Source organism: Sinorhizobium sp. 7-81, assembly GCF_030124405.1.
Classification (GTDB): domain Bacteria; phylum Pseudomonadota; class Alphaproteobacteria; order Rhizobiales; family Rhizobiaceae; genus Sinorhizobium; species Sinorhizobium psoraleae.
Genome location: NZ_JASKLT010000005.1, coordinates 229,165 through 284,649 on the forward strand (window position 1 = coordinate 229,165; position 55,485 = coordinate 284,649).

The 55,485-nt window shown below is 62.3% G+C and carries 59 protein-coding genes, 1 tRNA gene and 1 riboswitch (2 of these 61 cut by a window edge); of the genes, 35 read left to right on the forward strand and 25 right to left on the reverse strand.

What is annotated here, in order from left to right:
- The 4 genes from ccmB to QN224_RS18945 all read left to right on the forward strand — a co-directional run.
- On the forward strand, positions 1-481 hold the 3' portion of the coding sequence (gene ccmB, locus QN224_RS18930) for a heme exporter protein CcmB (protein WP_173508716.1). Its footprint begins 179 nt before the window's first position; 481 of the gene's 660 nt are visible here — the last part of the coding sequence; the start codon falls outside the window, past its left edge; it ends in the stop codon at positions 479-481.
- Between the two features lie 157 nt (positions 482-638).
- On the forward strand, positions 639-1,409 hold the full coding sequence (locus QN224_RS18935) for a heme ABC transporter permease (RefSeq protein WP_173508717.1): 771 nt from the start codon (positions 639-641) through the stop codon (positions 1,407-1,409).
- Positions 1,406-1,582, forward strand: a complete 177-nt coding sequence (ccmD, locus tag QN224_RS18940; RefSeq protein ID WP_269280427.1) for a heme exporter protein CcmD — start codon at positions 1,406-1,408, stop codon at positions 1,580-1,582. The genes QN224_RS18935 and ccmD overlap by 4 nt, the downstream gene beginning before the upstream one ends.
- Positions 1,579-2,187 carry a DsbE family thiol:disulfide interchange protein gene (locus QN224_RS18945; RefSeq protein ID WP_283977930.1) on the forward strand — a complete coding sequence of 203 codons (609 nt, stop codon included), beginning with the start codon at positions 1,579-1,581 and terminating at the stop codon, positions 2,185-2,187. Before ccmD ends, QN224_RS18945 begins: the two co-directional genes overlap by 4 nt.
- Before the next feature lie 18 nt (positions 2,188-2,205).
- Here the strand turns inward: QN224_RS18945 and QN224_RS18950 are convergent, their stop codons facing one another.
- The 6 genes from QN224_RS18950 to QN224_RS18975 all read right to left on the reverse strand — a co-directional run bounded on the left by QN224_RS18950 (position 2,206) and on the right by QN224_RS18975 (position 8,790).
- Positions 2,206-2,799 (reverse strand): DUF2585 domain-containing protein, encoded by a 594-nt coding sequence (locus tag QN224_RS18950; RefSeq protein ID WP_283977931.1) that lies wholly within the window; start codon positions 2,797-2,799, stop codon positions 2,206-2,208.
- Positions 2,796-3,428 (reverse strand): septation protein A, encoded by a 633-nt coding sequence (locus tag QN224_RS18955; RefSeq protein WP_173508721.1) that lies wholly within the window; start codon positions 3,426-3,428, stop codon positions 2,796-2,798. Before QN224_RS18955 ends, QN224_RS18950 begins: the two co-directional genes overlap by 4 nt.
- 272 nt (positions 3,429-3,700) lie before the next feature.
- Entirely contained in the window at positions 3,701-5,488 is a 1,788-nt protein-coding gene (gene ftsY, locus QN224_RS18960; RefSeq protein ID WP_283977932.1) for a signal recognition particle-docking protein FtsY, read from the reverse strand.
- A 15-nt stretch (positions 5,489-5,503) separates the two neighbouring features.
- Complete coding sequence (gene mtaB, locus QN224_RS18965) at positions 5,504-6,778, reverse strand: tRNA (N(6)-L-threonylcarbamoyladenosine(37)-C(2))-methylthiotransferase MtaB (RefSeq protein ID WP_283977933.1); 1,275 nt, start codon at positions 6,776-6,778, stop codon at positions 5,504-5,506.
- On the reverse strand, positions 6,775-7,680 hold the full coding sequence (gene dapF / locus QN224_RS18970; RefSeq protein ID WP_283978051.1) for a diaminopimelate epimerase: 906 nt from the start codon (positions 7,678-7,680) through the stop codon (positions 6,775-6,777). Before dapF ends, mtaB begins: the two co-directional genes overlap by 4 nt.
- A gap of 93 nt (positions 7,681-7,773) precedes the next feature.
- Complete coding sequence (locus tag QN224_RS18975; RefSeq protein ID WP_283977934.1) at positions 7,774-8,790, reverse strand: MBL fold metallo-hydrolase; 1,017 nt, start codon at positions 8,788-8,790, stop codon at positions 7,774-7,776.
- A gap of 215 nt (positions 8,791-9,005) precedes the next feature.
- Between QN224_RS18975 and QN224_RS18980 the strand changes: the two genes are divergently transcribed.
- The 7 genes from QN224_RS18980 to trmD all read left to right on the forward strand — a co-directional run bounded on the left by QN224_RS18980 (position 9,006) and on the right by trmD (position 14,013).
- Positions 9,006-9,386, forward strand: a complete 381-nt coding sequence (locus QN224_RS18980) for a MarR family transcriptional regulator (RefSeq protein WP_283977935.1) — start codon at positions 9,006-9,008, stop codon at positions 9,384-9,386.
- Entirely contained in the window at positions 9,383-10,030 is a 648-nt protein-coding gene (locus tag QN224_RS18985; RefSeq protein ID WP_283977936.1) for a cysteine hydrolase, read from the forward strand. The genes QN224_RS18980 and QN224_RS18985 overlap by 4 nt, the downstream gene beginning before the upstream one ends.
- A 258-nt stretch (positions 10,031-10,288) precedes the next feature.
- Positions 10,289-11,866: a signal recognition particle protein gene (gene ffh, locus QN224_RS18990; protein ID WP_283977937.1), complete on the forward strand. Its 1,578-nt coding sequence runs from the start codon at positions 10,289-10,291 to the stop codon at positions 11,864-11,866.
- 14 nt (positions 11,867-11,880) lie between these two features.
- Positions 11,881-12,216: a chorismate mutase gene (locus QN224_RS18995; RefSeq protein WP_283964226.1), complete on the forward strand. Its 336-nt coding sequence runs from the start codon at positions 11,881-11,883 to the stop codon at positions 12,214-12,216.
- Between the two features lie 37 nt (positions 12,217-12,253).
- Positions 12,254-12,628, forward strand: a complete 375-nt coding sequence (gene rpsP, locus QN224_RS19000) for a 30S ribosomal protein S16 (RefSeq protein WP_173508729.1) — start codon at positions 12,254-12,256, stop codon at positions 12,626-12,628.
- Positions 12,629-12,736: 108 nt separating this feature from the next.
- Positions 12,737-13,300: a ribosome maturation factor RimM gene (rimM, locus tag QN224_RS19005; protein WP_283977938.1), complete on the forward strand. Its 564-nt coding sequence runs from the start codon at positions 12,737-12,739 to the stop codon at positions 13,298-13,300.
- Between the two features lie 11 nt (positions 13,301-13,311).
- A complete protein-coding gene (trmD, locus tag QN224_RS19010; RefSeq protein WP_283978052.1) occupies positions 13,312-14,013 on the forward strand; it encodes a tRNA (guanosine(37)-N1)-methyltransferase TrmD in 702 nt (233 codons plus the stop codon).
- A gap of 26 nt (positions 14,014-14,039) precedes the next feature.
- Here the strand turns inward: trmD and QN224_RS19015 are convergent, their stop codons facing one another.
- Entirely contained in the window at positions 14,040-14,786 is a 747-nt protein-coding gene (locus tag QN224_RS19015; protein ID WP_283977939.1) for a sulfite exporter TauE/SafE family protein, read from the reverse strand.
- Between the two features lie 331 nt (positions 14,787-15,117).
- Here QN224_RS19015 and rplS point away from each other — a divergent pair, with 331 nt between their 5' ends.
- The 5 genes from rplS to QN224_RS19040 all read left to right on the forward strand — a co-directional run bounded on the left by rplS (position 15,118) and on the right by QN224_RS19040 (position 19,916).
- Positions 15,118-15,660 (forward strand): 50S ribosomal protein L19, encoded by a 543-nt coding sequence (gene rplS, locus QN224_RS19020; protein ID WP_173508733.1) that lies wholly within the window; start codon positions 15,118-15,120, stop codon positions 15,658-15,660.
- Positions 15,661-15,910: 250 nt separating this feature from the next.
- Positions 15,911-16,720 (forward strand): basic amino acid ABC transporter substrate-binding protein, encoded by an 810-nt coding sequence (locus QN224_RS19025; RefSeq protein ID WP_173508734.1) that lies wholly within the window; start codon positions 15,911-15,913, stop codon positions 16,718-16,720.
- 9 nt (positions 16,721-16,729) lie between these two features.
- Positions 16,730-17,554: an amino acid ABC transporter permease gene (locus QN224_RS19030; RefSeq protein ID WP_283977940.1), complete on the forward strand. Its 825-nt coding sequence runs from the start codon at positions 16,730-16,732 to the stop codon at positions 17,552-17,554.
- Between the two features lie 282 nt (positions 17,555-17,836).
- Positions 17,837-19,246 carry a 3-isopropylmalate dehydratase large subunit gene (gene leuC / locus QN224_RS19035; protein WP_283977941.1) on the forward strand — a complete coding sequence of 470 codons (1,410 nt, stop codon included), beginning with the start codon at positions 17,837-17,839 and terminating at the stop codon, positions 19,244-19,246.
- Between the two features lie 124 nt (positions 19,247-19,370).
- On the forward strand, positions 19,371-19,916 hold the full coding sequence (locus QN224_RS19040) for a histidine phosphatase family protein (RefSeq protein ID WP_283977942.1): 546 nt from the start codon (positions 19,371-19,373) through the stop codon (positions 19,914-19,916).
- Positions 19,917-19,954: 38 nt separating this feature from the next.
- Here QN224_RS19040 and QN224_RS19045 read toward each other — a convergent pair whose 3' ends face one another.
- Positions 19,955-20,503, reverse strand: coding sequence for a L,D-transpeptidase family protein (locus tag QN224_RS19045; RefSeq protein ID WP_283977943.1), 549 nt, complete (start codon positions 20,501-20,503; stop codon positions 19,955-19,957).
- 145 nt (positions 20,504-20,648) lie between these two features.
- On the opposite strand from QN224_RS19045, the gene QN224_RS19050 reads away from it, so the two are divergent.
- Positions 20,649-21,332: a response regulator transcription factor gene (locus tag QN224_RS19050; RefSeq protein WP_173508739.1), complete on the forward strand. Its 684-nt coding sequence runs from the start codon at positions 20,649-20,651 to the stop codon at positions 21,330-21,332.
- A 174-nt stretch (positions 21,333-21,506) separates the two neighbouring features.
- On the forward strand, positions 21,507-21,962 hold the full coding sequence (locus QN224_RS19055) for a cyclic nucleotide-binding domain-containing protein (protein ID WP_173508740.1): 456 nt from the start codon (positions 21,507-21,509) through the stop codon (positions 21,960-21,962).
- 12 nt (positions 21,963-21,974) lie between these two features.
- Here QN224_RS19055 and QN224_RS19060 read toward each other — a convergent pair whose 3' ends face one another.
- The 6 genes from QN224_RS19060 to tesB form a co-directional block, all read right to left on the reverse strand.
- Positions 21,975-22,781, reverse strand: a complete 807-nt coding sequence (locus tag QN224_RS19060) for an exodeoxyribonuclease III (protein WP_283977944.1) — start codon at positions 22,779-22,781, stop codon at positions 21,975-21,977.
- Between the two features lie 148 nt (positions 22,782-22,929).
- Positions 22,930-23,595 carry an outer membrane lipoprotein carrier protein LolA gene (locus tag QN224_RS19065; RefSeq protein WP_173508742.1) on the reverse strand — a complete coding sequence of 222 codons (666 nt, stop codon included), beginning with the start codon at positions 23,593-23,595 and terminating at the stop codon, positions 22,930-22,932.
- A gap of 136 nt (positions 23,596-23,731) precedes the next feature.
- Entirely contained in the window at positions 23,732-26,398 is a 2,667-nt protein-coding gene (locus QN224_RS19070; RefSeq protein ID WP_283977945.1) for a DNA translocase FtsK, read from the reverse strand.
- A 362-nt stretch (positions 26,399-26,760) separates the two neighbouring features.
- Entirely contained in the window at positions 26,761-28,188 is a 1,428-nt protein-coding gene (locus QN224_RS19075; protein ID WP_283977946.1) for an ammonium transporter, read from the reverse strand.
- A 28-nt stretch (positions 28,189-28,216) separates the two neighbouring features.
- A complete protein-coding gene (locus QN224_RS19080) occupies positions 28,217-28,567 on the reverse strand; it encodes a P-II family nitrogen regulator (RefSeq protein ID WP_167528132.1) in 351 nt (116 codons plus the stop codon).
- 225 nt (positions 28,568-28,792) lie between these two features.
- Positions 28,793-29,677 (reverse strand): acyl-CoA thioesterase II, encoded by an 885-nt coding sequence (tesB, locus tag QN224_RS19085; protein ID WP_283977947.1) that lies wholly within the window; start codon positions 29,675-29,677, stop codon positions 28,793-28,795.
- On the opposite strand from tesB, the gene QN224_RS19090 reads away from it, so the two are divergent.
- Positions 29,646-30,977 (forward strand): ubiquinone biosynthesis hydroxylase, encoded by a 1,332-nt coding sequence (locus tag QN224_RS19090; protein WP_283977948.1) that lies wholly within the window; start codon positions 29,646-29,648, stop codon positions 30,975-30,977. The genes tesB and QN224_RS19090 overlap by 32 nt on opposite strands.
- 30 nt (positions 30,978-31,007) lie before the next feature.
- Here the strand turns inward: QN224_RS19090 and QN224_RS19095 are convergent, their stop codons facing one another.
- Positions 31,008-31,214, reverse strand: coding sequence for a DUF1737 domain-containing protein (locus QN224_RS19095; RefSeq protein ID WP_173508747.1), 207 nt, complete (start codon positions 31,212-31,214; stop codon positions 31,008-31,010).
- Entirely contained in the window at positions 31,211-32,113 is a 903-nt protein-coding gene (locus QN224_RS19100; protein WP_283977949.1) for a CoA ester lyase, read from the reverse strand. The genes QN224_RS19095 and QN224_RS19100 overlap by 4 nt, the downstream gene beginning before the upstream one ends.
- A 160-nt stretch (positions 32,114-32,273) precedes the next feature.
- Here QN224_RS19100 and QN224_RS19105 point away from each other — a divergent pair, with 160 nt between their 5' ends.
- From QN224_RS19105 to QN224_RS19135, 7 genes are all read left to right on the forward strand, one after another.
- A complete protein-coding gene (locus QN224_RS19105; protein ID WP_173508749.1) occupies positions 32,274-32,519 on the forward strand; it encodes a hypothetical protein in 246 nt (81 codons plus the stop codon).
- A gap of 136 nt (positions 32,520-32,655) precedes the next feature.
- Positions 32,656-33,261 carry a 3-isopropylmalate dehydratase small subunit gene (leuD, locus tag QN224_RS19110; RefSeq protein ID WP_173508750.1) on the forward strand — a complete coding sequence of 202 codons (606 nt, stop codon included), beginning with the start codon at positions 32,656-32,658 and terminating at the stop codon, positions 33,259-33,261.
- Between the two features lie 12 nt (positions 33,262-33,273).
- Positions 33,274-33,654, forward strand: a complete 381-nt coding sequence (locus QN224_RS19115; RefSeq protein ID WP_173508751.1) for a RidA family protein — start codon at positions 33,274-33,276, stop codon at positions 33,652-33,654.
- A gap of 47 nt (positions 33,655-33,701) precedes the next feature.
- Positions 33,702-34,541, forward strand: coding sequence for a MoxR family ATPase (locus QN224_RS19120; protein ID WP_283977950.1), 840 nt, complete (start codon positions 33,702-33,704; stop codon positions 34,539-34,541).
- 77 nt (positions 34,542-34,618) lie between these two features.
- Positions 34,619-34,696: riboswitch (SAM riboswitch) on the forward strand.
- Positions 34,697-34,756: 60 nt separating this feature from the next.
- Positions 34,757-35,680 (forward strand): homoserine O-succinyltransferase, encoded by a 924-nt coding sequence (gene metA, locus QN224_RS19125; RefSeq protein WP_283977951.1) that lies wholly within the window; start codon positions 34,757-34,759, stop codon positions 35,678-35,680.
- A gap of 6 nt (positions 35,681-35,686) precedes the next feature.
- A complete protein-coding gene (locus QN224_RS19130; protein WP_283977952.1) occupies positions 35,687-36,871 on the forward strand; it encodes a VWA domain-containing protein in 1,185 nt (394 codons plus the stop codon).
- A gap of 338 nt (positions 36,872-37,209) precedes the next feature.
- Positions 37,210-38,226: an aldose epimerase family protein gene (locus QN224_RS19135; RefSeq protein WP_283978053.1), complete on the forward strand. Its 1,017-nt coding sequence runs from the start codon at positions 37,210-37,212 to the stop codon at positions 38,224-38,226.
- A 109-nt stretch (positions 38,227-38,335) separates the two neighbouring features.
- Here QN224_RS19135 and QN224_RS19140 read toward each other — a convergent pair.
- Positions 38,336-38,410 (reverse strand) — tRNA-Gly (locus tag QN224_RS19140).
- Positions 38,411-38,664: 254 nt separating this feature from the next.
- Here QN224_RS19140 and QN224_RS19145 point away from each other — a divergent pair.
- The 4 genes from QN224_RS19145 (at position 38,665) to QN224_RS19160 (ending at position 41,209) form a co-directional block, all read left to right on the forward strand.
- Positions 38,665-39,174 carry a prolyl-tRNA synthetase associated domain-containing protein gene (locus tag QN224_RS19145; protein ID WP_283977953.1) on the forward strand — a complete coding sequence of 170 codons (510 nt, stop codon included), beginning with the start codon at positions 38,665-38,667 and terminating at the stop codon, positions 39,172-39,174.
- Positions 39,175-39,232: 58 nt separating this feature from the next.
- The gene (trxA, locus tag QN224_RS19150; RefSeq protein ID WP_283977954.1) at positions 39,233-40,210 is read left to right on the forward strand and encodes a thioredoxin; all 978 of its coding nucleotides are present in this window, start codon (positions 39,233-39,235) and stop codon (positions 40,208-40,210) included.
- Between the two features lie 119 nt (positions 40,211-40,329).
- Positions 40,330-41,010, forward strand: a complete 681-nt coding sequence (locus QN224_RS19155) for an LON peptidase substrate-binding domain-containing protein (RefSeq protein ID WP_173508757.1) — start codon at positions 40,330-40,332, stop codon at positions 41,008-41,010.
- Positions 41,011-41,020: 10 nt separating this feature from the next.
- Positions 41,021-41,209 carry a Trm112 family protein gene (locus QN224_RS19160; protein ID WP_283977955.1) on the forward strand — a complete coding sequence of 63 codons (189 nt, stop codon included), beginning with the start codon at positions 41,021-41,023 and terminating at the stop codon, positions 41,207-41,209.
- 114 nt (positions 41,210-41,323) lie between these two features.
- Here QN224_RS19160 and QN224_RS19165 read toward each other — a convergent pair whose 3' ends face one another.
- Positions 41,324-41,758 carry a metallopeptidase family protein gene (locus QN224_RS19165; protein ID WP_173508758.1) on the reverse strand — a complete coding sequence of 145 codons (435 nt, stop codon included), beginning with the start codon at positions 41,756-41,758 and terminating at the stop codon, positions 41,324-41,326.
- A 167-nt stretch (positions 41,759-41,925) separates the two neighbouring features.
- Here QN224_RS19165 and QN224_RS19170 point away from each other — a divergent pair, with 167 nt between their 5' ends.
- The 5 genes from QN224_RS19170 to bfr all read left to right on the forward strand — a co-directional run bounded on the left by QN224_RS19170 (position 41,926) and on the right by bfr (position 48,737).
- The gene (locus QN224_RS19170; RefSeq protein WP_283977956.1) at positions 41,926-42,879 is read left to right on the forward strand and encodes a hypothetical protein; all 954 of its coding nucleotides are present in this window, start codon (positions 41,926-41,928) and stop codon (positions 42,877-42,879) included.
- Positions 42,830-44,335 carry a DUF6504 family protein gene (locus QN224_RS19175; RefSeq protein WP_283977957.1) on the forward strand — a complete coding sequence of 502 codons (1,506 nt, stop codon included), beginning with the start codon at positions 42,830-42,832 and terminating at the stop codon, positions 44,333-44,335. The genes QN224_RS19170 and QN224_RS19175 overlap by 50 nt, the downstream gene beginning before the upstream one ends.
- Positions 44,332-47,685, forward strand: coding sequence for an error-prone DNA polymerase (locus tag QN224_RS19180; RefSeq protein WP_283977958.1), 3,354 nt, complete (start codon positions 44,332-44,334; stop codon positions 47,683-47,685). Before QN224_RS19175 ends, QN224_RS19180 begins: the two co-directional genes overlap by 4 nt.
- Before the next feature lie 289 nt (positions 47,686-47,974).
- Positions 47,975-48,286 carry a (2Fe-2S)-binding protein gene (locus tag QN224_RS19185; RefSeq protein ID WP_173510117.1) on the forward strand — a complete coding sequence of 104 codons (312 nt, stop codon included), beginning with the start codon at positions 47,975-47,977 and terminating at the stop codon, positions 48,284-48,286.
- A complete protein-coding gene (bfr, locus tag QN224_RS19190) occupies positions 48,252-48,737 on the forward strand; it encodes a bacterioferritin (RefSeq protein WP_283977959.1) in 486 nt (161 codons plus the stop codon). Before QN224_RS19185 ends, bfr begins: the two co-directional genes overlap by 35 nt.
- Before the next feature lie 163 nt (positions 48,738-48,900).
- On the opposite strand, the gene QN224_RS19195 is transcribed toward bfr, so the two are convergent.
- The 7 genes from QN224_RS19195 to QN224_RS19225 all read right to left on the reverse strand — a co-directional run.
- Positions 48,901-49,428: an RNA pyrophosphohydrolase gene (locus QN224_RS19195; RefSeq protein WP_173508762.1), complete on the reverse strand. Its 528-nt coding sequence runs from the start codon at positions 49,426-49,428 to the stop codon at positions 48,901-48,903.
- 219 nt (positions 49,429-49,647) lie between these two features.
- Positions 49,648-50,865, reverse strand: coding sequence for a divergent polysaccharide deacetylase family protein (locus tag QN224_RS19200; RefSeq protein ID WP_283977960.1), 1,218 nt, complete (start codon positions 50,863-50,865; stop codon positions 49,648-49,650).
- A gap of 248 nt (positions 50,866-51,113) precedes the next feature.
- A complete protein-coding gene (locus tag QN224_RS19205) occupies positions 51,114-52,436 on the reverse strand; it encodes a S41 family peptidase (protein ID WP_173508764.1) in 1,323 nt (440 codons plus the stop codon).
- Entirely contained in the window at positions 52,426-53,859 is a 1,434-nt protein-coding gene (locus tag QN224_RS19210) for a murein hydrolase activator EnvC (protein WP_283977961.1), read from the reverse strand. Before QN224_RS19210 ends, QN224_RS19205 begins: the two co-directional genes overlap by 11 nt.
- 123 nt (positions 53,860-53,982) lie before the next feature.
- Positions 53,983-54,465 carry a 23S rRNA (pseudouridine(1915)-N(3))-methyltransferase RlmH gene (gene rlmH, locus QN224_RS19215; RefSeq protein WP_283977962.1) on the reverse strand — a complete coding sequence of 161 codons (483 nt, stop codon included), beginning with the start codon at positions 54,463-54,465 and terminating at the stop codon, positions 53,983-53,985.
- 161 nt (positions 54,466-54,626) lie between these two features.
- Entirely contained in the window at positions 54,627-55,040 is a 414-nt protein-coding gene (gene rsfS / locus QN224_RS19220) for a ribosome silencing factor (RefSeq protein ID WP_173510118.1), read from the reverse strand.
- A gap of 193 nt (positions 55,041-55,233) precedes the next feature.
- Positions 55,234-55,485, reverse strand: the final stretch of a protein-coding gene (locus QN224_RS19225) for a nicotinate-nucleotide adenylyltransferase (RefSeq protein WP_269284426.1). The gene runs 342 nt beyond the window's last position; 252 of the gene's 594 nt are visible here — the last part of the coding sequence; the start codon falls outside the window, past its right edge; it ends in the stop codon at positions 55,234-55,236.

Here is a 55,485-nt window from a genome sequence, read left to right on the forward strand (position 1 = left end):
GCTGCTCGGTCTCGACCGTCTTTTCCAGGCAGAGCGCGAAGACGGGTCGCTCGATCTCCTGCTGATGCAGGAAACACCGCTGCTCATGACGGTGTTCGTCAAATGCGCCGCCCATTGGGCCGCGACCGGCCTGCCGCTTGTCATCGCCTCGCCGCTGCTCGGCCTCTTCATGAACATGAACGAGCTCGCGATCGGCGCGACGATGCTGACGCTTCTTGCCGGAACGCCCGCGATCACCTTCATCGGCGCGGTCGGTGCGGCGGTTGCGGTCGCCCTGCCGCGCGGCGGCCTGCTCGTCTCGATCCTCGTTCTGCCGCTCGCCGTTCCCGTGCTGATCTTCGGCGTCAGCGCGGTTTATGCGGCGATCGAGGAGCCCGCCCCGTTTCTGCCGCCTTTCATGATATTGATGGCGATAACCTTGTTCTTCGCAGTCATCGGTCCGGTCGCCGCAGCCGCCGCGCTCAGGCATTCGGCCGATTGAGGCGCGTTACGGTCAATGAACCGATGCGGTGCGCTTTGCGTTTTGGTTGTGCATGTCTTTGCCCAAGACCGCTGCGCGTCTTGGCGACATGCATTAACGCAATCGTGATTGACCGGGGTCAATTGCGGAAGGGATGCTTCCGCGTTAAAGAGCCGATATGAGCGAAAACAGCTTGGCCATACGCAAATTCAGCGATCTCGCCAATCCGACCCGGTTTCTGGCGTTGGCGGACCGTGTGCTGCCCTGGTTTGCCGCCGCCACTGTCCTGTTCTTCGCCGTTGGCCTCTGGCTTTCCTTCACGACCGAGGGCGATTATCAGCAGGGCGAAACGGTGCGCATCATGTATGTGCATGTGCCGGCGGCCTGGCTGTCCATGATGTGCTACACGGTGATGGCGATTTCCGCGCTCGGCACACTCGTCTGGCGCCATCCGCTGGCCGACGTTTCCGCCAAGGCCGCCGCACCGATCGGCGCCTGCTTCACCTTTCTCGCGCTCGTCACCGGTTCGCTCTGGGGCAAGCCGATGTGGGGGGCCTGGTGGGTCTGGGATGCGCGGCTGACTTCGGTCTTCGTGCTCTTCCTCATGTATCTCGGGCTGATCGCGCTCAATCGTGCCATGGACGACCCCACCCGCTCGGCGCGCGTCTCCGCCGTTCTCGTGCTGGTCGGCTTCGTCAACATCCCGATCATCAAGTTCTCCGTCGAGTGGTGGAACACGCTGCATCAGCCCGCAAGCGTGTTGCGCCTCGACGGGCCGACCATCGATCCCGAGTTCTTGTGGCCGCTTCTGATCATGGCGGTCGCCTTCACGCTTCTGTTCTTCACGCTGCACATCGCCGCAATGCGCAACGAGATATGGCGCCGCCGGGTAACGTCGCTCCGCCGTCAGGCAGTGCGCAATGCCGGCCGGGAGGCACAGGGACTATGATGAGCCATGCCGCCTATGTCCTTGCGAGCTATGCCGTCGCCGCCGTTACGGTGGCGGGGCTCGTGTTCTGGGTCGTCGGCGATGGCCGCGCCCGTCGGCGTGAATTGAAGGAACTCGAGGCGGCAGGCATTCGACGCCGCTCAGCGGACGCCTCGGGCGGGGCCGGACGATGAGCAGCACCCACGCGCCGCAGCCGGACGAGCGCAAGCCCGGCGTCTTGCGCTTCGTGTTTGCAGCGCTGCCGCTCATCATCTTCGCGGCACTGGCGCTGATCTTCTGGAGCCAATTGAATTCCGGCAAGAATGTCAGCGAAATCCCGTCGGCACTGATCGGCACCAAGGCGCCGAAACTCGACCTGCCGCCGCTTGAAGGCGCGACGCTTGCGGGCCAGCCGATGCCGGCGCTCAACGATGCGGCGACCAAGGGCAAGCTGACGCTCGTCAATGTCTGGGCCTCCTGGTGCGTGCCCTGCCGGCAGGAGCACCCGATCATCCTGCAACTGTCCAAGGACCCGCGCCTCGCCGTTGTCGGCATCAATTACAAGGACCAGAACGAAAATGCCTTGCGTTTCCTGGGCGAGCTCGGCAATCCGTTTTCGGCGATCGGTGTCGACCCGCGCGGCAAGGCCGCGATCGACTGGGGCGTCTACGGCATCCCGGAATCCTACCTCGTCAGTGCCGACGGTACGATCCTCTACAAGCGTGTCGGTCCTTTTGACGAACGCAGCCTCAAGGAAGGGCTGATGCCGGCGATCGAGAAGGCGCTGGCCGGCTCGTGAGCGGCGAAATCACTGAGGTCAAAGGCCAGCCTGCCAGCCCTTCACCGCGTCGAGCGGCCAAACGAGCATCAGCACGTTCAAGGTCAGATTGTCGCGCACCGTCCAGGCGGTGAAGAGTTCGAGGACGATCGCGATTGCAACTGTTACAGCGACCGGCAGCCGAGAGGCGAGCAGGAAGCCTGTGGCCATGGCCAGCGTGTCCATGGTGGAGTTGAGGATGCTGTCGCCGAAATAGTCGAGCGAGATCGTCGCCGAACGGTAGCGGTTGATCACCATCGGCGTGTTCTCGGCAATTTCCCAGGCGGATTCGATCACGGTCGCGAGAAGCAGGCGCGCGCTCAGCGGCTTGCCGCGCAGAGCCAAGTGTCCGAGGCCGTAGAAGAGGAAGCCGTGGATGATGTGGGACGGCGTGTACCAGTCGGTAATGTGCTGCGAGTTTCCGCTGGACTTGACCACGCCCTCCCAGAACTTGACGTAGCCGCATTCGCAGATCCACAGCCGGCCCATGAGATACTGCGTCAGCATCTGGACCACCACCACCACGCCAAGGCAGGCGATCAGCCAGAACCGGGCCCAGCGTTGTCTGTCGTCCGTCCCGGCTGCGATCGTCACTCGGCGCTATCCTGTTCGAGCGAATGCTTCATGATCAGAGGCATCTGGGCGAGGGTGAAGAGAATGGTGATCGGCATCGTTCCCCAGACCTTGAAGGCGACCCAGAAATCGGTCGAGAAGGAGCGCCAGACGATCTCGTTCAAGACCGCGAGGAACAGGAAGAAGAGGCCCCAGCGGATCGTCAGCTTCCGCCAGCCGTCGTCGTCCAGCTTGAAGGCGGCGTGAAAGACGTAGCCGAGCAGCGACTTGCCAAAGAGAAGGCCGCCGAGCAGGATCGCGCCGAAGAGCGTGTTGACGATCGTCGGCTTCATCTTGATGAACGTGTCATTCTGCAGCCAGAGCGTCAGCGCGCCGAACACGAAGACGACGATCCCGGAAACGAGCGGCATCATCGGCAGCGTTCGGGTCAGCATCCACGAAGCGACGAGCGCTGTCGCCGTTGCCGCCATGAACAGGCCGGTGGCAATGAAGATCGGGCCGCCGAGTTGCGAAAGGGCGGGGAATTCCCGCGACAGCCAGTCGCCGCGCGAATTGGCAAAGAAGAAGACCATGAGAGGCCCGAGCTCCAGCACCAGTTTCAGGAGCGGACCTACTTCTCTCCGCGGCTTGGCGGCCTCGAATGTCGACATTTGCGGATCCTGTTCGTGCATCTCTCGTCTTGCTACTGCATGGTTCCTTAAATCGTAGCCGATTTAACGATAAAAACATGCAGCAATTCAAAGTGCTACAGCGTCCCTTGCGCGTCTGACAAGATGCGCGGGGCTGTAGAGTGGGGCGCGGGCGGAAAACCGCTTCACGCTTCCTCGCCCCGCTCTGACTGCTCATAACACCAGCATTGCGGCAAAACCATATCAGCGCGGCCGCCGGCGTCCAAACGTTCCTTATAGGGCTGTCGCCGTTCTCAGGCGGCGACGCCGGCGATTGCTTCGGCGAAATCCTTCGCCTCGAAGGGCTCGAGATCGTCGACGCCTTCGCCGACGCCGATGAAATAGACCGGCAACTTGTGCTTTGCGGAAATCGCCACGAGAATGCCGCCGCGCGCGGTGCCGTCAAGCTTGGTCATGATCAGGCCGCTGACGCCCGCGACATTGCGGAAGATCTCGACCTGCTGGAGCGCATTCTGGCCGGTCGTCGCGTCGAGTGTCTGCAGGACCGTGTGCGGCGCGTCGGGATCGAGCTTGCCGAGAACGCGGACGATCTTTTCGAGTTCCGCCATCAGCTCGGTTTTGTTCTGCAGTCGCCCGGCCGTGTCAATGATCAGCACATCCGACTTCTTTTCGCGCGCGAGCTGGAACGCCTCATAGGCAAGCCCGGCGGCGTCGGCGCCAAGCATCGAGGAGACGATATCGGATTTCGTCCGTTCGGCCCAGATCTTCAATTGCTCGATGGCTGCGGCGCGGAACGTGTCGCCGGCCGCAAGCATCACCTTCAGGCCCGCGCCGGAGAGCTTTGCTGCGAGCTTGCCGATCGTCGTGGTCTTACCGGTGCCGTTGACGCCGACGACGAGAATCACGTGCGGCTTGTGGCTGAGATCGAGCTCGAGCGGCTTGGCGACCGGCGCCAGCACCTTGGTGATCTCGCCGGCCATGATGCGCGACACGTCCTCGCCGGAGACGTCCTTGCCGTAGCGCTCGGAGGCGAGCGTGTCGGTAATGCGCATCGCCGTCTCGACGCCGAGGTCGGCCTGGATCAGCAGGTCCTCGAGATCCTGCAGCGTCGCCTCGTCGAGCTTCCTCTTGGTGAAGAGGCTGGCGATCTGGCCGGTCAGCTGCGACGAAGTGCGCGCAAGGCCGCGGCGCAGGCGCTGGTACCAGTTAAGCTTCGGCTGGAGGGCGGGTGCTCCTTCCTTCGGACGCTGGTCGAAGATGGCGAAGCCTTTGGGCAGAGCCGGTGCGGCTGAGAGCATCGGTTCGGCTGCCTCACCCCTCTCTGCCCTGCCGGACATCTCCCCCAGAAGAGGGGAGATTGGAGGCGCGGCGCGCTCTTCTCCAACCGTGGCGTTTTCGTCGACGGCGGCGCCTTCGCGTGTGGAGTCTTCTTTGGTTAGGCCGGGCAATGCGCCGACGTCATCTGTGATGTCGGTCTCTCGTGCTGTTAATTCGGGCGAGGTGGCAAGATCGTCTGTGCTCGCCTTTGTCTCCCCGATGGCAGTTCGGTCGTCCTCGGCGGTTGCCCCGGCCACCTTCTGCTCTCCCCCCTTGTGGGGGAGATGTCCCAAAGGCACAGAGGGGGGTATCGCCGCCATGTCGGCAGCGAGGTCGGTTTCGCTATCAGACACTTCGGCGTGCCCGGAATCGGAGCCACCCCCCTCTGCCCTGCCGGGCATCTCCCCCACAGGGGGGGAGATCGGAGGAGGCGCGCTCTCGTCTTCTATCGCAACGTTCTCGTCGGCAGCGGTCTCGGTGTTTGCCTCGACCTTTTCGCTACGGGCATCGACCTCATCCGCGGCGCTCTCGGCCGAGGGCGTAATCTCCGCTGCGCCGGCTTCGGCGTCCTCGATCGCGCGACGGTCGTCCTCTGCGGTAGCCTCGACCGCCCGCGGCTCATCGGGGAGATCTTCCGACGGGACAGAGGGGGGTGTCACCGCCTCAGCGATAGCCGCCTCCGGCGCCTCGTGCGGTGCCGCAGGTTTCTCCTCGACGGCGCCCTTGCCGAAGGAGAAGATCTTCTTGATGAAACCGATTGCCATGGGAATATCCGCGTGTCAGGCCGCAGCCAGCTGTTTTCGCTGCATCGTCAGGTGCTTGCCATTGTGCCCGGTGATCGTGACGTTAATGAGCGACCGCGGCTCGAGGCCGGCTGCATCGACGAGCGTGAAGTTTTCCGTATGCGCGAGTCCGTTCATCTCGACCAGGATCGACTGCTCGCTGCCAACCATTCGGTCAAGGTGCGCGGCGTGAAGCTCGGCGCCCTTCGCGCGGAGACGGGCGGCGCGCTCCTTGACGAGCGCCCGATCGAGCTGCCGCATGCGTGCGGCCGGCGTGCCGGGACGGGCGCTGTAAGGAAAGACGTGCAGGTGGGCTATGCCGCAGTCCTCCGCAAGGCGCGCGGCATTCTCGAACATCGCCTCGGTTTCGGTCGGAAAGCCGGCGATCATGTCGGCGCCGAAGCTGATCTCGGGCCTTAGGCGCCGCACCTCGTCGCAGAAGGCGCGGGCATCGGCACTCGAATGCCGCCGCTTCATGCGCTTCAGAATGAGGTCGTCGCCGTGTTGGAGCGAAAGATGCAGATGCGGCATGAAGCGCGGCTCGTCAGCGATCAGATCGAGGAGATGCCGATCGGCCTCGATGCTGTCGATCGACGAGAGGCGCAGGCGCAGGATGTCCGGCACCTGTTTCAACAGCGTCTTGGCGAGCAGCCCGAGCGTCGGCGTTCCCGGAAGGTCGGCGCCATAGCTCGTCGCGTCGACGCCGGTCAGCACGATTTCGCGGTAGCCGCCTTCGACGAGCCGGCGCGCCTGTTCGACGACGGCGCCCATCGGCACGGAGCGGGAATTGCCGCGGCCATAGGGGATGATGCAGAAGGTGCAGCGGTGGTCGCAGCCGTTTTGCACCTGGATGAAGGCGCGCACGTGCCCGTCGATGTGTTTGATCATCTGCGGCGCGGTGGCGCGCACGCTCATGATGTCGTTGACGCGGAGCTTTTCTTCCGCCGAGACGCCGAAATCCGGCAGCGAGCGATAGGAAGCGCTCTTCAGCTTCTCTTCGTTGCCGAGCACCGCGTCGACTTCGGCCATTTCGGCAAAGGTTTCCTTCTCCGTCTGGGCGGCGCAGCCGGTGACGATGATGCGGGCGTGCGGGTTCTCGCGCCGCGCGCGGCGGATTGCCTGGCGCGCCTGGCGCACGGCCTCGCCGGTCACGGCGCAGGTGTTGACGAGAATGGCGTTGTTCAGCCCCGCCTTCTCGGCCTCGGCCCGCATCACTTCCGATTCATAGGTGTTGAGGCGGCAGCCGAAGGTTATGACCTCGACGCCGCTCAAAGTGCCTGCGCTCCGCTGTCGCCAGCCGGTGCGCCGTCGCGCTGAAAGGCGCCGGAGGAGGGATCGAGGGTGCCCGACCATTCCCACTCGGCCGGTCCGGTCATGATCACGTGATCGTCCCGCTCGCGCCATTCGATGAGGAGCGGCCCGCCCGGAACGTTCACGGTCACCGTCCGCTCCGTCCGGCCAGTCCGGGCACCGCTGACGGTGGCGGCACAGGCGGCCGAGCCGCAGGCAAGCGTCAGCCCCGTGCCGCGCTCCCAGGTCCTGAGATCCATTTCCTGAGGCGAACGGACGCGGGCGATCGAGATGTTGGCGCGTTCCGGGAACATCGGATGATTTTCGAGCAGCGGCCCGAAGCGATCGAGTTCATAGGACCAGACGTCGTTCTCGACCCAGAAGATCGCATGCGGGTTGCCCATCGAGGCAACGGAAGGCGAATGCAGGACAGGATCGTCGATCGGCCCAATCTGCAGTTCGATCCGGCGGGTGTCGTGGAATTCCTCCGAGAGCGGGATTTCGTTCCAGCCGAAACGTGGGCTTCCCATGTCGACCGAGATCGTGCCGTCGTCATGCTCCTTCGCTTCGAGCAGGCCGGCGACCGTATGGAAGAGGAAGGCCTTCTTGCCGGTTTCGGCCGCGAGCGCCTGGACGACGCAACGGGTGCCGTTGCCGCAAGCCTGCGCCATCGATCCGTCGGAATTGATGATCTCGATCCAGGCATCGGTGCCGGCGGCCTTCGGATCGTGGATTGCCATGATCTGATCGAATTCCGTGGCCGGATCGGCATTGAGCGCAATGGCGGCCTCAGGCGTCACGCGATCCTTCCGGCCGCGCATGTCAACGACCAGGATCTTGTTTCCAAGCCCGTTCATCCTGGCAAATTGTACGCTGTCGGCCATGTCGCGATTGTCCAACTGGCCTCCAATTCCGGGGAGGCGTCCTTCGTTTGCGCTGTATATGGCGGAAAAGCCCGGAAATTACCAGTGCCCGCTTTATTCGGCGCTCCTTGCGGAGGCGGGAACGTCGAAGACCTCGCCGGGACGCAATGCCCGGAACCGCGTCCGTTCGATGCCGGCCTTTTCGAGCGCCGCCTCAAGGGCTTTCAGCGGCTCCTCGATCCCCTCGTTGGTCAGCCGGAACGTGCCCCAGTGGTGCCCGGCGACGTGCTCGGCGCCGCAGGCGATCATGCCCATGACCGCCTCCTCCGGGTTCTGGTGCTGGGACGCCATGAACCAGCGCGGCTCGTAGGAGCCGAACGGCAGATTGGCGAGGCGGAATGGACCGTGCTTGGTGCGGGCGGCACGATAGTTGATGCCATCGTGAAAGCCGGTGTCGCCGACATGATAGATCTTGCCGGCCGTCGTCTCGATCACGAAGGCGGCCCATAGCGCCATGCGCCGGTCGCCGGAGCGGCGGGCCGACCAGTGATGGCAGGGCTCGGCGTGGATGGTGATCCCGTCTTCCACCTCGACCCGGTCGCCCCAATCGACAACGGACATTTCCGCGTTCGGGACCGAACGCCGGATGATCGTGTCGTTGCCGAGCGGTGTCACGATGCGTGGAGCGTGTTCCGCGTTTAACGCGGTGAGCGTGGCGAGGTCGAGATGGTCGTAGTGATTGTGCGTGATGAGCACGACATCGATCGGCGGCAGGTCGTCCATGAGAATGCCGGGCGCGTTGCGCCGATGCGGACCGGCAAAGGTGAGGGGGCTTGCGCGATGCGACCAGACCGGGTCGGTCAGGATGTTCAACCCGCCGACCTGGATCAGGAGCGTCGCGTGCCCGACCATGGTTACCCTTAGACCGTCGCCGTCGACATTGAGGTCGGGTCTCGCCTGACGGAACGGACTGGCATAGTGGCCCGGCCATCTTGTCCGGCGGCCGCCGAGCTGCCAGCGCAACAGATCGCCGAAGCCACGCGGCGCGGTGCCGCCGGGATTGAAGAAGCGAACGCCGTCGAAATGATCCGAAACGGGACCACTGTAATAGGGATTGCCACCCTTCTTCATTGCCGCCCTCGGCTGCCGTTGCAATGGAACAAGATAGGCGCGCCGGACGCCTCATCACAGGGTCGAGGCACGGGCCCTTAGCAAATTCTTGAAGATGACAACTCGATTGCTATTATGCGCCGATGCTTGTTCGCTTCGATAAACAGGAACGCCTTTACAAGGCTATCAGACTTCTTCGCCCCATCCATCTCAACGTCAACAGGACGGTGGAGAGAATGCTTGAGGGGGCAGGAATTACGGTCGCCGAGCGTGCCGTGCTGGAATTGCTCTGCGGCGAGCCGCTGACGGTGCCGGAAGCAGCAAGGCGGCTGTCGATGAAGAGGCAGTTCGTCCAGCGCATGGCCGCCAGCCTCCTGGCGAAAGCCTTGATCGAGAAAAAGCCCAATCCGGAGCATCGCAGAGCCTATTTCTGCGCTCCAACCCCCGCCGGCCGCGAGTTGTTCAACGCGATCCACCAGCGTGAACTCGAACTGCTGCATGCCGCTCTCGGCGACATCAACCAGACGGAGGTGGTGGTGGCTCTCCGGGTGATGACTCGCGTCGATGCGGCGTTCGAGGAACTGGCACGCCAATGGGGTGTGGAGGAACGCGGATGATACCGGTTCTCGCGGTGGTCGGGGCGATCGTCTTTGCTGTCGCCCTTTTTGCTGTCCGCTTGAGGTACGAGTTGCGGGGGGCGAATACGCCGACCACCGGCGAGCGCATCGATATTTCCATGCGGCCGAACCTGGCGCTGCTCGTCATCGACGTGCAGAAGGATTTCACCTCCGTCGGCGGGAAGTTCGGCTGGGAGGAGGCCTATCTGAAGGCGCGCCTTGCCATGATCAGCACGGCCGTCGTCAAGGCGAGCGAAGCCGAGATACCGGTGATCGCCGTCCGTCATGTCTATCGCGCTCCGCTCATCCGGCTGATGATCTGGCTGTTTGGCGAGGGACGGGGAATTCCGGGCTCGAAGGGGCTCGGTCTTTCGTTGCCGCTGACGCCGGATTTCGAGGTGGTGAAATCGTTGAGCGACAGCTTCTCGTCGCCGGAGCTCGAGGGCTACCTCGCCGCCAACAGGGTCGGCACGTTGCTGCTGACAGGGCTCGATGGTTGCTATTGCGTCCAGAACACGGCCAACGGTGCGCTCAACCGCGGCTACCGAGTGGAGATCCTCGAAAACGCCGTATTGAGCCGCAACGAGGGTGAATGGCGCAAGCATTCCGAGGCGCTCGAAGGGCGGGGTGCCGTCCTCACCTGAAGCGGCCTCCAGCGAATTTGCCGCCAATCCTTGACTTTTCGCCCGCTTTCCTGTTTATCGCGGCCAATTCCTTCGCAAGTGAAGACTTCGAAGCCGCCGACCGGGCCCCGCAAAGGTATAAAGAGAGCCCGGAGGTCAACATCCGACAGCGCGTTGCGCCCTCGGGTGGTTTTTGGCTTTGCGCCTTGTTTTCCGGGCGAGGGAACCCACGTTTCCGGCTGAACCATTGGTAAAACCGGAAACCAGAAGGAAGAGAGAATGTTCGAGAGCCTGCAGGACCGTCTTGGTTCCATATTGAATGGACTGACCGGCCGCGGCGCCCTGTCGGAAGCTGATGTTTCCGCGGCGCTCCGGGAGGTTCGCCGTGCGCTGCTCGAGGCCGACGTCGCGCTCGATGTCGTGCGTTCCTTCACGGAAAAGGTTCGCGAGAAGGCGGTCGGCGCCGAAATCCTGAAGTCGATCAAGCCTGGCCAGATGGTCGTCAAGATCGTCCACGACCAGCTCGTTGAGATGCTCGGCTCCGAGGGCGTGACGGTCGACCTCAATGCGCCCGCTCCGGTCGTCATCATGATGGTCGGCCTGCAGGGCTCGGGCAAGACGACGACGACCGGCAAGATCGCCAAGCGGCTCACGGCACGGGACAAGAAGAAGGTCCTGATGGCTTCGCTCGATACGCGTCGTCCGGCCGCACAGGAGCAGTTGCGCCAGCTTGGCGTCCAGACGGGCGTCGATACGCTGCCGATCATCGCCGGCCAGTCGCCGACCGACATTGCCGCGCGCGCCGTCCAGGCGGCCAAGCTCGGCGGCCATGACATCGTCATCCTCGATACGGCCGGCCGTACCCATATCGACGAGCCGCTGATGATCGAGATGGCGGAGATCAAGCGGAAGTCCAATCCGCACGAGATCCTGCTCGTCGCCGATGCGCTGACCGGTCAGGACGCGGTCAATCTCGCGCGCAATTTCGACGAACGCGTCGGCATCACCGGCCTCGTGCTGACCCGCATGGACGGTGACGGCCGCGGCGGTGCCGCGCTGTCGATGCGCGCCGTCACCGGCAAGCCGATCAAGCTCATCGGTGTCGGCGAGAAGATGGATGAGCTCGAGGAGTTCCATCCCCGCCGCGTCGCCGACCGTATCCTCGGCATGGGCGATATCGTTTCGCTGGTCGAAAAGGCGGCGGAGAACATCGACGCCGAGAAGGCGGCCGCCATGGCCGCCAAGATGGCCAAGGGCAAGTTCGACCTGAACGACCTCGCCGATCAGCTCGGCCAGATGCAGAAGATGGGCGGCATGGGCGGCATCATGGGGTTGATGCCGGGCATGGCCGGCATGAAGGACAAGATGGCCGCCGCCGGCCTCGACGACAAGCTTTTCAAGCGCCAGCTTGCCATCATCTCGTCGATGACCAAGGCCGAGCGCGCCAATCCGGATATCCTCAAGCATTCGCGCAAGAAGCGCATCGCCAGCGGCTCCGGCACCGATGCCGCCGACATCAACAAGCTTCTGAAGATGCACCGCCAGATGGCGGACATGATGAAGATGATGGGTGGCAAGGGCAAAGGCGGCATGATGAAGCAGATGATGGGCGGCCTTGCCAGCAAGATGGGGCTTGGGGGCCTCGGCGGCGGCATGCCGGATCTCTCGAAGCTCGACCCGAAGCAGCTCGAAGCCCTGCAGAAGCAGGCGGAAGCTGCCGGCCTCGGAAAGCCTGGCGGCGGTCTGCCTGGCGTCGGTGGCGGCGGGTTGCCCGGTCAAGGACTACCAGGCTTGGGCGGCGCAAAGCTTCCGGGTCTCGGTTTCCCCGGCCTTCCCGGCTTGCCTAAGAAGAAGTGAGGATCGCGAGACAAATGATTGATCCCGAGATCAGAGAGGAATTGGCGGGCTACCGGCAGTCGATCGACAATATCGATGCCGCGCTCGTCCACATGCTGGCCGAACGTTTCCGCTGCACCAAGGCGGTCGGCGTTCTCAAGGCCAAGCATCAATTGCCGCCGGCGGATCCGGCGCGCGAGGAATACCAGATCGAACGCCTCCGCCGCCTGGCGAAGGATGCCAATCTGGACCCGGATTTCGCCGAGAAGTTCCTGAACTTCATCATCAAGGAAGTCATCCGGCATCATGAAGCCATCGCCGCCGATCGCTCGCAGCCCGCGAGCAACGCCGGCGCAACCCATTCCGCTTGAAAGAAGCGGTCAAAGAAGCCTGCAAGGAGTAATTGAAATGGCACTGAAAATTCGTCTCGCCCGTGGTGGTTCCAAGAAGCGCCCCTACTACCAGATCGTCGTCGCCGATGCGCGCAGCCCGCGTGACGGCCGCTTCCTCGAGAAGCTCGGTTCCTGGAACCCGATGCTCGGCAAGGATGACGAAAAGCGCGTCGAGCTCGACGCTGAGCGCGTGAACCACTGGATCGCCCAGGGCGCGCAGCCGACCGACCGCGTCCTGCGCTTCCTCGACCAAGCTGGTCTTGCCAAGCGCCCGGCCCGCAACAACCCGAACAAGGCACAGCCCGGCAAGAAGGCACAGGAGCGTGCCGCCGAAGCCAAGCAGCGTGCCGAAGAAGCAGCTGCAGCCGCTGCCGAAGCAGCCGCGGAATAATATCCGTCAAAACGGTGTGGCAAACGGGTGGCATTTTCATGCCGCCCGTTTTGCTTTATGTGCACACGGAATCCGGACCGCGCCCGAAATCGGAAATGGATGCAGAGCATGAGCAAACTTGAAAATCCAGTCCTGGTGGCGACGGTCGGTGCGGCCCAGGGCCTGCGCGGCGAAGTGCGTGCAAAATCCTATACCGCTGATCCGAGCGCGCTCGGCGACTACGGCAACCTGCACAGCGCAGACGGGCGCGTGTTCGAGGTGCTCGAGATCCGCGAGGCCAAGAACATGGTCGTGGTGCGCTTTCGCGGCATCAACGACCGGACCGCCGCCGAAGCCCTCAACGGGCTCGAACTTTTCATCGAGCGCGACAATCTTCCCGACGACGATCTCGACGAGGACGAGTTCTTCTACGCCGATCTCGAAGGCTTGGAAGCGGTTGACGGAACCGGCCGGAGCTACGGCTCGGTAACCGGTGTCTTCGACTTCGGTGCCGGGGACCTGCTGGAACTGAAGGGGCCGGGCCGGCGGCCGGTGCTGATCCCCTTTACCGAATGGTCGGTGCTCGAAATCGATCTCGAGGCCGGCAGGCTGCTGGTCGATCCAGTTGCGGCCGGCCTTCTCGACGCCAAGGACGACGGCGCCGGCAATCCGTTCCCGAAGAAGAGCAAGTGAGCAGTTCGGCGATGTCCTTTCGCGCGACGGTCCTGACGCTCTATCCGGAAATGTTTCCCGGGCATCTTGGCGTTTCGCTCGCCGGCAAAGCACTGGAACGCGGGCAGTGGTCGATCGAGCCCGTGCAGATTCGTGATTTCGCCGAGGACAAGCACCGGACCGTGGACGACACGCCGGCCGGCGGCGGCGCCGGCATGGTGCTGAAGCCCGACGTGCTGGCGCGCGCGATCGACGGGGTTTCCGCTGACGATGGTCGTCCGCGATTACTGATGAGCCCGCGTGGTCGGCCGTTGACGCAGGATCGCGTGCGGGAACTCGCCGCCGGTCCAGGCGTCGTCATTGTCTGCGGCCGTTTCGAGGGGGTCGATCAGCGGGTTATCGACACCCGCAATCTCGAGGAAGTGTCGATCGGCGACTATATTCTCTCCGGCGGCGAGCCCGCGGCGCTCGTGCTGCTCGATGCCGTCGTGCGCATTCTGCCCGGCGTGATGGGCAACGAATTGTCCGGCGTGCACGAGAGTTTCGAGGGAGGCCTTCTGGAGCATCCGCACTATACGCGGCCGCAGGTCTTTGAAGGCCACGAAATTCCAGCCGTGCTCACCTCCGGAAACCACGGCGCCATCGCCAAGTGGCGCGAGGCCGAGGCCCGGAAATTGACGGCGGAGCGCCGGCCGGATCTTCTACAGCGCGGCGCGTCTGACAAGGCGCGCTAGGACGCAGCAGCAGTGCGCGCTGTCGGTCAGCCGGTGAAGAAATAATAGGCGGCGAGCAGCAACCCGACCGCGACGACGAGCGCCCGAATGATCGCCTGGGGAACGCGGCGCGCCGCCCAGACGCCCGAATAACCACCAAGGGCCGCGCCCGGAACCATGATCGCCGCGTGCAGCCAGGAGACGACCCCGCCTGCGGCAAAGACAGCGATTGCGATTGCGGCAATGACGATCGAGATGAAGTTCTTCAGCGCATTCAGCCGATGGTAGCCGCCGCCGGTCGCGAGCCCCAGCACCGCCAGCATCATGATGCCCATGCCGGCGCCGAAGAAACCGCCATAGACGGAGGTCACCATCTGGCTGGCGACCCCGAGGGGACCGATTCGGTGTTCGTCGCTGCGCGCCTTGGGTTTCAGCAGGGGGCCGGCCGCGAAGATCACCGTCGCGGCGATCAGCAACCAGGGCACCATCGCTCGGAAGGACGGGTTGGAGAGCGAAAGCAGGAGCAGCGCGCCCGCAAGTCCGCCGATCGCCGAAATGATGCCAAGGACGATTGCGTTCCGCCGGTCCGCGCGGATTTCCTTGGCATAGGCAAGCGCCGAGGTGATGTAGCCGGGAAACTGGATGATCGACGAGGTGGCGTTGGCAACGATCGGCGGCAGCCCGCCAAGCGTCATGGCGCCGAAGGTCAGAAAGGTGCCGCCGCCTGCGATGGCGTTGACGACACCGGAAAGGAAACCCGAAACAAAAAGCAGAAGAGCTTGGACGATCGTCATGGCTATCCCCGAACCGCGTGGACACCGGGATAGCCGCTGACGAAAACGACCGCAAGCCCGTCGCCGAAAGTGTGTCCAATGCCTGGAATTTCAGGCAATTCTGATAAAATGCCGTTTCTGAGGCGGCGAGCGCCCGGAAAATCCGCTTTCGGGGATGACAAGGCGGATCGTTTGGTGTATGTGCCGCCCCGGTTCGGGTTCTTTGCCCGTCGACCACCAACAAAGAATGGCGAATCCGCTCCTGCCATAAGTACGGCAAAGCTTGAAGGGAAATCCAACAGGCTGATCGAGGGCGCTCTGGCTGTTTCAGAAGAACGCAAAGGTTAGACCGATGAACATCATCCAGCAGCTGGAAGCCGAACAGGCCGCCAAGATCGCCGCAAAGCGCACCCTTCCCGATTTCTCCGCCGGCGACACCGTCCGCGTCAACGTCCGCGTTGTCGAAGGCAACCGTACCCGCGTCCAGGCCTATGAAGGCGTCTGCATCGCCCGTTCCGGCGGCGGCATCAACGAGAGCTTCACCGTTCGCAAGATCTCCTACGGCGAAGGCGTCGAGCGCGTATTCCCGGTTTATTCTCCGCTCGTAGAGAGCGTCGAAGTGGTCCGCCGCGGTAAGGTTCGTCGCGCCAAGCTCTACTATCTGCGTGATCGTCGCGGCAAGTCGGCCCGTATCGTCGAGAACACCGGCACGCGCGCCCGCAAGCTGAACGAAGCCGAGCGCCAGGCCGTTGCCGACGAAAAGGCACGCATCGAGGCTGAAAAGGTTGCAGCCGCCCAGGCGCTTGCCGCCGAGAAGGCAGCAGCGGAAGCCGCCGAAGCAAAGGCAGCAGCCGAAGCTGCCGAGGCAAAGGCAGCGGAAAACGCCGCAGAATAAGATTTCAGATCCTCGGATTTGCGGAAAGGCGGCCTCGGGCCGCCTTTCTTTTTCGTCGCCAGAGCGTCCTTGGAGCGTTCATGCACGAAGCGGGATCCCGGCAAGGCGGCTTTCCGCCCGCATCCCTCGATCTTCAAAAATCGGATGGCAATGATTTTGCGTCGATCCCAAATCATTGTGATCTATCTGCTTGTCTTCCCGGTGAAATTTGTGACATTTTCTGTCGCCACAATTTTCGGGAGCTTCTCCAATGACATGCCGTCGCCATGTGCTTGCGGGTATCGCCGCAGCCCTCGCCGTTCCATTCGCATTCTCCGCGCCCGCTGTCGCGAGCGACCTGCCGGATCTCGGCGGCAAGACGGTTGTCGTCGTCACCGAGAATGCCTATCCGCCGCTGCAATTCGTGGATCCGAAGACCGGCCAGGCCGTCGGATGGGAGTATGATGCGATGAACGAGATCGCCAAGCGGCTGAACTTCAAGGTCGAATACCAGAACACCAGCTGGGACGCGATGATTCAGGCAGTCTCCGATGGCCAGTACCAGATCGGCATGACCGGCATCACCATCAAGGACGACCGCAAGGAAAAGGTCGACTTCTCCGACCCTTATATGCGCTCGCAGCAGTTCATGCTGGTGCGCGGCGACGAAACCCGCTTCAAGGACGCCAAGAGCTTCGCCGCAGTCGAGGATGCGCTGATCGGCGCCCAGCCCGGGACTTCGCCGTTCTACACGGCGGTCTATGAGATCCTTGACGGCAACGAGCAGAACCCGCGCATCAAGCTGTTCGAGACCTTTGGCGCGACGGTGCAGGCCTTGAAGGCCGGCGACGTCGACCTCGTGCTGACCGACAGCGTGGCCGCGAAGGGCTATGTCGATTCTTCGGAAGGCAAGCTCAAGGTCGTCGGCGAGCCGCTCGGCACCGAGGATTTCGGCTTCATCTTCCCGAAGGGCTCCGATCTCGTCGCCCCGATCAATGCTGCCATCAAGGCGCTGAAGGAGGACGGCACTCTCGATGCGCTGAACAAGAAGTGGTTCCTCGACTACAAGATGGGCGGCTAAGCGCGGAAAATGGCGCCCGTGCAGCCTTCCGACACGTCCCAGAAGGGCGACTATCCCTGGTGGCTGGTCGCCCTTCTCGTCATTGCCGTGGCGCTCGCCGCGGTTATTGCAACCAACGACATCTTTTCCCAGGTTTTCAACGTCGTCCTCAAAGGCATCGGCGTCACTGTTTTCGTGACGCTGATGGGTTTTGCGCTGGCGACGGTGCTTGGCCTCGGCGTAGCGTTGATGGCGCTTTCGGAGCATGTCGCGCTGCGCCAGACCGCGCGCTTCTATGTCGAGGTGATCCGTGGCGTGCCGATCCTCGTTCTGCTCTTCTACATCGCCTTCGTCGGCGCGCCAGCGCTGGTGGTCGTGGCGAATTTCGCGGCCTCGCCCTTCATTTCTACAGGCTGGATGGAGCCGCTCGTGGTGCGCGATATCTCGCTGATGTGGCGGGCGATCATCGCCCTGATGATCGGCTATTCGGCCTTCATCGCCGAGGTCTTTCGCGCCGGCATCCAGTCGGTCGACAAGGGGCAGGTGGAGGCGGCGAAGGCGCTCGGGCTTTCGCGCTATCAGCGCTTTCGCCTCGTCGTCTTCCCGCAGGCGATCCGCATCATCCTGCCGCCGCTCGGTAACGACTTCGTGGCGATGGTCAAGGATTCCTCGCTGGTCTCGGTGCTCGGCGTCGCCGATATCACCCAGATGGGTAAGATCTATGCCTCGGGCTCTTTCCGCTTCTTCGAGACCTATTCCATCGTCGCCTATGTCTATCTCATCCTGACGATTGGCCTGTCGCTGGCGCTCCGGGCGCTCGAGCGGCGGCTGCGGCGTGCGGAGGCGCCGCGATAGGTTCTCGTCTTCGTTGGAAGGGGTGGTTCGCGGAGTCGCTCCGCATCTCGCCAATTGCCGAAGTGTCAAAAAATTGATATGAGCACGGCCATGGAATCCAAATTCGGATGTCGCGAACAGAAAATCGTCGTGCTGCAGGACCACAAGCGTCTGCCGGCACGCTTTTTCGCGCGGGTTTCCGGCGCGCTCACCAGCCGCCTATCCTGATCGTTCGACCAGTTTTTCCGGCCGCCCTGCTGCCGGCCTTTCCCATATTCTGAAAATTCAAATGGACATACTGCCATGAGCGCACCGCGTACCCTCTATGACAAGATCTGGGACGATCACCTGGTCAACAGCCAGGAGGACGGCACCTGTCTTCTCTACATCGATCGTCACCTCGTCCACGAGGTGACGAGCCCGCAGGCCTTCGAGGGCCTGCGCATGGCCGGCCGCAAGGTCCGCGCGCCGGAAAAGACGCTCGCTGTCGTCGACCATAACGTCCCGACGTCGCCCGATCGGCACCTCGGCATCAAGAACGAGGAAAGCCGCATCCAGGTCGAGGCGCTTGCCAGGAACGCCGCTGATTTCGGCGTCGAATATTATTCCGAGAACGACAAGCGCCAGGGCATCGTCCATATCGTTGGTCCTGAACAGGGCTTCACGCTGCCGGGCATGACGATCGTGTGCGGCGACAGCCATACCTCGACGCACGGCGCCTTCGGCGCGCTGGCGCACGGTATCGGCACCTCTGAAGTCGAGCATGTCCTGGCGACGCAGACGCTGATCCAGAAGAAGGCCAAGAATATGCTGGTGCGCGTCGACGGCCAACTGCCGCCGGGCGTCACCGCCAAGGACATCATCCTCGCGATCATCGGCGAAATCGGCACGGCCGGCGGCACCGGCCATGTCATCGAGTTCGCCGGCGAAGCCATCCGTTCGCTCTCGATGGAAGGCCGCATGACGATCTGCAACATGACGATCGAAGGCGGCGCCCGCGCCGGCCTGATCGCGCCGGACGAAACGACCTTCGCCTATATCAAGGACCGGCCGCGCGCACCGAAGGGCAAGGCCTGGGACATGGCGCTCGAATACTGGAGGACGCTGCATACGGACGAGGGCGCCCACTATGACCGCGTCGTCGTGCTCGACGCTGCCAACCTGCCGCCGATCGTTTCCTGGGGTTCCTCGCCGGAAGACGTGGTCTCGGTGCAGGGCATCGTTCCGAACCCGGATGAAATCCAGGACGAGACGAAGCGCGCTTCGAAATGGCGTGCGCTCGACTATATGGGCCTGAAGCCGGGCACGAAGATCACCGACATCGCGATCGACCGGGTCTTCATCGGCTCGTGTACCAACGGCCGCATCGAGGACCTGCGCGCTGTCGCGAAGGTCGTCGAAGGCCGCAAGGTCGCCCCGACCGTTTCCGCGATGATCGTGCCGGGCTCCGGTCTCGTCAAGGAACAGGCGGAAGCCGAGGGGCTCGACAGGATCTTCAAGGAAGCGGGCTTCGACTGGCGCGAACCCGGCTGCTCCATGTGCCTTGCCATGAACGACGACCGGTTGAAGCCGGGCGAGCGTTGCGCCTCGACATCGAACCGCAACTTCGAAGGCCGCCAGGGCTTCAAGGGGCGCACGCATCTGGTCTCCCCGGCCATGGCCGCGGCCGCGGCGGTTGCTGGGCACTTCATCGATATTCGCGAGTGGAAGTAAGCCGGTTCGAGCTTTCCGGCGTCTATGGCCGCCCCTCGGGGCGGCCTTTTTTATTGCGCGGCGCCGATGTTTTGCGACAATGGGAGCCCTTTCGCCATAGAAGTCTCAGCACGAAGAGCACGTCATGCCTGAGAATGCAAAGCCGATGACGCGCCGCCTCATGCTTCTGCGCCACGCCAAGTCGGCCTGGCCCGAGGGCGTTGCCGACCAGCGCCGGCCGCTTGCCGGCCGTGGGCGAAAGGCGGCGCCGGTCATCGGCGACTACATGGCGCGCACGGGATTGATTCCGGATCTCGCCCTCGTCTCGATCGCGCGGCGTGCGCAGGAAACCTGGGCGCTTGTCTCGGAGGCCCTGCCGCCCGACATTGTTGCCGAGAACGCCGCCGGCATCTACGAGGTCGGCGCGCCGGCCATTCTGGCGACCATTCGCGCGGTGGAACCGTCGATACACCGTTTGCTGCTGGTCGGGCACAATCCGGGAATGACGGAGCTCGCGCTGATGCTCGCTGGCGACGGTGATGCCGCGGCACTCGCGCGTCTTCGAGGCAAGTTCCCGACCGCGGGCCTTGCCGTTCTCGATTTCAACGTCGAGCAGTGGTCGGATGTCGGCCCCGGCAAGGGTCGCCTCATCCGGTTCGTGACACCGCACATGCTCGAGCAATCCACCTGACGCGCCTACCGCAACGCCGCTGCGGGCGGTGGATGCGCTCACAATACCGTCACGACCGTTCCCCGGCGCATGTGCCGGATCAGCCGCCTCATCGCCGGCAGGCTGACGGCGACGCAGCCCTGCGTCGGCTGGTAGCCCGGGCGGATCAGATGGAAGAAGATCGCGGAGCCGGCGTTGCGCCGCCTGGAGAAAATGTTCCAGTCCATGACCAGGCAGACATCATAGAGGCCGTCGTCGCGCAACATCGTCTCGTGGCTGGCCGCAAGCGGGGCTCTGGCCGGGCGGTTATAGGAGGCGTGCCTCGGATCGTCGCACCAGAGCATGTCGCGGCGGATCGCGCGCATCGGCAGACAAGTCGGTGGCAGGGAGATACGGTCGCGACGCATGTAGCCGCCGATCAGTTTCATCGATGCACGCGGCGTTGCGCCGTCGCCCTCGCGCTTCACCGCCGTCACGCCGCCACGGCCGATCGCCGCCTGCTCCGTTCTGCCGTCGAAACTGACAAGCGCGCGCCGGCGGTCGCGGGGCGCCGTTCTGACGATGATCGTGGATTTCGGCGATCTTACTCCCGACGTTTTCTTGCGCATTATTCTCACAAAATTTTGCCTTGTCCGTGACTTAGTGACAACCATAGGCATGGTTGCATTTATGACGACGCTCAACGGCGGCCGGCTTGCCAAGCGCGGCATTTGAGCTAGTTTTGATTCAGGAAGCAAACAGGAATTGTCCCCCATGGCGACACGCACCATTCTCCTTGTCGATGACGACAATGACCTGCGCGAAACATTGGTAGAACAGCTTTCTCTCTACGAAGAGTTCGACCTTCTGCAAGAGGCGACCGCCGGCAAGGGGATCCAGGCGGCTCGCGCGCATCAGGTCGACCTCCTGATCATGGATGTCGGCCTGCCCGACATGGATGGCCGCGAGGCGGTCAAGCTCCTGCGCAAGGGCGGCTTCAAGGCGCCGATCATCATGCTGACAGGCCATGACACCGATTCGGACACCATCCTCGGGCTTGAAGCGGGCGCCAACGATTACGTTACGAAGCCCTTTCGGTTTGCCGTTCTGCTCGCGCGCATTCGCGCCCAGCTTCGCCAGCACGAGCAGAGCGAGGACGCCACCTTCAGCGTCGGTCCCTACACGTTCAAGCCGAGCCAGAAACTGCTGACGATGGAGAACGGCCAGAAGATCCGCCTGACGGAGAAGGAAGCGGCGATCATCCGCTATCTCTACCGCGCCGACCAGAAAGTGGTCACGCGCGACGTCCTGCTCGAAGAGGTCTGGGGCTACAATTCCGGCGTCACCACGCACACGCTGGAAACGCATGTCTACCGGCTCCGTCAGAAAATCGAGCGGGACCCTTCCAATGCGGAGATTTTGGTGACAGAGAACGGCGGCTACAAGATCGTTCCTTAGGCGGGATTGCGGCAAGGCGTGAAGCGGTTTTCCGTTCCGCATCCCGCTTCTTTCTGCATGTTTTCTTAAATCGCAACCGATCAAAGGAAACATGCAGTCATTCAAAGTGCTACAGCGATCCTTGCATCTGACGAGACGCGCGGCGCTGCAATGTGAGCCAGGAGATTTGCCGCTTTGGCACTCAATGACGACATCGCGCTTTTGTCCAACGTCGCGCTATTCGCCGATATCAGCGAGGACAAGCTGAGGCTGATTGCCTTCGGTGCGGAGCGCCGCCGCTTGTCGAAAGGCCAGGAACTCTTTCGCGAAGGGGCGCCGGCCGACTGTGCCTTTGCCGTCGCCACCGGCAGCTTCACGCTTTCCAAGGCGGACGGCGAGGGTCGACCGCAGCACGTGACCACCGTTGAGCGAGGCGCGCTGCTGTCCGAACTGGCGCTGATTTCGATGGTTGAACGCAAATTCACCGCGACCGCCGACGAAGACAGCGAAGTCATCCGCATCAATCGCCCGCTTTTTCGCCGAATGCTGGAAGAGTACCCGGAGGTGACGGCGCTCGTCGAAGCCCGCATCCGCGAGAACCTGCAGGCAATGATCCGGCGCGCCGAGGCGCTCGCCGGCCGTTTTGCTTAGGGCAGCACCGGTTCAAAGATCGAAATGCGCGATCACTGGCACGTGGTCGGAAGGGCGATCCCAGCCGCGTGCCTCGCGCAGGATGTCGATGCGGCTCAGTTTCGGCGCGAGGTCGGCCGAGGACCAGATGTGATCAAGGCGGCGGCCGCGGTCGGCCAAGGCCCAATCCTTCGCACGATAACTCCACCAGGTGTAGAGCTTTTCCGGCGGCGGAACGTGCTGGCGCATCAGGTCCACCCAACCGCCGTTGGTCATTACCGATATCAGGCCTTCGGTCTCGATCGGGGTATGGCTGACGATCTTCAAGAGCTGCTTGTGCGACCAGACGTCGTCCTCGAGAGGCGCGATGTTGAGATCGCCGACGAGAATGGACGAGACGCCGGCTTCGGCTTCGGCGTGCAGGAGCTTCATTTCGTCGACGAAGTCGAGCTTGTGGCCGAACTTCGGATTGATCGTCCGGTCCGGCTCGTCGCCACCGGCCGGCACATAGAAGTTGTGCAGCCGTATCGTCTTGCCGGCGGCGGCGAAGACTACCGAAAGATGGCGTGCGTCGCCAACGCCGCAATAGTCGCGGCGGTCGGAAAGCTCATGCAGCGGCAGGCGCGAAACGGTCGCCACGCCGTGATAGCCTTTCTGGCCGTGCATCTCGATGTATTTGTAGCCGAGGCTTTTGAGTGGCGACGACGGAAACTGGTCGTTCGGGCATTTGGTTTCCTGCAGGCACAGGATGTCGGGCTGCCATGTCTTCAGAAAGTGCTCTACCAGCGGCATGCGCAGACGAATTGAGTTGATGTTCCACGTGGCGATGGAAAGGGCCATTCCTCATTCCTTTGGAAATTTTTGCCGACGGCGGGAGAGCAAGTGTCCGGCAACACGGGACGTTTTAAGCAGGTCTGGGGCCAATCGACAAGTCAAGAAAAAGGCCGCCCGAGGGCGGCCATTTCTCACCGTTTTCCGTGTTGCCTGATCAGCCGCCGCGCCCTTTGTTGCGCACCTCGTCATAGGGAATGCGGAAAACCTTGTCGTCCAGCTGCATTCCGGTCCGAACGTTGAAGATCATCACCGAAGTGTCCTTCTTCTGGGGATCGGTGATCGTCCACTGCCGGAGATCGTAGGTCTTGGGGTCGAACATCATCGTGATGGTCGAATCACCGAAGATGGAGCGGTCTCCGAGTACGATGGTGATGAGGTCGGACTCCTCCCGGACGGCACGCACCATCCTGCCGGTCAGGTCGATCCTTTCGCTCAGCAACAGATTGAGCGGCGTCTTCGAAAGCGGGTAGATGTCCCAGGTCTTCAGCTTCATGTTGCCGATGACGACCGACTTGCCGTCGGCGATCACCCGCATCGGGGAGGGTGCCTCGTAATTGAAGCGGATGCGTCCGGGACGGCGGATGTAGAATTTGCCGCCCGTCTGCTCGCCGCGCGGCCCGAACTGCACGAATTCGCCCGCCATCGTCTTCACCGACGAAAAATGGTCGGCGATCCTCTGGGCGACACCAGAGGCCTGTGCCGAGGCGTGCTTCGCATCGAGCGTCGTTCCGGCCATGCCCGCGAGAGCCGCCAGGCCGCAAACGAAGACGCGCCGCGAGATTGCCCGATTGCGGTCCTGGCCGGTTTTTGTCTCTGTCATCGCAGTCTCCTTCATTTCAAGATCATTTGAAGAGCAAGTGGGGCGCCTTCAAGGCGCTGCCCGATGCCGCAAGAGGCGTCGTTTTCAAATGACCGTTACCGGCCGCGCCTCATGGCGGCCGGCGATGAGGGCCGGATTACCGGCCGGTGATTTCCGCCTCGGTCGGCACCAGGATCTCGCGCTTGCCGGCGTGGTTTGCCGGTCCGATGATGCCTTCCTGCTCCATCCGCTCGATCAGCGAGGCGGCACGATTATAACCGATACCGAGGCGTCGCTGCACATAGGAGGTCGAGGCCTTGCCGTCGCGCAGCACGATCGCCACCGCCTGATCGTAGGGATCGTCGGAATCGGCGAGGTTGGAGGTGCCGGCCGGTCCGCCGCCGTCCTCGTCGTCGCCATCGTCTTCGGTGATCGCATCGAGATATTGCGGCACGCCCTGGGTCTTCAAATAGGCGACCACCTCTTCCACTTCCGTGTCGGAGACGAAAGGACCGTGCACGCGCTGGATGCGCCCGCCACCGGCCATGTAGAGCATGTCGCCCATGCCGAGCAATTGTTCGGCGCCCTGCTCGCCGAGGATCGTGCGGCTGTCGATCTTGGAGGTGACCTGGAAGGAGATGCGCGTCGGGAAGTTCGCCTTGATCGTACCGGTGATGACGTCGACCGACGGGCGCTGGGTCGCCATGATGACGTGAATGCCTGCCGCGCGTGCCATCTGGGCGAGCCGCTGGACGGCGCCCTCGATGTCCTTGCCCGCGACCATCATCAGATCGGCCATCTCGTCGATGATCACGACGATATAAGGCAGCGGCGTGAGATCGAATTCCTCCGTCTCGTAGATCGCTTCGCCCGTCTGGCGGTCGAACCCGGTCTGAACCGTGCGGGTGATCGCGTCGCCCTTGGCGAGCGCCTGTTCGACGCGGGTGTTGAAGCCGTCGATGTTGCGCACACCGATCTTGGACATTTTCTTGTAGCGCTCTTCCATCTCGCGCACGGTCCATTTCAGCGCGACGACGGCCTTCTTCGGATCGGTCACGACCGGCGAAAGCAGGTGCGGGATGCCGTCATAGACGGAGAGTTCCAGCATCTTCGGGTCGATCATGATCAGGCGGCACTGATCTGGCCTGAGCCGATAGAGCAGCGACAGGATCATCGTGTTGATCGCCACCGACTTGCCCGAACCGGTGGTACCGGCGACGAGCAGGTGCGGCATCTTGGCGAGATCGGCGATGACGGGTTCGCCCCCGATCGTCTTGCCGAGCGCCATGGCGAGCCTGGTCTTGGTCGTCTCGAAGTCGCGCGAGCCGATCAACTCGCGCAGGTAGACGGTTTCGCGGCGCTGGTTCGGCAGCTCGATGCCGATGGCATTGCGGCCCGGAACGACGGCGACACGGGCGGCGATCGCGCTCATCGAGCGGGCGATGTCGTCGGCAAGGCCGATGACGCGGGAGGATTTGATGCCCGGTGCCGGCTCGAGTTCGTAAAGCGTGACCACGGGGCCGGGGCGAACGTGGATGATCTCGCCCTTGACGCCGAAATCCTCGAGCACGCCTTCGAGCATGCGAGCGTTCTGTTCGAGCGCGTCGGACGAAAGCGAGGGATCGCGGCCAATGTTCTTCGGTTCGGCAAGGAATTGCATCGGCGGCAGCACGAAGTCACCGCCGTCGTCGACAAACGAGCGCTGCGCCTCGCGTTCGATGCGTTGGCCCGATTTGGGGCGCGGCGCCGGCGACGCGACGCGCGATCCGGCCTTGGCGAGCGCTGCTGTCTTCGGCGGAGCGGCTTTCGGCGCCCAGTCGGCGGCCACGTCGTCGTAGTCGTCGTCCGGCAGGATGCCGGCGGGGCGCTGGTCGTCGAGATCGAAGGGCGAATCGTCATCGTCGTCGGCCATGATCGGCGGCGGCGTGACGATGCGGCGTTCCGAGCGGTCGAGCGAAGGCTCAATACGATCGGTGGAGGCCAGCGGTTTCGGCCGCACCGGTTCGTTCAACGTGCCGAATTCGTCGTTGTTGAAATCATAGGGTTCGTCATATTGGCGTTTAGCGCTTCGCGTGCCGCTCATGCCGAAGGCGCGGCGCAGGCGGGCCTCAAGCGTAAAGCGCATATGGGCAAGCGAGCCCATGAGCAAGGTGAAGGGGCCACCCGCGTCCTCATCCTCGATTTCCTCGCCGATGGTGCGGGCCTTGCTCGGCGCGGCTTCCTCCGCCTGGGCTTCCTCTTGCTCCTCGCTGACGCCGATGAGGCCGGCGCTATAGATCAGGCACCAGGCAGCCGGGGCGGCGAAAAGGCAGGCGAGAACGGTGGCAAACGTGCCGGTCGGGAAGGCGCCGGTGAAAAGGGCCGGGAAGCGCAGGATCATGTCGCCGAAAACACCGCCGAGGCCGTTCGGAAGCGGCCAGGTAATCGGCGCCGGAACACAGCTCAGCGCCGCGCCCGCAAGCGCGGAGCCGATGAACCAGAAGCCGAGACGTTTGAATACCTTGTCGAACGGTTTGCCGCCGATGAGGACGAGCGCCCAGGCGACGGCGGGCAGCAGCGCGACGACGCTCGCCAGCCCGAAGAATTGCATGAAGATGTCAGCGAAGGCGGCGCCGGCATAGCCGAGCACATTGGTCGGCTCGTCTGAGGTTGCGTAGGAGAAGCTCGGGTCAGACACGTTCCATGTCGAGAGCGCCGCGACGGCGAGCGCCAGTGTGCCGAACAGGGCAAAGCCTGCCAGCGAGGCGACCTGTCGCCAAACGAAGGTGGCCAGCACGAACCGGTTGGAACGGCTGTCAAGCGTTGCGGGATTGCTTCTGCTCATGTTGCCTGTTGCCCGTGTCGATCCTTCGGAGCGCCGCGCGTTCATGGGTAGACCATGGGGACGTTCCAGTACTTTGATTCCGGAGCACCACGCCCAGCTTCGAAGGTTGCTGCGTGCGAGCGGGATGCTTCGGGCACATTGCGTGCCATGGAATCAACCTACGCGGAGTAGGGTTAATGCGACATTAACCATGAGCGTGTGCCGGTAAAATACCGATTGGCGCGGCCGCCAGACAAAGGGCGGCCTCGGACAAAAAAGGCCCGGATCTTGGGGATCCGGGCCAGGGGCGGTCCGCAATAACGAGACGGACCGCGACGGGACTGTCGGCGCCGCCGCCTGCATGCAGGCGGCGGCGCAATCGCTTAGCTCGTGTGGTAGGCGGCTTCGCCGTGCGAGGAGAGGTCGAGACCCTCACGCTCCGCCTCGACCGAGACGCGCAGACCGACGAGCGCGTCGACCACCTTGTAGAGGATGGCCGAGCCGATGCCGGACCAGACGACGGTGACGAGGACGCCCTTGAGCTGCGCCCAGACCTGCGTTGCCGTGCCGGCGTAGCCTGCGGCGAAGTCGGCGGTCGAGTAGTCGACGATGCCTGCGCCGCCGAGCGCCGGGTTGACGAGGATGCCGGTTCCGATCGCGCCGAGGATGCCGCCGACGCCGTGGATGCCGAACACGTCGAGGCTGTCGTCATAGTTGAACTTGTTCTTCACCACGTCGACGAAGAAGTAGCAGACCGGCGAGACGGCGAGGCCGAGAACGATCGCGCCCATAGGGCCGGCGAAGCCGGCAGCCGGCGTGACGGCGACGAGACCGGCAACGGCACCCGATGCAGCGCCGAGCATCGAAGCCTTGCCGCGGACGAGCGTTTCAACCACGGCCCAGGAGATGATTGCGGCGGCCGTTGCGAGGAAGGTGTTGATCATGGCGAGCGCCGCATAGGCGTTGGCTTCGAGGTTGGAGCCGGCATTGAAGCCGAACCAGCCGACCCACAGCAGCGACGCGCCGACCATCGTGAGCGTCATCGAATGCGGTGCCATGATCTCTTTCTTGTAGCCCGTGCGCTTGCCGAGCAGGATCGCGCCGACGAGACCTGCGACACCGGCATTGATGTGGACGACGGTGCCGCCGGCAAAGTCGATGGCGCCGAAGGAGAAGATCAGGCCGGTCGGGGCCGTGTAGGCGCTCGGGCCGCCCCAGAACCAGACCATGTGGGCGATCGGGAAGTAGACGAAGGTGACCCAGAGGACGACGAACAGCACGACGGCCGAGAAGCGGATGCGCTCAGCGAAAGCGCCGACGATCAGCGCCGGCGTGATGCAGGCGAAGGTCATCTGGAACACCACGAAGACGTATTCGGGAATGAAGACGCCCTTCGAGAAGCTTTCCGCGAGCGTCGTCGTGTCGACGCCGGCAAGGAACATCTTGGAGAAGCCGCCGATGAAGGAATTCAGCGAGCCGCCGTCGGTGAAAGCCAGCGAATAGCCGTAGGTCACCCAGATAATCATGACGATGGCGGTGATCATCAGAACCTGCATCAGCACCGACAGCATGTTCTTGGCGCGCACGAGACCGCCATAGAAGAGCGCCAGCCCCGGAACAGTCATAAGCAGAACGAGGATGGTCGACAGCAGCATCCAGGTGGTGTCGCCCTTGTCCGGAACAGGGGTTGCCGCAACGGCCTCGGCAGCAGCTGGGGCCGCCTCCTGGGCGAAGGCGACGACCGGCGCAAGCAGGGCGGCAGCTGTTGCGCCCAAGCGTCCGAGAGAGGTGGAAAGTTTGAACGATGACATTTGAGAAATGCTCCCTGAACGGCGTGGTTTACAACGCTTCTGAATCGGTTTCGCCGGTGCGGATGCGAACGGCATGGTCGATCGCATAGACAAAGATCTTGCCGTCGCCGATCTGCCCGGTCTTGGCGGCAGAGGCGATTGCGTCGACGGCCTTGTCGACGATCTCCGACGGCACGGCGATCTCGACCTTGAGCTTCGGCAGGAAGCTCACGGCGTATTCGGTGCCGCGGTAAATTTCGGTGTGCCCCTTCTGGCGGCCGTAGCCCTTCACTTCGGTTACGGTCAGCCCCTGGATGCCAACTTGAGTGAGGGCTTCACGAACCTCATCGAGCTTGAACGGCTTGATAATGGCCATCACAATTTTCATCTGGTTTCCCATCCTATTCCGCCTCCGCCGGAGGCCGTTCTCCTTGCTGCTTAAGCGCGCGAAGCGCCGGGCAACCGAAGAGACACATTCAAGGGGCGTGCCAGATTCGATGGATGGGCTTAAATCTTTGAAAAAACGCACAGAAATCGCATTCCGTGGAGATTGCTCCATGGAATGCTAAAAAATCACCAGATCTTCAGCGTAAAAAATAGGCAGAAATTGAAAAATGCTCAATTATTATTCAGTTGCCTTTTTGCGGATCAATCCTTCCTGCGCCACGGAGGCAATCAGCACCCCTGAGCGGTCGAACAGGCTGCCGCGGGTCATGCCACGGGCGCCATGTGCACTCGGGCTGTCCTGGGTATAAAGCAGCCAGTCATCCATCTTCGAGGGGCGGTGGAACCACATGGCATGATCGAGACTGGCGACCTGCAGGTTGCGGTCGAAGACCGAGGTGCCGTGGGCATAAAGAGAGGTGTCGAGCAGGGTCATGTCCGAGAGATAGGCAAGCACGGCCGCCTGCAGATGACGCTCGTCCGGCACAGTGCCGACAGCCTTCACCCAGACATCCTGTGTCGGCTGCAGCTTGTCGCGCGAGAAATAATGCTCAAGCGAGACCGGGCGGATCTCGATCGGTCGCGGCCGCTCCCAGTACCGGCGGATCGCCTCGGGCGCATGGACGAGAAATTTCTCCCTGAACTCCCGCTCGCCCGGCAACGTTTCCGGCATGGCCACTTTCGGCATCTCGAACTGATGATCGAAACCGTCTTCGTCATATTGGAACGAGGCCGACATGGAGAAGATCGCCTTGCCATGCTGGATCGCCACGACCCACCGCGTGGCAAAGCTGGAACCGTCGCGGATGCGATCGACGTCGTAGATGATCGGGACCGACGGATCGCCCGGTCGCATGAAATAGGCGTGCAGCGAGTGCACATAGCGGCCCTCGTCAACGGTCCGCTGCGCCGCCACCAGCGCCTGGCCGATCACCTGTCCACCGAAGACCCGCTGCCAGCCTACCTGAGGGCTTCGGCCGCGGAACAGGTTTTCCTCAAGCTTTTCGAGGTCGAGTATCGCAAGAAGCGCATCCATGGGCGTGGCAGTTTCGGCTGGGCGCGACATTTCGGCTGTCTCCTATGGTAGGAACGGCGATGGCATTGATCTATATAGCCATAGGACAAATGCTCAAGTGCGACGGGAGAAGCGGATGATCGATGTGTTGATTGCCGGAGGCGGCTATGTCGGCCTGTCGCTTACCGTGTCGCTGAAGAAAGCAGCACCCCATCTCGCCGTCACAGTCGTCGACGGCGCGCCGGAAGGCGCCTGGAAGAAGGACGAGCGGGCGTCCGCCGTCGCCTCGGCGGCCGAGCGGATGCTGGACGTTCTCGGCGTCTGGGATGCGATCGTGCCCGAAGCCGAACCGATCCTCAGGATGGTGATCACCGATTCCAAAGCGGCCGATCCGGTGCGCCCGGTTTTCCTCACCTTCGAGGGCGACGGTGGCGACGGACGCCCCTTCGCCCATATGGTGCCGAACACGGCGATGGTCGGCGCGCTGCGCACCGCCTGCAGCGATCTTGGCGTTTCCATCCGGCAATCGACGATGGTCGAGAGCTTCAAGAGTGGCGAGCACGCGGTCGTGGTCACGCTCGGCGGTGGTGAAACAATCGAGACGCGGCTTCTGGTCGCCTGCGACGGCGTTCGCTCCAAGCTGCGCGAGGCTGCCGGCATCAAGGTGGTCGAGTTCGATTACGGCCAGTCGGGCATCGTGACCACCGTCGAGCACGAGCGTCCCCACGAGGGCACGGCCGAGGAGCATTTCCTGCCCGCCGGTCCCTTCGCCACGCTGCCGCTCAAAAACAACCGTTCGTCGCTTGTCTGGACCGAGAGCACCTTCGATGCCGAACGCCTCGTCAAGGCCGACGATTTCCTCTTCGAGGAAGAGCTCGAGCGCCGCTTCGGCCACAAGCTCGGCCACCTCAAGGTCGTCGGCGGCCGCAGGGCGTTTCCGCTTGGCCTGACGCTTGCCCGCGACTTCGTCGCGCCACGCTTCGCGCTTGCGGGCGACGCTGCTCACGGCATTCATCCGATTTCCGGGCAGGGACTCAATCTCGGCTTCAAGGATGTGGCGGCGCTCGCGGAAACGATCGTCGACGCGGACCGCCTGGGCCTCGATATCGGGTCGCTCGCGGTCCTCGAGCGCTACCAGAGCTGGCGGCGTTTCGATACCTTCCGCATGGGGGTGACGACGGATGTCCTGAACCGGCTGTTCTCGAACGACATCACGCCGATCAGGATCGCCCGTGATGTCGGCCTCGGCATCGTCGATCGTCTCCCGTCGCTCAAGAATTTCTTCATTCGCCAGGCGGCCGGGGTTGCCGGCGAGGGGGACCCGCGCCTGCTTTCCGGTCAACCGATCTGAAGGCTGACGCCATTCACTCGACGATTGCTCTTACTGCTCCGACAGCTTCATGTCCGGGTGATAGTCCTTGCCTGCCACTTCCTTGACCACCGCTTGGCCGCACTGCATGTGCTGGGTGTCGGCATTGAAGGCATAGGTCGGGGGACCGTGCAGGGCCCATCCCTGGTTCAATGCCGCCGTCACCTTGTGGCAGAAGGAGGCGTCGTCGGGGCCCGTGAGGAAGCGGTAGAGTTTCAAGGTTTCGCCTTTCGTTTCTCGATCATGTCCGCCTTGGCGGCGAGTTTCAGAGCCTGGTCGAGATGCAGCCGTTCGACCATGCGGCCGTGGAGATTGATCACGCCCTTGTCGGCGTTTTCCGGAAGATCGAATGCCGCGATGATCGCGCGCGCCTCGTCGACCGCCGCCTGATCGACACCGAAGTGCTCGTTCGCCGGACCGATCTGCGCCGGGTGGATGAGCATCTTGCCGTCATAGCCCATGTCACGCCCCTGGCGGCATTCGGCCTCGAAACCGTCGGCGTCGCGGAAATCGTTGAAGACCGCGTCGATGGCGTCAAGCCCGCTGCTGCGCGCCGTGAGCAGGACCTGCATAAGCCAGGGCACGAGATAGGTGCGGCCGGCATGCACGGGAACGCGCGTCTCCTTTCTCAGATCGTTCAGCCCGACGACGAAGCAATCGAGCCGGCCGCCGAAGGTACGGCCGGTCTCGGCGATCGCCGCGACATTGAGCAGGCCGCGCGGCGTTTCGATCATCGCCCAGAGCCGCAGACTTTCAGGCGCATCGTTCTCCGCCAGCCAGTCAACGGCCACCTGGATATCGGCGGGGCTTTCGACCTTCGGCAAAAGGATCGCGTCGGGGCTGGCGGCAAGCGCGGCGGTGAGGTCCATCTGGCCGAAGCCGGATCCCAGCGCATTGACGCGAATGACCACTTCGCAGTCGGGTCTGTTGTTCGAAAGATGCCGGACAAGCGCTTCGCGGGCTTCGCCCTTGTGTTCGGGAGCGACAGCATCCTCCAGGTCGAAGATCACGGCATCGGCGGCAAGTTGCCGGACCTTTGCCAGCGCACGTGAATTGTCGGCCGGAACGCAAAGCACGGAGCGTCGCAGGCGGGCAGGATGATGGTCGAGAGTTGTCATGATCCCGTTGTGCCCGCCTTTCGATTTTTGCGCAAGACGAGCGACTACAGCGCCGCGCGTCCAATCGGACCCGCTAAGATCGCTGTAGCATTTGATATAGGGCTTCCCTCTTGCAAGAGGTGCATCCAGCCCCCACATCGCTGGGAGAAAGGTGACCATCATGCAAAGCATCCGCTCTGTTCTCCTGACGGCCGCCGCCATTGCGATCACGCTGGCAGCCCTCGTCTTCACCGCCTCGCTTGCCGTGGCCCTGGCCGGCATCGCCGCCGTCGTCGCGATCGGCAGCGCCATCGCCGCCAGGCTCAATGGCAAGCCTCAGCATGCGCGCGCCCGAGCGAACCCGACCGGCGAAAGACGCGAAATGCGGATCTGGAACGACGGACGCGGCACGATCATCGATCTGTGACGCGCAGCAATTCAAAGCGCTACAGCGATCTTTGCGCGTCCGATTGGACGCGCGGCGCTGCAGATTTCCCTTCATTTCGGCGCAAAACTGATCTAAACGCTCTTCAACATTTCCGCTGAAACCGAAGGCCAAAGTCATGGAAAAGTTCGTCAAGCTCACCGGCGTCGCTGCGCCCCTGCCCGTTGTCAACATCGACACGGACATGATCATTCCGAAGGATTACCTGAAGACGATCAAGCGCACCGGTCTCGGCAAGGGACTTTTCGCCGAAGCCCGTTACAATGAGGACGGCACGCCGAACCCGGATTTCGTGCTCAACAAGCCGGCCTATCAGAATGCCAAGATCCTCGTTGCCGGCGACAATTTCGGCTGTGGCTCCTCGCGCGAACATGCGCCTTGGGCGCTCCTCGATTTCGGCATCCGCTGCGTGATTTCGACGTCGTTCGCCGACATCTTCTATAACAACTGTTTCAAGAACGGCATTCTGCCGATCGTCGTCAGCCAGGCAGACCTCGACAAGCTGATGGATGACGCCAACCGCGGTTCGAACGCCGTGCTGTCGATCGATCTGGAAGCGCAGGAAATCACAGGTCCGGACGGCGGCTCGGTCAAGTTCGAAGTCGATGCCTTCAAGCGCCACTGCCTGTTGAACGGCCTCGACGACATCGGCCTGACGCTGGAGAAGGCGAGCGCCATCGACAGCTTCGAGCAGAAAAACACCGTAGCGCGCCCCTGGGCCTGAGCGCCAGCGCCCATGACGCGCAAGCTCATCTCTTCCGGTTCCCCTTTCGAGAAGACGGCAGGCTATTCGCGTGCCGTCGTCAAAGGGGACTGGTGCTTCGTCTCCGGGACGACCGGCTACGACTATGCCACCATGGCCATGCCGGAGACGGTGGAGGAACAGGCGCGCAATTGCCTGAGGACGATCGAGGGCGCCTTGAAGGAGGCCGGGTTCTCGCTTTCGGACGTGGTGCGCAACCACTACTATGTCACCGACGCCGGCTTCGCCGACCGGGTCTTCCCGATCTTCGGCGAGGTGTTCGGCGACATCCGCCCGGCGGCGACGATGATCGTCTGCGATCTCATCCGCCCGGAAATGCTGATCGAGATCGAGGTCACGGCGTTTCGCGGGTAAGGTCGGTCCTCTCCAGCCGCCGGTCAGCGTAGACCGAAGAGAAGCTCATGCAGTTCGAAGGCACCGCCGACTATATCGCCGACAAGGACCTGATGATCGCCGTCAATGCGGCAATCCGGCTGGAGCGTCCGCTACTCGTCAAGGGCGAGCCAGGCACCGGCAAGACCGAACTCGCCCGCCAGATCGCCGCCGCCCTCGGCCTCGAGCTCATCGAGTGGAACGTCAAGTCGACGACCAAGGCGCAGCAAGGGCTTTACGAATATGATGCCGTCTCGCGGCTGCGCGACAGCCAGCTCGGCGATGCCCGCGTCAACGACGTGAAGAACTACATCCGCAAAGGCAAGCTCTGGCAGGCCTTCGAGGCGCCGCGGAAAACCGTGCTCCTGATCGACGAGATCGACAAGGCGGATATCGAGTTCCCGAACGACCTCTTGCAGGAACTCGACCGGATGGAGTTCCATGTCTACGAGACCGGCGAGACCATCCACGCGCGGCACCGGCCGATTGTCATCATCACCTCCAACAACGAGAAGGAACTGCCGGACGCCTTTTTGCGCCGCTGCTTCTTCCATTATATTCGCTTCCCCGACGCCGAAACGCTCGCCCGTATCGTCGAGGTGCACTATCCGGGTATCCGCAAGACGCTGCTTTCGGCTGCGCTCACCGCCTTCTACGGCATCCGCGAGGTGCTGGGGCTGAAGAAGAAACCCTCGACCTCCGAAGCGCTCGACTGGATCAGACTGCTCGTCGCCGACGAGATCGATCCGGCGGACCTGCGTGCCGATCCAAAATCGATGCTGCCCAAGCTGCACGGAGCGCTTTTGAAGAACGAGCAGGATGTGCATCTTTTCGAGCGGCTGGCCTTCATGGCGCGGCGCGAGGGGTGAGGCCTGCATCGGCTACGATTTAAGGAAACATGCAGTAGAATCGTTTTTCATTGACCGCGTGCCACGCGGCGCGTTATCAAACGATCCGTGGTGATTTGGCCGGCCGGCTTGCAGCCACGTTAAAGAAATCGCTAAAGGGCCGAGGAAAAGTGGATTTCCAAGGACCGGTCGCGATCATCTCGCCGCCGGTTTTTTTGTATTGATCGAGTGGACCCATGCCCATCAAGATTCCCGATACGCTACCCGCCTTCGAAACCCTCGTGCATGAGGGCGTGCGGGTGATGACCGAGACCGTGGCGATCCGTCAGGACATCCGCCCGCTTCAGATCGGGCTCCTGAATCTCATGCCGAACAAAGTCAAGACCGAGATCCAGATGGCGCGGCTGATCGGCGCCTCGCCGCTGCAGGTGGAATTGTCGCTGATCCGGGTCGGCGGCCACCGGGCGAAGAACACCTCCGAGGATCACCTGCTCGCCTTTTACGAGACCTGGGAAGAGGTGAAGGGGCGCAAGTTCGACGGCTTCATCATCACCGGCGCGCCGGTCGAGACGCTTGAGTACGAGGATGTGACCTATTGGGAGGAGCTGAGGCGCATTTTCGACTGGACGGAGACGAACGTGCATTCGACGCTGAACGTCTGCTGGGGCGCGATGGCAGCGATCTACCATTTCCACAGCGTTCCGAAACATACGCTCAAGGAAAAAGCCTTCGGCGTCTACCGTCACCAGAACCTGAAACCGTCCTCGGTCTACCTGAACGGTTTTTCCGATGATTTTGCCGTTCCGGTTTCGCGCTGGACCGAGGTGCGCCGAGCCGACATCGACCGCGTGCAGGAGCTGGAGATCCTGATGGAATCGAAGGAGATGGGCGTCTGCCTCGTGCACGAAAAGAAAGGCAACCGGCTCTACATGTTCAACCACGTGGAGTATGATTCGACCTCCTTGTCGGACGAATATTTCCGCGACGTGGATGCCGGCGTGCCGATCAAGTTGCCGCACGATTACTTCCCGCACAACGACTCGAGCCTGCCGCCGCAGAACCGCTGGCGCAGCCACGCGCATCTCTTCTTCGGCAACTGGATCAACGAGATGTATCAGACGACTCCCTACGAGTTGGAGAAGATCGGCACGGGAGACTGAAGCCGGATGTTCATCCCCTTCTTCCTCGAATTGAAGGCCGCGAAAATCCCGGTGACGCTCCGGGAATTCCTGTCGCTGATCGAAGGAATGGAGACGGGGATCGCGATCTTCGACGTCGAGGCCTTCTATTTCCTCGCCCGTGCGGCGCTCGTGAAGGACGAGCGCCATATCGACCGGTTCGACAGGGTGTTCCGGCATTGTTTTGCCGGGCTCGATGCGGTTTCCCCGTCGGAAACATTTGGCGAAGCGACCATTCCCGAGGAATGGTTGAAAAAGCTCGCAGAGAAATACCTGACCGAGGAGGAGAAGAAGCTTGTCGAGGCGCTCGGTGGTTTCGACAAGCTGATGGAAACGCTGCGCCAGCGGCTTGCTGAGCAGAGCGGCCGTCACCAGGGCGGCTCGAAATGGATCGGTACCGCCGGCACCTCGCCCTTCGGCGCCTATGGCTACAATCCGGAAGGGGTGAGGATCGGCCAGGAGGGTTCGCGCCATCGACGCGCGGTCAAGGTCTGGGACCGGCGCGAATTCAAGGACTATGACGACACGGTCGAGCTTGGCACGCGCAACATCAAGGTGGCGCTGAAGCGTCTCCGTCGCTGGGTGCGTGAGGGCGCTGCAGAGGAGCTCGACCTTTCGGGCACGATCCGCTCCACCGCCGAGCATGGCTATCTCGATGTGGTAACGCGGCCGGAGCGGCGCAACGCGGTCAAGCTCTTGATGTTCTTCGATGTCGGCGGATCGATGGACGACCATATCCGCGTCGTCGAGGAACTCTTCTCGGCCGTCCGCAGCGAATTCCGGCACATGGATTATTTCTACTTCCACAATTGCGTCTACGAGGGGCTGTGGAAGGACAATCGCCGCCGCCGCGCCGATATCACCCGCACGGCCGAACTGCTGCGCACCTTCGGCGGTGATTACCGCGCCATCTTCGTCGGCGACGCCTCGATGAGCCCCTACGAGATCAGCCATCCGGGCGGCTCGGTCGAACACTGGAACGACGAGGCCGGCGCGCTCTGGCTTGAGCGGATCACCGCGCATTTCCGGCGCTCCGTCTGGCTCAATCCCGTTCCCGAGGAGCATTGGCGCCACACCCAATCGATCGCCATGATCCGCGCGCTTTTCGGCGAGCGGATGTTCCCGATGACGCTTGCCGGGCTGCAGGCGGCGACGAAGGAATTGTCGCGTTGAATCGCCCACGGCTCGGTGCGCACTTTCGAACATGCATGCTACACAACCTGCCGCGTCTGAAGGAAAGGGGACATGCAGCAATTCAAAGTGCTACGGCGCCTTTGCGCGTCTGACGCGCGGCGCTGAAGGTCGCTGGAGCACTCGATTGCTGCGTGATTTTGTTCGTGGATCCAAAGGAATCCTGCGGCGGAAAAGTATGACTTTACGGGTTGCCGCGCCGCCGGAAATGACGCAGGTTGTCGCCGGCTTGGAGCGGGGCCGAAGAAAAGGTATGCGGTTTGCCAATCAGAATCGATCGCCGCTATTTTGGTTGATCAAGAGGGGAGAATAAGATGGGAATGCCTGCGAGCACGGAAATCTTCGGGCATCTCGCCTCCGGTGAACCGGTCCACCGCGTGACTCTCGCCGGCGGCGGCCTGACGGCGAAGGTGATTACCTGGGGCGCGGTCATCCAGGACCTGCGGCTCGAAGGGCATCAGCCGCCTCTGGTTTTGGGTTTCGAGGATTTCGACAGCTATCCTGCGCATTCGTCCTATTTCGGCGCTACCCCCGGGCGCAACGCCAACCGCATCGGCGGCGGACGCTTCACGCTCGACGGCAAGGCCTATCAACTCGAGCTCAACGAAAAGGGCGTGACCCACCTCCATGGCGGCAGCGACAATATCGCCAAGCGCAACTGGACGATCGTCGACGTCGCAGAGGACCGAGTGACGCTCAGGATCACCGATCCGGAGGGGCGGGCCGGCTATCCCGGAAACTGCACGGTCACCTGCACCTACGCGCTGCGGCCGGGCGGCATATTGAACGTCGTCTACGAAACCGAGGCCGACGCGCCGACTCTCGCCAATGTCTGCCAGCACAGCTACTTCAATCTCGACGGCAACGACGACGCGCTCGACCATGACATCATGATCGCCGCCGATCACTATCTGCCGACGGACGAGCGGCAGGTGCCGACGGGCGAGATCCGGCCCGTCGCCGGCACCGCCTTCGACCTGACGGAAATGGCTCCGATGCGGCGGCAGATGGAAGGCGAGAACAGCCCTTTCGACCACAATTTCTGCCTCTCGCCGGAACGGATGCAGAAACGCTCCGTGGCGCTGGTGCGCAGCATCAATTCCGGCGTCTCACTGGAAGTGCTGACCACCGAGCCCGGCATACAGCTCTATACCGGAGTCAAGCTGAACGTGCCGGTGCCGGGACTGGAAGGCCGCCACTACGGCCCCTACGCGGGCTTCTGTCTCGAAACCCAGATCTGGCCCGACGCCATCAACCACGAGGGTTTCCCGAACGCGGTGCTCAGGCCGGGCGAAACGCTACGCCAAGAGACGGATTACGTGTTCATGAAGAGCTGAGGGGGGAGTGGCTGAGTCGGTGAGAACTGAACGGCCTGCCGTCTGCTCAAGCAGCATGGTCCCGCCGATAGGAGCCAAGAACAACAATGAAATGAGGTGGTTGGGAAACTGGAGCGGGTGAGGCGATTCGAACGCCCGACCCCAACCTTGGCAAGGTTGTGCTCTACCCCTGAGCTACACCCGCTCATCAACCGCGGTCCGGGGGTAGTCGGTGGACCGTGGTGCCGCCCCGTCTTGCGGCGACGGGCGCTATATGGCCTAAGCCTTTTTCAAATGCAACAGGGAAATGACGCAAATGCGAAGAATTTTTTCGGCACCATGCCAAAAGCCCGGAAATGCCGCGTTTTCCTTTGCTCACCGCCGCGCTTGAGATTGCGGAGCGCGCCTCTTCTTCGTAAAGCAGGGCGAAAAATCGCCACGGCAGGAAGGATCTGGAGCATGAGCGAGGCGCAGCCGAAAACCGCGGAAGACCTGTTCCGCTTTCTCGACGAGCTTGGTATCGAACACAGGACGAAGCGGCACGCACCGGTTTTCACCGTCTCCGAATCAGTGGCGCTGCGCGATGAAATTCCCGGCGGACATACAAAGAACCTGTTCGTGAAGGATAAGAAGGACAATTATTTCCTGCTGACCGTCGAGGAGCACGCGACGGTGGACCTGAAGACCGTCCATCAGATCATCGGCGCGGCGAGCAAGGTCTCCTTCGGTAAGCCGGAAAAGCTGATGGAATATCTGGGCGTCATCCCCGGCGCAGTGACCGCCTTCGGGGCGATCAACGACACCGGCGGCCATGTGAAGATCATTCTCGACGAAGCACTGATGGGGTTCGACACGATCAATTGCCATCCGCTTTCGAATGACCAGACGACCTCGATCGCGTCGAAGGACATGCTGCGCTTCATGGAAGCAACCGGACATGAGCCGCTTGTCTTGAAAGTGACGACCTGACATACGATCTTTGGCGCGAATGCATGAAGTCGGGCGACAAGTCCGCGAGGAGAGAAGAATGAGCGGTAGCGACAATCCCTATGCCGGATCCTTCGGCAACCAGATGACGGCTTCGGCTTCGTTCGGCGGCCAGCCGGCGCCGAAAGCGGCAGCCGCGGGCGATCTGATCAAGGAGACGACCACCGCTACCTTCTCCCGTGACGTGCTCGAAGCTTCGCGCCAGCAGCCGGTTCTCGTCGACTTCTGGGCTCCCTGGTGCGGTCCCTGCAAGCAGCTGACCCCGGTGATCGAAAAGGTCGTGACTGAGGCTGCCGGCCGGGTGAAACTCGTCAAGATGAACATCGACGACCATCCTTCGGTCGCCGGCCAACTCGGCATCCAGTCGATCCCCGCCGTCATTGCCTTTGTCGGCGGACGCCCGGTCGACGGCTTCATGGGCGCCGTTCCCGAAAGCCAGATCCGGCAGTTCATCGACCGCATCGCCGGGCCGGCCGTGAGCGACGGCAAGGCCGAGATCGAAGCCGCCCTTACCGATGCCAAGGCACTGCTCGATGCCGGTGAGGCGGAAAACGCGGCCGGCCTCTATGGCGCCGTGCTGCAGGCGGAGCCGGAAAATGCCACCGCCATTGCCGGCATGGTCGAATGCATGATCGCGCTCGGACAGCTTGCCGAGGCGCGCCAGGCGCTTTCGGAACTGCCGGAGGAGCTCGCAAAGGACGCGGCCGTCGGCGCCGTGTCGAAGAAGCTCGACCAGATCGAAGAGGCACGCAAGCTCGGCGACCCGACGGCGCTCGAGCATCAGCTGGCGCTCAATCCGGATGACCACGCGGCGCGGCTGAAGCTTGCCAAGATCCGCAATGTCGAAGGCGACCGGGACGCCGCGGCCGAACACCTGCTGTTGATCATGAAGCGCGACCGCAGCTTCGAAGACGATGGCGCACGGCGCGAACTTCTCGGCTTCTTCGAAGTCTGGGGATCCAAGGATCCGGCGACGGTCGCCGCGCGGCGCAAGCTTTCATCGATTCTTTTCTCTTAAGCGGCAAGACTGCAGCAGGATCCGTGTGTTTCTCCCTTGAGATTTTCGAGGGACGCACCATTTCTTGAGCGGTGGCCCGCGCCTGGCGCGGCAAGCCGGTATCTGCAAGGTCCAACGGAATGCATGTCGGAAATGCGCGCTATCTCGGTCCTAAGGACTTGCCGGAGATTATTCCGGTATTTCCGCTGACGGGCGCCCTCCTGCTTCCTGGCGCGCAGCTCCCACTCAATATTTTCGAACCGCGCTATCTTGCGATGTTCGATGACGCGCTCGCCGGCAATCGCCTGATCGGCATTGTCCAGCCTTCCTTCTCCGAGGGGCGGAACGATATCGACTCGTCGCCCGTGCCGGCGCTCTGTCAGGTCGGCTGCATCGGGCGGATCACGTCCTTCGCGGAAACGGGCGACGGGCGCTACATCACATCGCTCACCGGCGTCTGCCGCTATCGGCTCTTCGCCGAGGTCGCCGGTTGTCGCGGCTACCGCCGCTTCCGCATCGGTCCCTTCGCAACCGACCTCGAAAACCCGGACGACGAGAGCCTTGTCGACCGCGAGGCGCTGCTTGCCGCCTTCAGGGCCTATCTCGATGCCAACAAGCTGGAAGCGGATTGGGAAAGCGTGGAACGGGCGAGCAACCGCACGCTCGTCAATTCCATGGCGATGATGTCGCCCTACGGCCCGGCGGAAAAGCAGGCGCTGCTCGAAGCCCCCGACCTCAAGACGCGCGCCGAAACGCTGATCGCGATCACCGAGATCGTGCTTGCCCGCAATTTCGGCGACCTCGACAACATCCTGCAGTAAGTGGCAAAGCATGGATATCAATGCCAGCAAGGTCGATCCGAAACTCCTCGAACTGCTCGTCTGCCCGCTGACGAAGGGGCGGCTGAGCTATCACGCCGAAGCGCAGGAGCTGATTTCCGAAAAGGCGCGCCTCGCTTATCCGATACGCGACGGGGTTCCGATTATGCTCGTGTCGGAGGCACGCAAGCTCGAAGATTAGCGTGCTTAAGGCAACAGGCGGATCAAGCTATAATGCTCCATCAGCACCTTCTCCCCGCATGCGGGGAGAAGGTGGTCGGCAGGCCGGATGATGGGCAGCAGAAAACCGTTGGCTCTAACCGCCCACGTGTTCCACGCTTGCCTCGATCCGCTCCATGTCGTCGTCGGAAAGGCCGAAATGGTGGCCGATCTCGTGGATCAGCACATGGGTGATGATGTCGCCCAGCGTTTCCTCGTTTTCCGCCCAATAGTCGAGAATCGGACGGCGATAGAGCGTGATCCGGTTCGGAAACTGGCCGGTCTCCATAGTGAAGCGTTCGCCGATTCCGCGGCCTTCGAACAGCCCAAGCAGGTCGAAAGGCGTTTCAAGCGCCATGTCTTCGAAGACGTCGTCGCTCGGAAAATCGGCGACTTCGATAACGAGGTCGGTCGTCAGCTTGCGGAATTCCTCCGGCAGATGGCTATAAGCTTCAAGCGCAAGCAGTTCGAATGTGCTAAGCGTCGGTGCGTGGCGTTCCCGCCAATCATCGGTTTGGTCAATGCGGGCCATGGGCACTCCTTGTTGCCCTCATATAACGATTTCGCCTTTGTTTTTCGAGTGTTGAATTCGGTTCAGGCAGGGATCAGGAATAAATTCTCAAACTTGGTTGTTGACTCTTGCGACAGGCTCTGGAATCCATAAGAACATAACATGAACATCTGGTGGAGCCGACCGTCATGGCCGAGAAAGCCGTGCAGCGGGAAACCGTTCTTTCCCTCCGCGAAACCATAGCGCAGATTGAAAACCGCCGGCTGCCGGGAATCGTGCGTGCAGCCAAGGCGGCCGATCCTGCCGGTTTCCGCCGCAAGAGGGGGGAGGCGCCCCGCAACAAGGTCCTGCCCCTTGGCGTCCCTGAGCTTGATGACGTGCTCGACGGCGGACTGCCGCTCGAAGGCATGACGGAAATCCGCAATGCCGAAACGCGCGATGCGGGTGCTGCCGCCGGCTTCGTGACGGCGCTTGCGGTGCTTTGTCAGCGAATGAAGAAGGAGAAGGGGCATCTCGCGCCGATCCTGTGGATCAGCCAGACCCTTGCCTCTCGCGAGGCCGGGCTTCCATACGCACCGGGCCTCAAGTCCTATGGGCTCGACATCGAGCGTTTCCTGTTCGTTTCGGTACGCACGGTCAAGGATGCGCTCTGGATTGCCGAAGCGGCTCTTTCGGTGCCGGTCTTTGCGGCCGTCATTCTGGAAATCCGCGGCAATCCCGACTGTCTCGCCTTGAGCGAGAGCAGGCGCCTGCATGTAAGGGCCAGGACGGGCGGAGTGCCTCTTCTCGTCTTCCGGCAGGCGGGCGAGGAGGAGGCAAGCAGCGCCTTCTTCCGGCTTCAGATCAAACCGGCATTTGCGGGCGAGCGACCGCTTCCGGACGGTTCGATGCTTTGCGGCAGCATCGGCCATCCAGCCTTTCACGTCCTTGTCGAAAAAAGCAGGGCTTACGCTTCTGCTGATATCTTTCTGGAATGGAATGCCTATGACCGCCGCTTCTACCCCATCGAGCAGCACCAGTCCGTCGCTCCTCCGGCAGACGGGCAACCAGCGAATTCTGTCGATCCATTTTCCGCATCTGTCGGCCGATCGAGTGGCGCGGATTCGATGGGGCGCCTCCTGGCTTTCGCACGGGCGTCCTGATCATCCGCCCGTCGTTTTTGCCGCCAAGATCGACAATGCCATGCGGCTCGTCGCGCTCGACACGCTTGCCGAGCGGGTGGGTATGAAGCGGGGCCAGGGGGCGGCGGAGGCCCGCGCCATGTGCCCGTCGCTCGACGTGATCATTGATGACCCGGCGGCGGATCGGGCCTTTCTGGAGGGGCTTGCCGACTGGTGCGATCGCTATACGCCGCTGGTCGCGCTCGATGGAACGGATGGCTTGTTCCTCGACATCACCGGCTGCGCCCATCTTCACGGTGGCGAGAAGGCGCTTGTCGACGACGTGCTTTCGCGCCTCTTCCTGCTCGGCATCGAGGCGCGGGCGGTGATCTCCTCCTCTGCCGGTCTTTCCTGGGCGGTTGCCCGCTATGGCGATGCTGCCGTCATCCGGCCCGAGGATGCCGAAAGGGTCCTCGCGCCCTTGCCGGTCGCCGCGCTGCGCCTGCCGCCGGAAACCACCGCCCTGCTCGAGCGCGTCGGACTGAAGCAAGTCGGTGATCTTCTTCAGGCGCCGCGCGCGCCTCTGGCCCGCCGCTTCGGCCCTTCTCTTCTCCTGCGGCTCGATCAGGCGAGAGGCCACGAGGACGAGCCTCTCTCACCTCGTCTCCCCGTGCCGAGTTTTTCCGCCGAACGTCGGCTTGCCGAGCCGCTTCAGGAAGAAGAGCACATTCTTGAACTGGCACGCCATCTTTCCAACGATGTCCGCCTCTCCCTGGAGCGACATGGCGAAGGCGGGCGGCTGTTTGAGCTTCTCCTCATTCGTGTCGATGGCCGGGTATTCCGCGTTCAGGCGCATGCAGCCGTCCCCTTGAACGATGCCGATCGGATCGCGGCTCTCTTTCGCGAGCGATTGCAGGCGGTTCATGATGACCTTGATGCCGGATATGGTTTCGAGATCCTCCGGCTTTCGGTCCTTAGAAGCGAAAGGCTCGATCCTGCCCAAGAGGATTTTTCCGGAATTCCCGATGAAAGCCAGCCGCTGGCCGCCTTCGCCGACAAGCTATGTGCGCGCTTCGGGCCGGATTGCCTGACGTTTGCGACCCTTGCCGAAAGCCATCTGCCGGAACGCTCCGGCGGATTTGCTCCCTTGACGGATGTCGCGGCGATCATGGAACCTCGACCGGTCGATGAAAGAGCCTGTTCCGAAAACCGCCCGCTCCGGATTTTCACGCATCCTGAACTTGTCGAAGCGACGGCCGAAGTGCCTGAGGGCGCGCCGCGCAGCTTCAACTGGCGCAAGACCCAGTATCGCGTCGCCCGCGCCGAGGGGCCGGAGCGGATCGCCGCCGAATGGTGGATCGATGGAGAGGACCATCCCACGCGCGATTACTTCCGGGTCGAGGATCAGGAAGGCCGCCGTTTCTGGCTGTTCCGCGAGGGCCTTTACGGACGGGAGACCTCCTCGCCCCGTTGGTTCATGCACGGAGTTTTCGCATGAGTGCGGATCCTGTCTTCTACGAGCTTGGCGCACGCACGAATTTCTCCTTTCTCGAAGGAGCCGCGCCGGCGGAGGAAATGATCGTCTTCGCCAAGAAGGTCGGGCTTGCCGGCCTCGGCATCGCCGATCGCAACAGCGTCGCGGGGGTCGTCCGGGCCCATGCCAAGGCAAAGGTGGAGGGCTATCCTTTCCAGCCGGGCGCCCGCCTGGTTTTTGCCGACGGCACGCCGGATATCCTTGCCTATCCGAGAAACCGGAGGGGGTGGGGGCATCTGTGCCGCCTGCTCAGCACCGGAAACCTGCGCTCGAAGAAGGGTGACTGCACGCTTTATCTCGCGGATCTTTTGGAGTGGCAGGAGGATCTTTTGCTCATCGTCATGCAAGGCGAGGGGCGGCCGGCGCCCGAAACTATAGAAGCGCTCCTGGAGAAATTGCAGCAGCATGCGGGCAACAGGCTCTATCTCGGAATGACGCCGCGTTACGACGGCTTCGACCGGCATGATTTCGCCGTTCTTGCCACGCTCGCCCGGAAGAGCGGTGTCCGGCTTCTGGCCACCAATGACGCCCTCTATCACGATCCGCAGTACAGGCCGCTGGCGGATGTCGTCACCGCCATTCGGGAACATGTGACGATCGAGAGCGCCGGCTTCCTTCTTCAGAAGAATGCCGAGAGGCACCTGAAGGGACCGAAGGAAATGGCCCGGCTCTTCAGCGATTATCCCGAGGCGATCGACAATGCGCGCAAGTTCTTCAAGCAACTCGCCTTCAATCTCGACGAACTCAGCCATCAATATCCGGACGAAAACACTAAAGGCGAGACGCCGGCGCAAACCTTGAGGCGGCTTGTCGACGAAGGCGCGGAAGAACGTTATCCCGCCGGCGTGCCGGAAAAGGTGAAGCGGCAGATCGAATACGAGCTGGAACTCATCAACGACAAGAAATACGAGCCTTATTTTCTGACCGTCCATAAGCTTGTGAAGTTTGCCCGCAGCGAGAAAATTCTTTGTCAGGGGCGGGGGTCCGCGGCCAATTCGTCGGTCTGTTTCTGTCTCGGCATCACCGAGGTCGACCCGCAGAAGTTCACGCTCCTGTTCGACCGGTTCCTGTCGCGCGATCGCGACGAGCCGCCCGATATCGATGTCGACTTCGAGCACGAGCGTCGCGAAGAGGTTATCCAATATATCTATAGAACCTACGGCAGGGAGCATGCCGGTCTGACTGCCGCGGTCATCAGCTATAGGTCGCGCTCCGCCGGGCGCGAAGTCGCCAAGGCGTTCGGTCTTTCGGAGGATGTCCAGTCCGCTCTCGTCAGTTCGATCTGGGGCTGGGGAACCTCGCCCTTCACGGAGGAGCAGGCGAAGGGTGCGGGTCTCGATGCGTCGGAGCCGCTCACCAAGCGCGTTCTTGGCTATGCCAGCCTGCTCATGAACTTTCCGCGGCACCTGTCGCAGCATGTCGGCGGCTTCGTGATCACCCGCGACAGGCTCGACGAGGTGGTGCCGATCATGAACACGGCCATGCCCGATCGTTACATGATCGAATGGGACAAGGACGATCTCGACCAGCTGAAGATCCTCAAGGTCGACGTGTTGGCACTCGGCATGCTGACCTGCCTCGCCAAGGCCTTCAAGCTGCTGGAGGGGCATTACGGAGAGCCGAAAACGCTCGCCGAAATCTACGAGGATCATCAGGACCGCGTTTACGACATGATCTGCCGGGCCGATACGATCGGCGTCTTCCAGATCGAAAGCCGCGCGCAGATGAGCATGCTGCCCCGCCTCCAGCCGCGCGAAATGTATGATCTGGTGATCGAGGTCGCGATCGTTCGCCCGGGCCCTATCCAGGGCAACATGGTGCATCCCTATCTGAAACGACGCGAGGCACAGCGGGAAAGACAGGAGCCGGTCGAATATCCGAAACCGGAATTGAAGGCGGTCCTGGAAAGGACGCTCGGCGTGCCCTTGTTTCAGGAGCAGGCGATGCAGATCGCGATCACGGCCGCCGGTTTTTCACCCAGTGAAGCCGATCTCCTGCGCCGCGCCATGGCGACCTTCAAGCGGACCGGCACCATCCATACGTTCAAGCAGAAAATGATCGATGGCATGGTCAGGAATGGTTACGAGAAGGATTTTGCCGAGCGCTGCTTCAAGCAGATCGAAGGCTTCGGCGAATACGGCTTTCCCGAAAGCCATGCCGCCTCCTTCGCCTCCCTCGTTTATGCCTCGTCCTGGTTCAAGGCCTATTATCCGGATATCTTCTGCGCGGCACTCCTGAATTCGCAGCCGATGGGCTTCTATGCACCCGCACAGCTCGTGCGCGATGCCCGCGAACACGGGGTCAAGGTGCTGCCGGTCGACATCAATCACTCGAGCTGGGACGCTCTGCTCGAGGGTGGCGGCCCGTTCGACAGGAAGGCGCTCCATCCGCGTCATGCCGAAATGAAGAATGTGATCAAGACGCAAAAGGCGGTCCGGCTCGGTTTCAGGCTGGTCAAGGGGCTAAGGCAAAAGGATATGGATGCGCTCGTTGCGCGCCGGGGTAGGGGATACCGCTCCATCCACGATCTCTGGATACGCTCCGGGCTTACCCGCTCCGTTCTGGAGCGCCTCGCGGATGCGGACGCCTTCCGCTCCATCGGCCTCGACCGGCGCGGAGCTCTCTGGGCCGTGAAGGCCCTGGATGAGGCGTCGGCGGTCGAGCGCTTGCCGCTTTTCGATGGCGAGGGTTCTGCGGATCTGCGGGCCGAACCCGCGGTCACTCTGCCCGACATGCTTCCCGGGGAGCATGTCATCAACGACTACCGCTACCTGACGCTTTCGCTGAAAGCTCACCCTGTTTCCTTCATGCGGGGCGATTTCTCGCGAATGGGCATAGTTCCCAATCGCGATCTGGCTCAGACCGCAACAGGACGAAGGGTCACTGTCGCCGGCCTTGTGCTCGTTCGCCAGCGTCCGGGTTCTGCCAAGGGCGTCATCTTCATGACGATCGAGGACGAGACCGGCGTCGCCAACATCATCGTCTGGGAAAGAATGTTCGAGAAATACCGGGCGCAGGTCATGGGCTCGCGGCTTGTGAAGGTCCGTGGTCGCTTACAGAACGAAAGCGGTGTCATCCATGTGGTCGCGGAGCATGTCGAGGACATAACGCCCATGCTCGGCCTCTTGCGCAAGGAAGCACGGCGTTTCGGAGCCAACGACCGTACGGACGAGGCCTTGCGGCAGACGGCCGACGCCCGCGAAAAGAAAGCGCTTAAACAATTGCGCCTGGCCTTGCCCGCCCGCCCAAATCAGCACGTGGAAGCGACAAACGACGTGGCCGATGTCATGCCGAAAGGGCGCAACTTTCACTGAGCTTCGACGAGGCCGTCTCGGTATCTTCTCGGTTTCCGGCAGGTTTGCGCCGTACCGATCACTCCTGTGTAAAAATGTCGCAGGCGGCTGGCCCGAAATTGCAAGTTCTGGAAGAAAAATCGCCTCCTTAGAATCGGCTAATGTAATGAAAATACGATGATTCTTGTCAAGTTTAGAACCAGTCTAATATGCCCTTCAACTTTACGGGGAGGAGTTTTTTCTTGACGGCAAATATCCTCTTTTGCTTTATGCGAGAAATCAGGGCGTTGCGTTTGATAGGCAAGACGAGATGCTGGTTTGCAGCTGCAATTTCATCACTGAAAAAGAGATCGAAGATACGATCATCAGCCTCCTCGACGAAGACTGTTGGCAGCTGATCGTTCCGGCAAAAGTCTATCACGCGATGGAAAAGCGCGGCCGTTGCTGCGGCTGCTTCCCGAACGTCGTCGACATCATCATCCGCACCACCGAGGAATATCACGCCCGTCGCGACTCGACGGAAGCCGAGATATTTGATTTCATGATCCGCCTAAAACAATTCCACGAGGAAAACCGGAGGGCGGATCTTGAAAGGCGACAAAAAGGTCATCGAGCAGCTTAACGAAGCGCTCTTTCTCGAACTCGGTGCCGTCAACCAGTATTGGCTGCATTACCGCCTCCTCGAAGACTGGGGTTACACGCTGCTTGCAAAAAAAGAGCGTGAGGAATCCATCGAGGAAATGCACCATGCCGACAAGCTCATCGACCGCATCATCTTCCTTGAGGGCCATCCAAACCTGCAGACGGTCGCGCCGCTGCGGATCGGGCAGAACGTCAAGGAAGTGCTGAAGGCCGACCTCGCCGGCGAGTATGATGCGCGCAAGGCCTACAAGAATTCCCGCGATGTCTGTCACGCGGCCGGCGACTATGTCTCGATGAAGCTCTTCGAGGAACTGCTCGCAGACGAGGAAGGCCATATCAACTTCCTCGAGTCGCAGCTTCAGCTGCTCGACGCGATCGGCGAGGAGAAGTACGGGCAGCTCAACGCCGCCCCCGCCAACGAAGCCGAGTAAGCGTTGATCTTTCTCCGACGCGAGCGCCGCGCGCCTTTCAAAGGCGCGCGGCGCCTTTTCTTTACCGGTCGAACTGGGCCTCGCCTGGCCGCCGCCCGCAGGCGGAAAGAAGGTTCCGGCAGCAGGATCAGCGGAGAAACGCGGGCGGAAAATCGCCCATTCCTCAACGCACCAGATGGGAGAAGGCGGCAACGACTTCCTCATACACCTTGCGTTTGAAGGGCACGATCAAATGCGGCAATTCATGCATCGGCTTCCATTCCCAGGCATCGAATTCCGGATCGTGGCCACCGGGCGGTGGATTGATGGCGATTTCGCTTTCGTCGCCTTCAAAGCGGAAGGCATACCAGCGCTGCGTCTGCCCGCGATATCTGCCTTTAAGGCCGATCCCGATCAATTGCGGCGGCAGATCGTAGTTGATCCAGTTTGGGGCCTCCGCAAGCAGTGAGACAGAGTGAATGCCGGTCTCCTCGTAAAGCTCGCGGTAAGCGGCCTTGAGTGGATCCTCGCCCTCGTCGATCCCGCCCTGGGGCATCTGCCAGCGTTGCGGCGAGCCGTCATATTCCGAATTGCCGACGGCGATCCGGTGGCCCGCCCAGACGAGACCTTCGCGGTTCAGGACCATGACGCCGACGCAGCGCCGGTAGGGCAGGTCTCCCGCCTTGACCACCTTGCTCTTTTCCTTGCTCATACTGACTTCCTTTTCCGCCCCGGGGCTTTACCGGCCCGCATACCCGATGCGACGGCCATAGCGATCGCAGCGCCTACAGCGCCGCGCGTCTTATCAGACGCGCAAAGGTCGCTGTAGCTGAAATGCTGCATGTCTTTGTCCTTGAATCGAAGTCGATTCAAAGAGACATGCAGTAGCAACCGCTCAAGCGGGAACGCTGCCTCTTTCGCCCCGCTTACCTCAATTTTGTTGCGGATCGTTGACGAGCGCCGAAACGCCGACGAATTCGATGCCGCGTCCGCCGGCTTCCTGCATCCATTCTGCGATCGCTGCCACGCTTTCCTCGAAGGCGGAGGCGACGCCGATCGCCGTGCCGTTGCGCCTTGCGACGCGCTCGAGGTCGTCGAGCTTACGCAGGATCGCGCTCCGGCTGAGTTCGCTGTCGACGATGAGATCGGCAAAGCCGTGGGGCACGTCGAAGGCGCCGGCGAGTGTCCCCGAGAGCGATTGCGCCGACGTACCGTCGTCGAGAAAGAGCAGTCCGCGCTTGCCGATGTCGCGCATCACCGGCTCAAGCGCGTCGGCGTCGGCAAGGAAACGTCCGCCGAGATAGTTCATGATACCGGTGTAGTTGGTAATCTGGCCCATGCTCCGGTGCAGTTCGGCGAGGTTCTTCGTGGCGCTGAGAGAAACGCGCAGTGCACGCGGACCCGGATCATTGTCCGGATAGTCGAACGGCTCCATCGGTATCTGCAGCAGGATCTCGTGGCCGTCGCGTCGCGCGTCCTGCATCCAGCGCTGCAGGCTGTTGCCGGCGGCCGCGAGGCCGAGCGTCACCTCCGGCGGAAGACCTTGGATCGCCCGCTGCGTTCCGGTCTGGCTGAGGCCGAGGCCGCCGACGACGAGTGCGATGCGGGTGCCGCGTGTGCCGGACCAGGGGCGCGCGTATTGATCCATCGGTTTCAGCCCATCGGGACCGACGACAGGCAGCCGGCCCTGCGGGCCATCCTCCAACAGGTCCTCGTTCGGCAGCGCCGCCATGCGCGGATCCTGACCGCGAACGGGTCCGACATTGATAAATGCCGGGCCGTCGCTCTCGCGCGATCTCGGCGTGTACTTCGTCACCGTCGCCCCATCATTGGTCAGCATCTCTTCCACGTGAGCGCCGGAAAGCGCAGCGTCCGGGCGAAGAGGGCTTTTCCGTCTTCCCGCGGCCTCAGTCGTTCCGGCCGTTGCGGATGTCTCTCCGGCAGAGATCGCGCCTTTCGCGGCGAGTTCCGGCGCCTCGGGCGCACGGGTGAGGTCGTCGGGAAACAAGGCGCTCCATGCGGAAAGGCCGACGACGGTGACGGCACAGAGGCTCACGAATGAATAGCCGAGGAGGCTGCGAAAGTCGCGCCGACGCGCAGGCCTGACCTTCCGGTTCTGGCCAAGTGGGGCATTGAGATCGGTTCCCAAACGGAGCCTCGGTCGACGTGAAGGAAATTGCCTGTGAAGAATGCCGCTCACGAAGAATCATCGGATCCTCGCTGCTTTACCGCTGCATAATATAAAGGCGCCGGGTTGAACAGCCCGGCGCCTATGTTCACGAATTTCCTGCAGCGTTGTGCGTCTTTTCAGACGCACAAAAGGTCGCTGTAGCACCCTGAGCCACTGCTTGTTCTTATCCTTAAATCGGTTCTGATTTAAGGAAACATGCAGCAGCCTTACTTCTTGAGCTCGGCCTGCTCCGGATTGGCCGGGAAGGTCGGATCCGTCTTCTTGCCGCGCAGGAGATCGAGCGCGTAGTTGAGCTGAATATCGTCCTTGGCTTCCGGCGGGACGAAGGCGACAGAGCCCGAGCCCTCATCCGTCTCGTTCTGCCCCGGGATATGGCCGCGCAGGTCGGATTCGCCCTGTGCTTCCACCTTGCCCAGGAGTTCCGGCGGCAACGGCTGCTCGACCTTGATGTCCGGCGTGATGCCAGTGCCCTGGATCGACTTGCCGGAAGGCGTGTAATAGAGCGCTGTCGTCAGACGCAGCGCGCCGGCATCGCCGAGCGGAATGATCGTCTGAACCGACCCCTTGCCGAAGGAGCGGGTGCCGAGGACGGTGGCGCGCTTCAGATCCTGAAGGGCACCGGCAACGATTTCCGATGCTGATGCCGAACCGCCGTTGACGAGCACGATGACCGGCTTGCCGTCGGCGAGATCGCCCGGCGTTGCATTGAAGCGACGGGTCTCGTCGGGGTTGCGGCCTCGGGTCGAGACGACCTCGCCGCGCTCAAGGAAGGCGTCCGAAACATTGATCGCCTGGTCGAGCAGCCCGCCCGGATTGAGGCGCAAGTCGAGCACGAAGCCTTTCAGCTTGTCTGCCGGAACTTCCGACTTGATCTTCTCGATACCCTTCTTCAGGTCGTCGAAGGTCTTCTCGGTGAAGGAGATGACACGCAGGTAGCCAACGTCGCCTTCGGTGCGGAATTTCACCGCGCGAACGGCGATCACGTCGCGCACGATCGTCAGTTCGATCGGCTTTTCGGCGCCCTTGCGCAGAATGGTCAGCTTGATCGGCGTGCCGACGGCGCCGCGCATCTTGTCGACCGCTTCCTCGAGCTTCAGACCGCGAACGTCCTGACCGTCGATCTTCGAGATGAAGTCGCCGGCAAGCACGCCGGCGCGCGCAGCAGGCGTATCGTCGATCGGGCTCGTCACCTTGACGAGATCGTCTTCCATGGTCACTTCGATACCGAGACCGCCGAATTCACCGCGCGTCTGAGTGCGCATATCCTCGGCGTCCGTCGAGTTCATGTAACTCGAATGCGGATCGAGAGAGGAGAGCATGCCATTGATGGCATTCTCGATCAGTTTGTCGTCCTGCGGGGGCGTCACATATTGCGCCCGCACGCGCTCGAAAACGTCGCCGAAGATCGCCAGTTCGCGGTACGTCGACGAATTGGCAGCCACGGCCGGAATGGTCGCCGAATAGACGACGCCCATCGCCGTCGCACCCATCAGCGCCCCGACCAGAACAAGTGAAGCTCTACGTATCATTTCGCGCCTTTCCAACCTCTGCTGCGGACCACCACGGTCGGGAATCAACCGGTTTTCCGTCTTTCCGGAATTCAATGTAAAGCGTTGGCCTGTCTGTTTCCAGCGCCAAGGCCGCTGCACTCGCCACTCTTTTTGCACCCATTGTCGCCAGCGGCTCCCCTGCCACGACGAACTGTCCCGGCCGGACACTGACGTTTTCCATTCCCGACAGAACGATATGGTACCCATCGCCGGGATTAAGAATGATCATCTGCCCGTAGCTGCGGAAACTTCCGGCGTAGACGATCCACCCGTCCGCCGGCGTGGTCACCAGTGCGCCTGCATTGGTTTCCAGCATGATGCCTTGCAGCGAATGCCCGGTGCCGTCGGCATCGCCAAACTGCCGCAGGAGCGTCCCCGCGACGGGATAGGCAAGCCTTTCCCGCAACTCCGAAAATACGTATGCGGGCGCAATGCGGTTTTTGTCGGGCACCGCGCTGCGGGCGAGTTCACGTGCGGCCTCCCGTTCTGCCTCGTTCATCCGTCGGCGTTCCTCTTCTTGCGCACGGGCCGCCTCGGCGGCTTCGCGTACGGAGGAGATCTCGTTCTCGAGCGACGAGATCAAACCCTCGAGGTTGGTCGCCTGCGAGGCCAGCTCGCCTGCCTTGCGCTGCTCGGCCGCAAGTTCGTTCGCATTCTGCTGTCGCAACTTTTCCTTTTCGGCCACCAGCATCGACATGCGGCGCTCTTCTTCGACATTGGCCGTCATTGCAGCCGTCAGTTCCTCTCGCTGCTTTCCAATGCCGCTGCGAATGTCCGCAAGCGCCTTCAGGTCGGCGACGAGACTATCGGTCTGTTCGCGTATCTCCGGCACAACGGCGCCGAGGAGGATTGCACTGCGAACGGAGGCCAGCGCGTCCTCCGGCGTGACCAGGATGGCCGGCGGCGGATTTCGCCCCATGCGCTGAAGGGCGGCAAGCACTTCGGCAAGCAAGCCGCGCCGGGCGCGAAGAGACAGCCGCACCACGTCCTCTTTCACGCGCAGGTCATTAAGCTTTTTCTCGCCGTCGGCAATCTGCTGCTCGAGCCCTTGCCGCTTGCTCGCTGAATCGACGATTGCCGCCCGGAGCGTCTCGTTGCTCTTGTCGATCTCGGCGATCGTTTGTTCGAGCGCTTCGGCCCGCTCGCGCGACAGCGTGATCGTCCTCGAGAGCGCTTCGAGCTCGCTGCGCGTGCTATCGCGCCGGAGCGCCAGACCGGCGGCGGGGTCCGGCGGTCCCTGTTCTTTCGAGGTCTCGGCGGGAGGCGCCTCGACAGCTGCATCCTGGGCAGTGGCCGGCGCAATCACGCCAAGCAGAAGGGTCAATGCCACGACACCGCGTCCGATCCGCCGTGCGTCACGCACGGACCACCCCAAATCGGCTCGTTTCTCTCGGCGCGTCATCCGGCCCGATACTTCCCTGCAAAAATAAGTGCGGAAACCCTAATCTGATTTGGCTGGAGCGACCAACACATAATCATGTTATCGCATGCCTGCGGACCTGCCGGGCAGCTCACGCGAACTCAGTCAAGCGCGGTGATAGGGGTGGCCCGACAGGATCGTGACGGCGCGGTAGAGCTGTTCGGCGATGAGAATGCGCACGAGCTGGTGCGGCCAAGTCATCTTGCCAAGGCAAAGGATTGCGTCGGCGCGCGCATGGAGCGCCGGATCAAGGCCATCGGCGCCGCCGATCGCGATCGTCAGATCGCGTTTTCCGCTATCCCTGAAGGAGCCGAGCAGCGAAGCGAAAGCTTCCGAATCGATCACCTTTCCGCGTTCATCGAGCAGTACAAGCAGGCTGCCGTCGGCGAGCACCTTTTCGAGCTGAGCGGCTTCCTCGCGCTTGCGCGTCTCCGCGTTCGCGGCCCGGCTTTCGCCCACTTCCACGACCCGGGCGAGCTCCAGGCCAACCGCCGGCCCCGCCTTGGCGAAGCGGTCGAGATAACGGCCCGCGAGGTCCTTTTCCGGGCCCGTCTTGAGACGGCCGACTGCGAAGAGCCCGATACGCACGACCCGATCATCCCCACCGGTGCCAGATCGATCCTGCGATCCGACTGGCAAAACCACTCTCGCCGCCATCAGGCCCGTCGGGCGATGACAGCCGCATTTTCATTCGACACCGGCGCTGCCGCTCCGCCCTGAGGTGACGGGTCAGGCTCGGGCGGCGCGTCTCAGTGCAGGGTACCGTCCTCGATTTCCGGGGCAGCCCACATCTTTTCGATGTTGTAGAACTCCCGGATTTCCGGCCGGAAAATGTGAACGATCACATCGCCGGTGTCGATCAGCACCCAGTCGCCACCTTCAAGACCTTCGACGCGGGAATTGCCAAACCCTTCGTCCTTCAGGTCCGTGATCAGGTGGTCGGCAATCGCCATCACATGCCTGTTCGATCGCCCGGAGACAACGACCATGAAGTCTCCCAGCGCCGATTTTCCGGCAATGTTGATGGTGACGATATTTTCTGCTTTCGAGTCCTCTAGGCTTTCGAGGACCAGGTTAAGCGCACGGATAGCGGCTTCGTCGCTTGATCCCGTGCTGCGCGGGTATGCGGTTGCCGCATAACCCTTGGCGTGTACTGTTGTCAGGGTTTTTCCTTTCTAAAAGAACAGAACAGGCACTTCCGATTCGATGATCAGGATCGAACCGTCCGTAAATGTAGGCACCAAACCATGTGGGTTTCAAGACGCGAGAAATGAATCATCGGAATTCACGCTGATTTCACCACTGCCTGTTGCCCTAAATCGAAGCCGATTAAGGAAGCAGCAGCAACTCAAGGCGCTACAGCGACCTTTGCGCGTCTGATGAGACGCGCGGCGCTGTCGAGCGAAGCGCCGTGGAACTGAGCGGCGAGCGCGGCCCATGAATGAATGTCCAGGCGGGTGCGGCGTGGAAGGCGAGCGACAGGGCATCGTCCTCGTCGATGCGGGCATAATCGAAAGTCCGGGCCATGCGCGAGGAAAGATAGGCCAGCGTCGAGCCCGGCCGGTCGACAACCGCGATCGGAAAGGTCGAGACGATCTTGCGCCAGTT

Coding starts and splice junctions, on each gene's coding strand:
- QN224_RS19045 (WP_283977943.1), bottom strand. CDS start 20,503: ATGCGCAAGAAAACGTCGGGAGTAAGATCGCCGAAATCCACGATCATC.
- trmD (WP_283978052.1), top strand. CDS start 13,312: ATGTCCTTTCGCGCGACGGTCCTGACGCTCTATCCGGAAATGTTTCCC.
- QN224_RS19205 (WP_173508764.1), bottom strand. CDS start 52,436: ATGATACGTAGAGCTTCACTTGTTCTGGTCGGGGCGCTGATGGGTGCG.
- metA (WP_283977951.1), top strand. CDS start 34,757: ATGCCCATCAAGATTCCCGATACGCTACCCGCCTTCGAAACCCTCGTG.
- QN224_RS19155 (WP_173508757.1), top strand. CDS start 40,330: ATGCATGTCGGAAATGCGCGCTATCTCGGTCCTAAGGACTTGCCGGAG.
- QN224_RS19165 (WP_173508758.1), bottom strand. CDS start 41,758: ATGGCCCGCATTGACCAAACCGATGATTGGCGGGAACGCCACGCACCG.
- dapF (WP_283978051.1), bottom strand. CDS start 7,680: ATGGCCGACAGCGTACAATTTGCCAGGATGAACGGGCTTGGAAACAAG.
- QN224_RS19105 (WP_173508749.1), top strand. CDS start 32,274: ATGCAAAGCATCCGCTCTGTTCTCCTGACGGCCGCCGCCATTGCGATC.
- ccmD (WP_269280427.1), top strand. CDS start 1,406: ATGATGAGCCATGCCGCCTATGTCCTTGCGAGCTATGCCGTCGCCGCC.
- rimM (WP_283977938.1), top strand. CDS start 12,737: ATGAGCAAACTTGAAAATCCAGTCCTGGTGGCGACGGTCGGTGCGGCC.
- QN224_RS18995 (WP_283964226.1), top strand. CDS start 11,881: ATGATTGATCCCGAGATCAGAGAGGAATTGGCGGGCTACCGGCAGTCG.
- tesB (WP_283977947.1), bottom strand. CDS start 29,677: ATGTCGCGCCCAGCCGAAACTGCCACGCCCATGGATGCGCTTCTTGCG.
- ftsY (WP_283977932.1), bottom strand. CDS start 5,488: ATGGCAATCGGTTTCATCAAGAAGATCTTCTCCTTCGGCAAGGGCGCC.
- QN224_RS19075 (WP_283977946.1), bottom strand. CDS start 28,188: ATGTCATCGTTCAAACTTTCCACCTCTCTCGGACGCTTGGGCGCAACA.
- QN224_RS18955 (WP_173508721.1), bottom strand. CDS start 3,428: ATGTCGACATTCGAGGCCGCCAAGCCGCGGAGAGAAGTAGGTCCGCTC.
- QN224_RS19145 (WP_283977953.1), top strand. CDS start 38,665: ATGAGCGAGGCGCAGCCGAAAACCGCGGAAGACCTGTTCCGCTTTCTC.
- QN224_RS19015 (WP_283977939.1), bottom strand. CDS start 14,786: ATGACGATCGTCCAAGCTCTTCTGCTTTTTGTTTCGGGTTTCCTTTCC.
- QN224_RS19170 (WP_283977956.1), top strand. CDS start 41,926: ATGGCCGAGAAAGCCGTGCAGCGGGAAACCGTTCTTTCCCTCCGCGAA.
- QN224_RS19120 (WP_283977950.1), top strand. CDS start 33,702: ATGCAGTTCGAAGGCACCGCCGACTATATCGCCGACAAGGACCTGATG.
- QN224_RS19030 (WP_283977940.1), top strand. CDS start 16,730: ATGGCGCCCGTGCAGCCTTCCGACACGTCCCAGAAGGGCGACTATCCC.
- QN224_RS19100 (WP_283977949.1), bottom strand. CDS start 32,113: ATGACAACTCTCGACCATCATCCTGCCCGCCTGCGACGCTCCGTGCTT.
- QN224_RS18985 (WP_283977936.1), top strand. CDS start 9,383: ATGATACCGGTTCTCGCGGTGGTCGGGGCGATCGTCTTTGCTGTCGCC.
- leuD (WP_173508750.1), top strand. CDS start 32,656: ATGGAAAAGTTCGTCAAGCTCACCGGCGTCGCTGCGCCCCTGCCCGTT.
- QN224_RS19070 (WP_283977945.1), bottom strand. CDS start 26,398: ATGAGCAGAAGCAATCCCGCAACGCTTGACAGCCGTTCCAACCGGTTC.
- QN224_RS19115 (WP_173508751.1), top strand. CDS start 33,274: ATGACGCGCAAGCTCATCTCTTCCGGTTCCCCTTTCGAGAAGACGGCA.
- QN224_RS19185 (WP_173510117.1), top strand. CDS start 47,975: ATGCTGGTTTGCAGCTGCAATTTCATCACTGAAAAAGAGATCGAAGAT.
- QN224_RS18975 (WP_283977934.1), bottom strand. CDS start 8,790: ATGAAGAAGGGTGGCAATCCCTATTACAGTGGTCCCGTTTCGGATCAT.
- trxA (WP_283977954.1), top strand. CDS start 39,233: ATGAGCGGTAGCGACAATCCCTATGCCGGATCCTTCGGCAACCAGATG.
- ffh (WP_283977937.1), top strand. CDS start 10,289: ATGTTCGAGAGCCTGCAGGACCGTCTTGGTTCCATATTGAATGGACTG.
- rplS (WP_173508733.1), top strand. CDS start 15,118: ATGAACATCATCCAGCAGCTGGAAGCCGAACAGGCCGCCAAGATCGCC.
- QN224_RS18945 (WP_283977930.1), top strand. CDS start 1,579: ATGAGCAGCACCCACGCGCCGCAGCCGGACGAGCGCAAGCCCGGCGTC.
- QN224_RS19130 (WP_283977952.1), top strand. CDS start 35,687: ATGTTCATCCCCTTCTTCCTCGAATTGAAGGCCGCGAAAATCCCGGTG.
- QN224_RS19060 (WP_283977944.1), bottom strand. CDS start 22,781: ATGGCCCTTTCCATCGCCACGTGGAACATCAACTCAATTCGTCTGCGC.
- QN224_RS19160 (WP_283977955.1), top strand. CDS start 41,021: ATGGATATCAATGCCAGCAAGGTCGATCCGAAACTCCTCGAACTGCTC.
- QN224_RS19065 (WP_173508742.1), bottom strand. CDS start 23,595: ATGACAGAGACAAAAACCGGCCAGGACCGCAATCGGGCAATCTCGCGG.
- QN224_RS18980 (WP_283977935.1), top strand. CDS start 9,006: ATGCTTGAGGGGGCAGGAATTACGGTCGCCGAGCGTGCCGTGCTGGAA.
- leuC (WP_283977941.1), top strand. CDS start 17,837: ATGAGCGCACCGCGTACCCTCTATGACAAGATCTGGGACGATCACCTG.
- QN224_RS19080 (WP_167528132.1), bottom strand. CDS start 28,567: ATGGGAAACCAGATGAAAATTGTGATGGCCATTATCAAGCCGTTCAAG.
- QN224_RS19180 (WP_283977958.1), top strand. CDS start 44,332: ATGAGTGCGGATCCTGTCTTCTACGAGCTTGGCGCACGCACGAATTTC.
- QN224_RS19090 (WP_283977948.1), top strand. CDS start 29,646: ATGGGCGTGGCAGTTTCGGCTGGGCGCGACATTTCGGCTGTCTCCTAT.
- rpsP (WP_173508729.1), top strand. CDS start 12,254: ATGGCACTGAAAATTCGTCTCGCCCGTGGTGGTTCCAAGAAGCGCCCC.
- QN224_RS19040 (WP_283977942.1), top strand. CDS start 19,371: ATGCCTGAGAATGCAAAGCCGATGACGCGCCGCCTCATGCTTCTGCGC.
- QN224_RS19050 (WP_173508739.1), top strand. CDS start 20,649: ATGGCGACACGCACCATTCTCCTTGTCGATGACGACAATGACCTGCGC.
- QN224_RS19210 (WP_283977961.1), bottom strand. CDS start 53,859: ATGACGCGCCGAGAGAAACGAGCCGATTTGGGGTGGTCCGTGCGTGAC.
- QN224_RS19135 (WP_283978053.1), top strand. CDS start 37,210: ATGCCTGCGAGCACGGAAATCTTCGGGCATCTCGCCTCCGGTGAACCG.
- QN224_RS18935 (WP_173508717.1), top strand. CDS start 639: ATGAGCGAAAACAGCTTGGCCATACGCAAATTCAGCGATCTCGCCAAT.
- QN224_RS19025 (WP_173508734.1), top strand. CDS start 15,911: ATGACATGCCGTCGCCATGTGCTTGCGGGTATCGCCGCAGCCCTCGCC.
- QN224_RS19195 (WP_173508762.1), bottom strand. CDS start 49,428: ATGAGCAAGGAAAAGAGCAAGGTGGTCAAGGCGGGAGACCTGCCCTAC.